We start from the raw sequence: 57129 nt of genomic DNA, 5'->3' as shown, positions 1-57129 counted from the left end.
TATTGTCACAATTTCTCCTTTTATACCTTTTTTATGTGATTCATTAAAATTGCAATCTAAATTTTTTTATGAATTTACAAAATTGAATTTTTTGTTATCATTTGGATCAATATTAATTTTATATTTTATTATTGTAATAATAGCTAAAAATATTTTTATTAATAAGTATAAAGATTTATTATAATTTATATATATATTCAAATATAAATTATAATATTTTATAACTAAAATAAAAAAAGAAAAGGTATTTTTATGGAATTTTTTTTAAAAGTTTTAATTTATTTTATTTTATTAATAATATTAATTTTTTTTGCTTTTAAAATTCTTTTTAGTAAATATCAAATTTTTAAAATTATTTTTTTAATGTTTTTATGCACTCTTTTTGTTCATTATTTTAAAAAAATTACTCAAAAATTATTAGAATGTGATTTAGATTGTTTATTAGATTTAAAAATTTATGATTCATTATTAGTTTTTTCTTTAATTAGTATTATTATTATAAAAGCACCTTATTTAAGGATTTATTTTAATAATTATTTAAAATTTTGGTCTAAACAAAAAAATATTGTTATGGGAAGTCATACTACTCAAAAAGCTATTTTAGAATCTGTAATTGAAATGTCGAGTAAAAAAATTGGAGCTTTAATTACTATAGAAAAACATAATACCTTAGATATTTTTTCACAAAAAGCTATTTTAATTAATGGTATAGTTTCTAAAGAATTAATAATGAATATTTTTATTCCTAATACTCCACTGCATGACGGTGGAACTATTATTCGAGGAGATAGAATTTTATGTGCTGGTGCTTATTATACATTATCTGATGATGAACATTTTGAAAAAACAACAGGTTCTAGACACCGCGCTGCTTTAGGAATTAGTGAAACTACTGATAGTATGACTTTAGTAGTATCTGAAGAAACTGGGCGTATTTCTATTGCTTTAGAAGGTATTATGTTGAATATTGATGATAAAAATAAAATTCAAGAATATTTAATTATGTTTATGATTTGATAAAATGGATTTTATTTTTTTCATTTATCTTTAAATATTTAAATAATCTTTGATTTAATTTTTTAATGTTCTTATAAATATGTTATAATTATAATATTAAAAATTTTTTATTTTAATTTTACGATTTTTCTGATTATGTTATTATTTTTTAAATTTTAAAATGAGTTATTAAATTATAATAGTGATTTTAAATCACTATTTTTTAATTTAACGTCCCTTTTTAATATTATTGATGTTAAAATTTAAAAGTTTTATAAAATCAATAATGCAAAATAAAAAAATATTTATTTAATTGAAATTTTTTTATGTGTAATAATATTTTTATCATGATTTTTTTATATAAGGTAGGTAGAAATTTTGAATAGTAAAGAATTTTTTAATATTATTAATGAGTTTGCAGAAGAAAATGATTTAACCAGTAAACAAATAAAAGATGCTTTCACAAAAGCTCTTATTTATGGTTGCAGAAAAGCTCATCACGTTAAATCTTGTCGAGTTGATATTAAAGAAGATCGTAATGAAATAAATTTATATAAACAATATTATATAATTGATTCAGAAGAAAAAGATTTAAATAATTATAAAGATTATACTCACATTGATTTAGAAGAAGCAAAAAAATTTAAAAAAAGAGTCAAAGTAGGTCAAATTATTAATATTAAGATTAATCCTAAAGATTTTAACCTTTATGCTGTTAAAGATTTTAAGAATAAGTTTAAAGAAGAATTAACTAAACAAAAAAGAGAAAATATTTATGATTATTTTAAAAGTTATGAAGGTAAATTGATTAATGCAAAAGTTATTGGTTCTAATAGTAAATTTTATTATTTAGAATTAGAAAAAGAAATGACAACTTTGTTACCAAAAAAAGAAACTTTAAATAAAGAAATTTTTATTGAAGGTGATCGTATTCAAGTTTATATAGTTGAAGTTCAAAAAACTACTAAATTACCAAAAATTTTTGTAAGTCAAACTCATATTGGTTTGGTAACTAAAATTTTTGAAGATTGGATTCCTGAAATTAATGATGGTACTTTAAAAATTATGATGATTGCTAGAATTCCAGGCGAAAGAACTAAAATAGGATTGTTTTCTAATGATCCTCAAGTTGATCCGATTGGTTCTTGTATTGGTAAAAATGGTAATCGTATTAAAAGCATTATTAAACTTTTACAAGGAGAAAAAATTGATTTGTTTTTGTGGAGTGAAAAAAATGAAGAATTGATTTCTAATTCTCTACAACCAGCTAAAATATTTCAAGTAAATATTGTTGATTTAGAAAATAAAGTTGCTTTGGCGATTGTAGAAGATGATCAATTATCTTTAGCAATTGGTAAATTAGGTAAAAATGTTAAATTAGCTGTTCAAGCTACTAAATGGAATATTGATATTAAAACTTTATCTCAATTTAAAAAAATAAAAACAATAAATTAAAAATATTTATGTTATAAATATTTAATAAAATAAGGTAAATTAATGATAAAACAAAAACTTATTTTAAGAACTTGTATCGCAAGTCGCTGTATTTTGCCAAAAAAAAATTTAATAAGAGTTGTAGTTACAAAAAATAAATTAATTTTTATTGATTTTGATTATATAATTTTTGGCAGAGGTGCTTATTTTGTTTTAAATCTTAAAAATGTTTTATTAATTCAAAAAAAAAAAATTTTAGAAAAAAAATTAAAAACTTATATACCTAATGAAATTTATAAAAAACTTTTAGAAATGGTTCAAACTATTTAAAATTAATTATTGAATTTAATAAAAAAATATTTTATTTAGGAAAGGAATAAAACTTATGAAAAAAACAATACCTCAATCAAAAAATAAAAAAAAAAATGATTCGAAAGTTGAAAAACAAAAAGTAAAAAAAAGTTATGTTTTTGATTCAAAACATAATATTCAAGAAATAGCTAAAATATTTGGTATTTCTAGCACTAACTTAATAAAAAAACTTTTACATATAGGTATAATTGCTAACATTAATGATAATTTAGATAAAAAAACTATTGAATTGTTGGGTATTGAATTTAATGTTGAAATTATTTTTGAAAATCTTGATAATTCAAAAAAAATAATTGCAGAAAAAAAAAAAGATATTAAAAAATTAGAAAAAAGACCTCCAATTATTACTATTATGGGTCATGTTAATCATGGGAAAACAACATTATTAGATACAATTAGAAAAACTAGAATAGTTGATAAAGAATTTGGTGGTATTACTCAACACATAGGTGCATATCAAACTAAATATAAAGGAAATTTAATTACTTTTATAGATACTCCTGGTCATGAAATTTTTAATCAAATGAGAGCCAGAGGAGTACGATTTACAGATATTTGTATTTTAATATTAGCAGTAGATGATGGAGTTAAACCACAAACTATTGAGGCTTTACAACATGCACAAGCGGCAAAAGTACCTATTATTGTTGCTTTAAATAAAATAGATAAAACTAATAGAATTAATTTAGAACCAATTATGTCTGAACTTTCCAATTATGATTTATTACCTGAAGCTTGGGGCGGAAAAACTCCATATGTAGAAATTTCTGCATTAAAAAATCAAGGTATTGATCAATTATTAGAATTAATTTTATTAATTAGTGAAATAGAAAATTATCAAACTGAAATAAAAATTCCTGCTGAAGGTCATGTTTTAGAAAGTAATTTAGCTATATCACAAGGACCTATAGCTACTTTTATTATTCAAAAAGGAACTTTAAAAGTTGGTGATATTGTTGTTGTTGGAAAAACTTATGGTAAAATTCGTTCTATAGAAAATGATTTAAAACAACAATTAAAAATAGCTTTACCTTCTCAACCTATTAAAGTTTCTGGTTTAAAAGAAGTTGTATTAGCAGGAGATTTTTTTATAGTTGTTAAAGATGAATTTACTGCTAAAAAAATTGTTAATCAAAAAAAACAACAATTTAAAGAAAATTTAGAATTAGAAAACAAAATTTCTGGTTTAGAGAATTTTTTAAGTAATGAAGATACTGTAGAAACTAAATATTTAAATATTATTTTAAAAACAGATTTTCAAGGTAGTTTAGAGGCTATAAAAAGTATTTTAGAAAAAATTTCTTTATCTGATGTTAAAATTAAATTTATAAAAGTTGGTGTTGGTGATATTTCTGAAAGTGATATTAATTTAGGTCAACTAAATTCTTCTTTAATTATAGGTTTTAATGTAAATGCTAATGTTTTTGTCAGAAATTTATCAAAAAGTAAAGGTATTCAAATAAATTTATATAATGTTATTTATCGTATTTTTGAAGATGTAGAAAAGATAATGAAAGGTTTATTAAAAACTTCTATAGAAGAAAAAATTATAGGCCAAGCTGAAGTAAGAAAAATATTTAATATTAGTACAGTAGGAACAATTGCTGGTTGTTATGTTATTAGTGGTATAATAACTAATGATTCATTATTAAGAATAATTAGGAATAAAAAAATTATTCATCAAGGAAAAATAATTTCTTTAAAACATTTAAAAGATAATATTCAAAATTCTAAAAAAGGTCATGAATGTGGTATTTTAGTAGAAAATTTTAGTAATTTTGAAATAAATGATATAATAGAGGCGTATAAGTTAGAGAAATCGGAGAATTAAAATATTATATGGGATTAACAAATGAAAAATTAGCTAGTTTGATAAAAAAAGAATTAGCTTTAATAATTAATTCATCTATTAAGAATGATAAAATCGGATTTATTAATGTAACTGAAGTTAAGTTAACTAATGATTTATCTTTTGCAAATGTTTATTATGTTATTTTAAATAATCAACCAGAATTTTTATCTTTAGCCGCTGAAATTATAGAAAAAAATAAAGTTATAATTAGAATGTTGTTGGCTAAAAAAATAAGAAATATAAGAAAAATACCTGAATTAGTATTTATTTATGATACATCTTTAGAGTATGGTAATCATATTGATAATATTTTAAAAGGTATGAATAAATAAAAATTTAAATTATAAAATATTTTTATTAATTTAATAAATAAGGAATAATAGGTATAATTAAATTTTAATGATTGCACAAGTTGTTGTTGATTTGAAAACATTTGAATTACGAAACCGACATTTTGATTATTTAATACCAAAAGAGTTTCAAGGAATGATTCAAAAAGGCATGCGTGTTATAGTTCCTTTTGGTTTAAAAGATAACAAAAGATTAGGATATGTTTGTGATTTAGTTGATTATAGTGAATTCGCTACAAAAGAATTATATGAAGTTTTAGATGTTGAACCTTCGATTGATTTCGAACTTTTTTTATTAGCAGAAGAAATTTTAAAAATTCCTTTTATTTCAAAAGCATTAGTTTATGAAACAGTTATTCCTAAAGGACTTTTGGTAAATTATCAAAAAAAGGCTTTGCTTTTAAATAAAGAAGGTATTTCAGAAGAAATAATACAAAAATTTAATAATAAAAATGAATGGTTACTTAGTAAATCAGAATATAAAAAATTTGGTGTCGAATTAAATAAATTAGCTTGTAAATTTAATGTTTTAAAAATAAAAACTTTATTAAAACCTCGTTATTCAGAAAAAAAAGAAATTTTTTATTGTTTTAACCCTATTTATAATGATTATAATCAAATACATTTAACTCCTAAAGAAAAATGTGTTATAGAAAAATTAAAACAAATATTAAATATAAAAAAAAAAGAATTTTTGAAATTTAGTCCTTATGTTGTAATTAATAATTTATTAAAAAAAGGAATTATTTTAAAATATGAAAAAAATTTTAATGAATTTTTTTTGCACCATAATTTTTCTTTATTAAAAAATAAAGAAGTAATTTTAAATCAAGAACAAACAGAAACTTTAAAACAAATTAATTTAAATAAAAATAAAGTATATTTACTTTATGGTAAAACTGGAACTGGTAAAACAGAAATTTATTTAAAATTAATTGAGGAAATTATAAAAAAAAAACGACAAGTTTTGATTTTAGTTCCTGAAATAATTTTGATAGCTCCTTTAGCACAAAGATTAAAATCTAAATTTACTGAAGAAAAAATATCTATTATACATAGTTTATTGACTTTTAAAGAAAAATATAATCAGTATAAAATGATTAAAAATCAAGAAGCAAAAATTGTATTAGGTACCAGAAGTGCTATTTTTTCTCCTTTACAATCTTTAGGTATTATTATTATTGATGAAGAACATGATGAATCTTTTATACAAAAAGAATCGCCACCATTATCTTATGATGTTAAAGAATTGGCTAAAATTAGAGCGAAATATCATAATATACCTTTAATTTTAGGTAGTGCCACACCTTCTTTAGAAAGTTATTATAATGTTCAACAAAATATATATAAATTATTAACTTTAAATAAAAGAATTTTAGTTGATAATTTTCCTTTAATAAAATTAGTTGATATGAAAGAAGAATTAAAAAAAGGTAATTTAGAACCTTTTTCTTTTGAATTAAAAAAAAAATTAAACGAAACATTAAAAAAAAATGAGCAAGCAATTATTTTTATTAATACTAAGGGCTATGCACCTTTTTTATTGTGTCGTTTTTGCGGTTATGTTCCTAAATGCAACGAATGCAATATTAGTCTTACATTTTATAAAAAAGAAAATCTTTTAAAATGTAATCATTGTGGATTTGTTTTAGAATTTAAATTAATTTGTCCTAAATGTAATCAAAAGAAAATTAAAACTTTTGGGATAGGAATTGAATATCTAGAAAATTACTTAAAACAAAATTTTCCTAAAATAAAAATTAAAAGATCAGATACAGACACTATTACTAAAATTAGCGAATATGAAAATATTTGGAATGAATTCAACCAAAATAAAGCTCAAATTTTATTAGGTACACAAATGATTTCTAAAGGTTTAGATTTTTCTAACGTTACTTTTGTTGGAATAATTGCAGTTGACAATTTATTAAAAATACCTGATTTTAAAGCTTCTGAAAAAACTTTTCAGTTATTAATGCAAACATCAGGACGTGCTGGAAGAACTAAGCAAGGTACAGTAATTATTCAAAGTTATGATATTGATAATTATATTATTAAATCAGTTGCTTATTATCAAGAAAAATATGTTTTACAAAAACTTTTAGAAGAAAGAAAAATATCTAAATTACCTCCATTTAGTTATGTTAGTAAAATTTTAATTTGTCACGAATCATATCTTCAGGTTTTTTCAATATCTAAAAATATTAAAGATATTTTAGAACAAAAATATAATAAAAAAATGATTGTATTAGGCCCTATTTTATCTTTAATATCTAAAAAAAATAATAAATATAGAATATTGTTAACGTTGAAATATTTTGAATGGCCTTTGAATTTAGATTTTATTTTAAAAGATAATATTTTAAAAAATGCTGATATTTTTTTCGACAGATTTGCAAATTTATTTTAAATTTATGGTTTAATTATTTATATAATTAATTTTTTTATTTTTAGTATATTTAGTTATTTGTATTTTTTAAATATTTTTTATATTTTTTTAGGAGATAATTTTATGTCTAAGAAAAAAAAAGAAAATAGTTCACAAACATTAGGAGAAGAAATAGCTAATTCTATTTCGCATGGTTTAATGATTCCTTTTGGAATTATAATGTTAATTTTTATTTCGTGTTATATTTATCGTATATCACAAACATTTACTAATATTCCATTTTTTAAAAAATTTTTTTCCATATTTTCCCCCTTTACTATGATTTTTCTTTATTTAACTAGTACTTTATATCATGCTTTAAGTTTTACAAAAGCAAAAAAAATATTTAAAAAATTTGATCATATTGGTATTTATTTATTAATTTTTGGAACTTTTACTCCTTTTTTGCTTTTATCTCCAGAATTAAATAAGAAAGATTTTGATATAGGTCTAATTTTTTTTATTTTTCAATTTATTATAATAACAATAGGCATTATGTTAAAATGGTTTTGGATTTATAAATGGAATAAAATACATATTTGTTTATTTCTTTTATTAGGTTGGAGTTCTTTGTTTATTTTTCCACATTTTTATCAAATAAAAAGTTATTATTCAGTTTTTTATTTTTTATTAACTGGTGGAATTTTTTATAGTTTAGGAGTTTATTTTTATATTAAAGATTATAAAAAATATTATCATTTTATTTGGCATTTATTTGTTTCATTAGGTACTATTTGTCATTTTATTGCTATTAATGATTTTTTAAACAACTGTATAATAAAACAAATATAATTTATTTTTTTTATTTTTTATTAACTAGTTGACTTTTTATAGTTTAGGAATTTATTTTTATATTAAAGATTATAAAAAATATTATCATTTTATTTGGCATTTATTTGTTTCATTAGGTACTATTTGTCATTTTATTGCTATTATATTTTTTTACATAAAAATTTTTATATTATCAAAATAATAAATTATAATTTAAAATAATATATAAATATCATAGGAGAAATTTTTAATTATATGAAAATTATATCAGTAAATGCAGGAAGTTCTTCTTTAAAATTTAAATTATTTGATATGCCAAAAGAAAAATTAATTGTTTCTGGATTAATTGAAAAAATAGGTGATCAAAAAGCTATTTTTAGTCTAATTTATGGAACTACTAAAAAAGAAACAATTATGCCAGTTTTAAATCATCAACAAGCAGTAAAATTATTATTAGAATCTTTGCAAATTAATAAAATTATTAATAATTTAGAAGAAATTAAAGGAGTAGGTCATAGAATTGTTCAAGGTGGAGAATTATTTAAAGATTCTGTTATTTTAACTGAAGAAAATATTTTAAAAATTGAAAGTTTAAATGATTTAGCTCCTTTGCATAATTATGCTAATGTTTTAGGTATAAAAGCTTTTGAAAAAATTATACCTAATATTTTTCAAGTGGGTGTTTTTGATACTACTTTTCATCAAACTATAAGTAAAGAAGTTTTTTCTTATGCTATTCCTTATGAATGGTATCAAAAATATAAAATTAGAAAATATGGATTTCACGGCATTTCTTATAAATATGTATCTAATAGAACTTCAGAAATATTATCTAAAAAAGATTTAAAAATTATTGTTTGTCATGCGGGTAACGGTGTTTCTTTATGTGCTATTGATAGTAATAAGTCTGTAGATACTTCTATGGGATTCACACCACTTGAAGGTGTGCCGATGGGTACAAGAAGTGGTAATATTGACCCTACTATTGTTGAATTTATATCTCATAAAGAAAATAAAAGTATTGAAGAAATTATGAATATTTTGAATAAAAAATCAGGTTTTTTAGGTGTTTCAGGCGTTTCGAATGATGCTAGAGATATTGAAATGTCTTTGCAAAATGGAAATAAAAGATCTTTATTAGCTCATGATTTACAAATTAAAAAAATAGTTGATTATATCGGTAGTTATTATTTTTTATTAAAAGGAATAGATGCTTTAGTTTTTACTGCTGGTATTGGTGAAAATTCTTTATTATTTAGAAAAAACATTATTCAACGTTTATCTTTTTTAGGAGTTTATTTAGATGATGAATTTAATAATTCTAAAGGTGAAAGAATTATTAGCACTCCATCTTCATTTTTTAAAGTTTTAGTTATACCTACAAATGAAGAAATTGAAATTGTTCGAGAAGTTTTTAGAATTAAAAATTAAATTTTTATTATTAGATAAAAATATAATATTTTTATCTAATAAGATTTAATTAATTTAAATATATTTTTATTAATTAAAATCAATATTGTTTAATTATTTTATTTTTTTTATTATGGATTGGAGGAATACTCAAGGGGCTTAAGAGGTACGCTTGGAAAGTGTATAGATCTTTAAAAAGATGCAAGGGTTCGAATCCCTTTTCCTCCGCCATTATTAATTAAATAAAAATAAATCATTATTTTTAAAATTATTTTATCATTTTGGTTTATTTTTATTTAATTAATTTTTTGAAATTAATATATTTTTTTTTTATTTATTCAAATTTTTTATTAATAAAAAATAATATAATTTATATAATTAATTTTATTTATTATTAATTTAGATTATAATTTTTTATAAAATATTCCTATATTTGTTAATAAATTTTGATTATTTTTAATAAATTAAAATTTTATAATTTTATTATATTGATAGGAGTTTAAATTATTGTGCAAACTTATTTAAATTTATGTCGCCATATTTTAAATTATGGGAAAAAAAAAATAGATCGTACAAAAATAGGTACTATAAGTATTTTTGGTTATCAAATGCGTTTTAATTTACAAAAAGGATTTCCTTTATTGACTACTAAAAAAATGAATTTTAAAGCTATTATACATGAATTATTATGGTTTATTAAAGGTGATACTAATATTCGTTACTTAGTTCAAAATAATGTTAATATTTGGAATGAATGGCCTTATCAAAAATATTGTAATTCAAAATTTTTTCCAAAATTAACATTACAAGAATTTATTGAAAAGATTAGAACAGACGAAAATTTTGCTAAAATTCATGGTGACTTAGGACCTATTTATGGACATCAATGGAGAAATTTTCATGGAATCGATCAATTAAATAATTTAATTTCAGAAATTAAAAAAAATCCTTACTCAAGACGTTTAATTTTAACTGCTTGGGATCCTACTTTGATTAAAAACATGTTGTTACCTCCTTGTCACGTTATGGTACAGTGTTATGTTGAAAAAAATAAAATTTCTATGCAACTTTATCAAAGAAGTGGAGATATTTTTTTAGGTATACCATTTAACATTGCTTCTTATTCTTTATTATTAATTATCATTGCGCAATGTACAGGTTTAAAACCTTTTGAATTTATTCACACTATAGGTGATGCTCATATTTATAATAATCATATAGAACAAATTCAAAAACAAATAAAAAGAATTCCCAAAAAGTTACCAATTATGACTTTAAATCCTCAAATAACTGATATTAATCAATTTAAATTTGATGATTTTAATTTAGAAAAATATAAATCTCATAGTATTTTGAAAGGGGTTGTTGCTGTATGATTAGTTTAATTACTGCTTTAGATCCTAATTTTTTAATTGGTAATTGTAATATGTTACCTTGGCATTATCCTCAAGATTTAAAATTTTTTAACAAAATGACTAATAATAAAAATGTTTTAATGGGTTATTTTACTTATAAATCTTTAAAAAAATATTATAAAAATAAAAATTTTTTATTTAAAAATACTTATGTTGCCAGTTTTGATCATTCATTGAAGTTATCTGATGGAATTGTTATAAATGATTTATTGAATTTTTTAAAAAATATTAAAGATGAAATAATTATAATTGGTGGAAGTCAAATTTATAAACAAACTTTATCTTATGTAAATATACTTTATATTACTCATATTTTAAAAAGATTTAAAGGGGATTCATTTTTTCCTTTTGTTAATTTAAATAAATATAAGATTGTGTCTAAAAAAATTTATCCAGAATTAATTTTTGTTGAGTATCATAAAATAAATTAAATTTTTTATTTTAAAGAAAAAGGTGATTTAAAACAAAATGTTTAATTTAATTTTTTTATTTATCTTTTTTGTTAATTGGGGATTTTTAATTTTAAAATTTTTCAATAATAGTTATTTATTTTATTTATTTATTTTTTCTTTATTTCCTATATTATCTTTTTTAATATCTTTAATTTTTATTTTTTTACTTTGTTTACTTTGTATTATAATTATGAAAAATTTAAGAGTAAATCATAATTTTAAGTATATAGTTCTTCGAAACATATCTATTTTTTTATTAAAATTATTAAGAATTAAAATAGTTTTTAAAAATTATGATTTAATACCTTTAAAAGAAAATTTAATTATTTATGCCAATCATAAATCATGGTTTGATGCTTTTATTATTTTAAGTGTAATACCAAGATGTTTAGCTTTTACTCCTAAAGATGCTTTATATAAATATTCATTGATAAATCATTGTTTTAATTCTTTTGATTGTATTCAAATATTTAGGAAAAATAATCGCGAAACAGCAAAAAATTTAATTAAAGGTATTGAAAATATAAAAAAAGGATTAGCTATTGTTATTTTTCCCGAAGGAGGTATAAAAGATATTAAAAATGAAAAAGCTGTAGAATTTTTACCTGGCGCTTTTAAAGTTGCTTTTAAAAGCAATGCTGCTATTTTGCCTTTGAGTATTAAAGGTTCTACAAATATTAAAAAATTTTTTTGGCTTAAAAGAAAAATTGTTGAAGTTCATTGTCATAAATCTATTAAGTTTCAAGAATATCAATTTCAAAATACAAAACAAATATCAGAAAAAACACAAAAAATAATTAATTCTATTTTTTAATAATATTAAAAATTATTATTTTAGTTAAATTTTTTAAAATATTATATTTTTTGAAAGGAATAAAAATTGTTAAATGTTAAATAAAAAAGAAATTCAAACTATTTTAAATCAATCTTTAGACACAGGAGCTGATTTTGCTGAACTTTTTTTTGAAGAAACGAATATTAATAATTTAGGAATTATAGGTCAAGAAGTTATTAATTGTAGTAGTCAAAATATTTTTGGTGTAGGCGTTAGATTATTACAGGGAATTAATGAAGTTTATGGTTATACTAATGATATTAGTTTTTCTAATATTTTGAATTTAGTAAAAAATTTGAAATTAAATTTTTTTGGTTCACCACAAAAAGTAATTTCTTTATCAGAACCAGAAAAATTACCAAATAATATTAAAATACCATATTCAAGTATGACTAAATTAGAAAAATCAAAAAAAATGCTTAATTTATCAAAAATTATGAAAGATTATGATGTTAAAATTATTCAAACTCGTGTAAATTTAACAGAAAAAGAACAGAAAGTTTTAATAGCTAATACAAAAGGTGTTTATCAAAATGATATTAGAAATTATATTCATTGTAGTTTGATTTCTGTTTCTCAAAAAGATAATCAAATGAAAGAAAATTATGAAGTAGTAGGAAAATGTGTTGGTTTGGAATTTTTCGAAATTTTTGATTTAGTTAAAATTGCTAAGAATGTATCAAAAACAGCAATTATTTTATTAGATGCTAAAGAGATAAAACCACAAAAAATGTCTGTTGTAATTAATAATGGTTTTGGTGGTGTAATTTTTCATGAAGCTTGTGGGCATCCTTTAGAAGCATCATCAGTTGCTAAAGGTTTTTCTCCTTTCACTGGAAAGATTAATCAAAAAATTGCTTCTGAATTGGTAACAGCTTATGATGATGGTAATATTAAAAATTCCTGGGGTAGTTTAAATTTTGATGATGAAGGTAAAAAAACTCAAAAAAATTTATTAATTAAAGATGGTATTTTAAAAAATTATTTAGTTGATTTACGTAATGGTAGAGAAATGAATATTGAATCAACCGGTTCTTCTAGAAGAGAATCATATAAATTTTCTCCTACCTCTAGAATGAATTCTACTTATATTGATTCAGGTAAAGATACACCACAACAAATTATTAAAGATACAAAATATGGTTTGTATGCTAAAAGTTTAGGTGGTGGAACAGTTGTTCCTTTAACTGGTGAATTTAATTTTGTCGTTAGAGAAGGATATTTAATTGAAAATGGTAAATTAACTTTTCCTGTTAAAGGAGCTATGTTAATTGGTTATGGACATGAAATTTTAAATAAAATTGATCGAGTTGCTAATGATTTAAAATTATCACAAGGTTCTTGTGGCGCTGATTCAGGTTATGTTCCAGTAGACGTAGGTCAACCAACTATTAGAGTTAAAGAAATAATTGTTGGTGGCACAGAAAAGGAAAATTTTTAATAAAAATGTATCAAAAATGGATTGAAAAAGGAATATCTAAAGGATTTTCTGATTTAGAAATATTTATTAATAAAAATAAAAAATTAAATATTTCTTTAGAAAATGGAAAAATCGATTCCTATACTGAAAGTAAGATAATTTCTGTTTCTTTAAAAGGTATTTATAAAAATAAAATATCTCAAGTTTATTTTGAAAATTTAAATGATGATAATTTCGATAAGATGTTAGATGTTTTAAAAAACAATACATCTATTATTGATACTAAAGAACCAGCTATTATTTTTGAAGGTTCTGAAAAATATCCAGATATTATAGAAAATAATTTTGATTTTTCTAAAGTTGATTTAGAATTAAAAATTAATTTATTAAAAAATTTAGAAAAAAATATTTCTAAAAGTTCTTTTTATAAAAAAATTGAAAAAAATAGTTATCAAGAAACATTTCATCAAAAAATATTAATTAATTCTAAAGGAGTTAATTTGAAAAGTAATAATAGCTTTGCTTATATTTATACATCGGCCATTTTTACAAAAAATAAAGATATTCAAAGTTATGAAAAAGTTCAATTAGTTAAAAATTTTCTTGAATTTGATGTTGAAAAACATGCTAAAAAAATTATTGTTAACGGTGAAAAAAAACTTTGTGGAAAATCTTTAAAATCTAATTTTTATCCAACTGTTTTTTCTAATGAAATGTTTGCAAAAATTTTGAAAAGTTTTAGTGGTATATTTAGTGCAGAAAAAGCTTATAGAAATTTAACTCCATTGAAAGATAAATTAAATGAAGTTATTGCTTCTCCTAAAATTAATATTATTGATGATCCATTATCTGATTTTACTTATTTTAAGGAAAAATTTGATGATGAAGGTGTTGCTTGTTATAAAAAAATGATTGTTAAAAATGGGGTTTTTAAATTATTTGTTAATAATTTAAAAACTGCTAAAATATTTAATCAAAAACCAACAGGTAATGGTTTTGGTAGTGGAATTTCTATGACTAATTTTTATCTAGAAAAAGGTGAAAAAACTTTAAAAGAAATTATTTATCCTATTAAAAATGGAGTTTATATTACTGATTTAGTGGGATTACATACTGGTGTTGAAACTATAAGTGGTGATTTTAGTTTACAAGCAAGTGGTTTTAAAATTCAACAAGGAGAAATTACTAATCCGATTAAAATGATTGTTATTTCAGGCAATTTTTTTGATATTTTAAAAAATTTAAAAGATATTGGTAATGATTTTAAATTACAATTATCTGGATTCGGTAGTGCTAGTGTTTATGTTGGTGATTTAACTATTGGTGGCGATGAGTAATAATAATTAAAAATTTAATCAAAAAATAATTTAGAAGGTGAAAATATGTATAATTACGATGGAATAAATTATCAAACTTTAATTAATCAAAAAGAATTAGTTTTAGTAGATTTTTTTGCTGAATGGTGTGGACCTTGTCAAAAGTTAACACCAATTTTAGAACAAGTTTCTCAAATTAAGAAAGATATTTTTTTTTGCAAAGTTAATGTTGATAATTATCGTTCTTTGGTTTTAGAAAATAAAGTTGTTAGTTTTCCGACCTTAATTTTATATCTAAAAGGTAAAGAAATTAAGAGACAAATTGGTTATTGTTCACAAAATGAATTGATAAATTTTTTAACTTAAAAAATGTTTTTATATTTAGAGTTATAAAATTTTTTCAAAAAGGAATTAATAATGCAAGGATTTTTTTTAGTTTATAAAAATAAATTTATTACATCGCATGATGTTGTTAAACAAATTAAAAAAAAATTTAATTTTTTAAAAGTTGGTCATTCTGGTACTTTAGACCCTTTAGCAGAAGGTCTTTTAATTGTTTTTATTAATAAAGCTACTAAATTAGCTTTTTTATTTGAAAATTTAGATAAACAATATGAAGGTACTTTTGTTTTTAATAAAAAATATGATACCTTTGATATTTTGGGTAAATTGATTGCTGTTAAGAATAATATTATTTCAGATGAACAAGTTCAAAGATCTTTTGATAAATTTCATAAAAAGAAATATTTACAAAAACCACCTATGTATTCATCTATAAAAATTAAAGGTCAAAAAATGTATAATTTGGCTAGAAAAAATATTATTTTAGAAATTCCTAAAAGAGAAGTTATTATTCATAGTTTGTTAAAAACTTCATTAGTTTATGATAACCAAGTTGATTTTTTAACTCATGTTTCTAAAGGTACTTATGTTAGAAGTTTAGCTTCTGACATAGCTTTAGATATGAATACTTATGGAGCTTTAAAAAAATTAAAAAGAATATCAATTGGAAATTATTTATTAAGTGATGCTAAAACTATAGAAAAAATTAGTTTAAAAGATTTAAAAATGGTTGAAACATTATTTTGTAATTATAACGAATTAATTTTAAATGATTATTTAATTAAGTTAGTTAAAAATGGAATTTATTTAGATCAAAGACAAATTATAACTAATAAACCTTTTATTGTTAAAAATAATAAAAATCAATTGGTTGCTTATTATGAACCAATTGTTAAAAATATATATGCTCCTAAATTTTTTTTTTAATAAAATAAATTTCATGAAAAATAATAATTTATAAAATAAATTAATTATTAAAAAAATAGAAAGTTTATTTAATTATGAAATATCAAATAAAATATAATAAAAATAAAAAAATTTTAATATATTTTATTTTTTTATTTTTATTATATTTAACTTTTAAAAATCAATTACTATTAAAAATATATAATAATTTTAAAAAATTTCAAAAAGAAATTAAAAATAATGAAATTTTTAAATTAAATAATGAATTATTTGATTATAAAAAACAAGAATTAAGTAAAAAAAAATTTATTTTAGATATTGTTATTTATAAAAATAAAATGTTAAAATTAAAAATTAAAAAATTTAATAAAAAAATAAGAAATTTATTTAAGAAAAACAAAAAGTTAAATTATATTTTAAACTTAAAGGAAGAAATAATTAAAAAATTAGATAAAAATTTTAAATTTTTTCAAATAAATGTAAATGAAATTATAGAGTTATCCAAAGAACAATTTAAAGAAATTATTGATTTAAAAAAAAAAATAAAAGAAAAAGAGAAAATTATAAATTTATATATAAAATTAAATAATTGTGATTTTTCTATTAAATAAAATAAAAATAAAATTAAATACAGATTTTAAATTCTGGATTTAATTTTTATTTGATTTTATTTGTATTAAAAAATCATTTACTTTTTTATCTTGAATTATAATTTTAAAATTTAAAATATTTAAGATTTGATTTAAATTAATTGATAATTTTTTTTAAGATCCAATTTAATAGTTTTTTCTTTTAAATCGTTTCTTTTATCATATTTTTTTTTACCCTTAGCTAAGGCGATTTCTAATTTTGCTAAATTTTTTTCTAAGTAAAGTTTTACTGGAATAGTTGTTAAAGAATGAGTTTTCATTTTATTTTTGATCTGTATAATTTCTTTTTTATTTAGTAAAAGTTTTTTTTCTCTTTTTTCCTGAAAAGTTAAATCACAACTTAATTTATATTTATTAATCAACATATTTATTATAAAAATTTCATTATTTTTAATATAAATATGTGCATTTTGTATATTAACTTTTCCTAATCTAATTGATTTAATTTCACAACCTATTAATTTAATACCAGCATAATATTTTTTTTCTAAAAAATAATTATATTCAGCTTTTTTGTTAACAGTAATGATTTTAAAATTTTTTTTCATAATTTATTAATACTTTCATTTAACAATTATATTTTTTTTTAAAATTAGTTTTATAAAATTGTTAATATTTTTATTTTTATATTATGAATATTTTAAAATTTATATAAAATATATAAAATTTTTTTATTAATATTTTTTAAATGTTGTTGATTTATTGATAAAAAATATGTTATTTATTTATTTTTATTATTATTTTTTTTTTCGTAATTTTTTAAATGTTTTTCAATAATTTCAATAGCTTCTTTTTGACCTTTTATATTTTCTATAAAACATTTTTTATTTTCTAATGTCTTATAGTTTTCAAAAAAATGTTTAATTTCATACAGCAAATTTTTTGGTATTTCTTTAATATCTTTATAATTAGACATAATCGGATCTTTAGTTGAAACAGCTATTATTTTTTCATCTAATTCATTTTGATCGATCATTTTTATAATTCCTATTGGAAAACATTCCACCAAAATCATTGGTTCTAAAGGTTCTTGAGTTAAAACTAATACATCCAAAGGATCATTATCTTCACAATGAGTTAGAGGTATAAAACCATAATTAGCTGGATAACGAAATGCAGTATTTAAAAAACGATCTAATATTAACATTCCTGTTTCTTTATCTATTTCATATTTTTTTTTACTACCTTGTGGTATTTCAATTACAGCTATAAATTTATTTTTAGTAATTCTTTTAGGATTAAAATTTTTTATTAAATTCAATTTTCAACCCCTCCTTTAATTTATTTATTTTAATATTTAAAATTTTTAATATTTTTATTTTAATTTTTTTGATAAATAATCTCCTATTAAATATATTATTTGAATAGTTAAAAGAATAACAATAAAACAAATAAAAACTTCTAAATCATCTCCATTTTTATATTTTTCATATGCTAAAACACCCAATCCCAAACCATTTTTGTTACTTCCACCAAAAGAACCACCTGCAATTGTTGAATAACAAATTCCTGTTATAAGTAAAGAAGTTTTTTGAATTATTAATTCACTTATAATTATTTTATTTTTAATTATTTTTTTTAAACAAAAAATATAATTTTTTGTATTTTTAATAAATATTTTTTCTATTTTTTTAGAAAAAACTAAAGTTAAATATATAGTTAAAATAAAACAAGCACATAAAAATCCCCCTTTTGTATCATTTCTGAAAAAAATTTGAAAAATCAAAACAGTAAAAAAAGAAAAAAATAGAAAAGGTAAGTGTGTAGATATATCAATGATTTTATTAGTTATTGAATAAAAAAATTTTTTTATTATTTTATCATTTTTATGTGTTTTATATAAAAAAATTCCTAATAAAAAACCTAATAAAGCACCTATAGAACAAGATGTAAAAGATAAAGTTAGAGTTTCTATTAATCTTGTTGTTAAATTTTGTAAAAATTCTGATGTAATCATCACTTTTATATTTCCTTTCTTTTATTTCTGATTTTTATATATGTTTATAAATTTTTAATAGGTTTATTGAAATTTAAATATTTTAAAATACAAAGCTATTATTTTTCTATTAATTTATTTAATTTATTTTTTAATATTTCTTTGATTTCTTTCATTAAAATTATTTGTTCTTTATTTAAATTTTCTATATTAACTTTTTCTGAATTTAAATTTTTTTTAAAAATAATAATAAGAATTATATAAATAAAAAAAGACATTATTAAAAATTCAAAAATTGCTTGTAAAAATTTACCATAATTTATGTATATATTACTGTTTGAGGCTATACAAAACTTTAAATCTGAAAATTTACTTTTATTATTTAATAGTAGATTCATTAAAGGCATAATAATATCACAAGATAAGGAATTTACTATTTTAGAAAATAATTGACTTATTACAAAAGCAATTGATAAATTTAAAACATTTCCTTTATTAATGAATTTTTTAAATCCTTTTGTAAAGTTATTGTTAAAAATTTTATTAACATTTTTATTAATATTCATATTCACCTCATTTTATTAAAACTATTTATTTATATTGTAATTTTAACATAAAAAAATATTTTTTTATTATGATGATATAATATTAAACAAAATTTTTTATAAATTGTGCATAATTATATTATAATATAATTAAATTAATTAATATATTTAATTTTTTAAATAATTTTTATTTAAAAATATTTTTACTAAGTAATATTTTATTTTAGATATTATTTGACATTTTTATACTAATTTAATATAATTTAAAAAATAGTGTTAATTAAAAAAAGTTAATAATGAGATATTATTTGAAAAATTTTATTTTTTTGAAATAAAGATAAATTTTATTAAAATTAAAATTTTTTTTTAAATAAATTATAGGATAGATGAAGGTATTTTTATTGTGGAAAAAAATAATAATATTAATCATAAATTAAATGATAAAACATTTATGGCTAATGAAAAAACATTTATAAAAAAATGGTTTATAGTTGATGCTAAAAATAAAACTTTAGGTAGGTTATCGACTAAAGTGGCTTCTATTTTAAAAGGAAAGTATAAATCTTTTTATACTCCTCATGTAGATTGTGGTGATTTTGTTGTTGTTATTAATGCTGATCAAATTTTTTTAACAGGTAATAAATGGAAAAAAAAATATTATTATAGACATTCTGGTTATCCAGGAGGTTTAACTAAATTAACTGCCGGTGATATGATTAAAAAATTTCCTACAAGAATTGTAGAAAAAGCTATTTTAGGTATGTTACCACATAGTAAATTAGGTTCTAAAATAGGTAAAAAATTATTTGTTTATGCTAAAGAAAATTATAAACAAAAAGCTCAAAAACCAGAAAGTTTAGAGGTATAATTATTAAATTATGAAAAATCAATATTTTGGATTGGGAAGACGTAAAAGAGCAGTTGCTAGAGTTATTTTGACTAAAGGAACAGGTAATATTACTGTTAATAAAAAAAAATTTGAAGAATACATACCTTTTATTACAAAACGTTTAGAAACTCTTTATCCTTTGAAATTAACTGATAGTTTAGAAAAATATGATGTTATGGTTAATGTTAACGGTGGTGGTTTGGTATCACAATCGGGAGCAATTCGTTTAGGTATTTCAAAATCTTTATTGATTATTAATCCAGAATGGAGAACTGTTTTAAAAAAATCAGGTTTACTTACTAGAGATCCACGTTCAAAAGAACGTAAAAAATATGGTTTAAAAAAAGCTCGTCGCGCTCCACAATTTTCTAAACGTTAATTTTTTAATTTTAATAAATATTTTTTTATTTTATTAATTTTTTACATTTAAAAGGGAAAAATATAAAATGACAAAAATAAGAGTTCGTTATGCTCCTAGTCCTACTGGTTTTTTGCATATAGGGAATGCTAGAACAGCCTTATTTAACTATTTATTTGCTAAACGTTATAATGGTAGTTTTATTATTAGAATTGAAGATACTGATTTATCTAGAAATATTTCTGATAGTGAAAAATCACAATTAAAAAATTTAAAATGGTTAGGTATAAAATGGCAAGAAGGTCCTGATATTGGTGGTTCATTTGGTCCTTATAAACAATCAGAAAGAACACATATTTATCAAAAATATGCTCAAAAATTATTGTCCCAAGGTATGGTTTATAAAGAATATAAAAAAGAAGATAATCAAAAATTTTCTCTTCGTTTTAAAGTACCTAAAAATACTGAATACGTTTTTAATGATTTAATTCGTGGTAATATAGTTTTTCAAAGTAAAGAAATTGAAGATTGGATTATTATGAAAGAAAATGGATTACCAACTTATAATTTCGCTGTTGCTATTGATGATTTTTTAATGAAAATATCACATATTTTTCGTGGTGAAGAACATATTACTAATACTCCAAAACAGATTATGATTTATCAGTCTTTAGGTTGGAAATTACCAATATTTGCTCATATGACTTTGATTTTAAATGAAAATAAAAAAAAGTTAAGTAAAAGAGACAATTTATCTATTCAATTTGTAGAAGAATACGCTAGTAAAGGTTATTTACCTGAAGCATTATTTAACTTTTTGTCTTTGCTAGGTTTTTCACCTAAAAGTAGTACAGAAATTTTATCTCATGATGAAATAATTAATTTATTTGATGAAAAAAAAATAACCAAATCTCCTGCATTTTTTGATTATGTTAAATTAAATTATATTAATAGCCAATATATTAAAAAAATGTCTATTATTGATTTAGCAAAAAAATCACAAAAATATTTTCAAAAAGAATATCCTAATTTTGATCTTTTATTTTTAGAAAAATTATCTATTTTACTACAAAATAGAATTCATTATATTCAAGAAATGTTTTATTTATATCAATTTTTTTTTATAAAAAATAAAAAATTAAATTTAGATAATGAAAATTTTTTGCGTAATCATCATAGTTTATTATTATTAAAAACATTAAAAGAAATTTTTGAAAAAATAGATTTTAAAGCTTTATATATAGAACAAGCTATAAAAAAAGTTTTAATGATGTATGATATGAAAAAAAATTTTTTTATGATTATAAGAATTGCTACTACTTTAGAAACACAAGGACCTAATTTACCTCTTTTTTTAGAATTATTAACTCGTGAAAAAGTATTATCTAATTTAGAAACAGTTATAAAAAAAATTTCTTGTTAATTTTTATAAAAAAATTTTATTATTATTTTTTTATCATATTAATTAAAAGGAAAAAATAACTTAATGTTAAAAATTTATAATACTTTAACAGGTAAAAAAGAAAATTTTAAACCCTTATTTTCAAATATTATTAATATATATGTTTGTGGTCCTACAGTTTATGATGATATTCATATTGGTAATGCTAGACCTTTAATTTTTTTTAATATGTTGAAAAAATATTTACAAAATTTAAATTTTCAAGTAAATTATGCAGTAAATATTACTGATATTGATGATAAAATTATTAAAGTCGCTATGGAAAAAGAAACAACAGAAAAATTTATTTCAAATAAATATATTAATTGTTTTTTAAATATTTTAAAACATTTAGAGTTAGACAATATTGATTATTTTCCTAAAGTTACAGATTTTATTCCTGAGATTATTTCTTATATTGAAAAATTAATATTAAAAGGATATGCTTATATTAATGATCAAGGAGTTTACTTTAGAGTTGGTTTAATATCTAATTATGGTAAATTAGGTTCTAAAATTATTAAAGATTTAAAAAAAAATAATAGAAAAGAATTTGATTCACAAAAGGAAAATCATCAAGATTTTATTTTGTGGAAAAAAACTAAATTTGGAATTAAATATAAAAGTCCTTGGTTTGAAGGTAGACCTGGTTGGCATACAGAATGCTTAGTAATGATTAAAAAAATTTTTAATGTTACTTTAGATATTCACGGTGGTGGTAATGATTTAAAATTTCCACATCATGAAAATGAATTAGCTCAATCTATTGCTTATGATGGAAATAATTTAAGTAATTTTTTTATTCACATAGGTCGTATTGATTATAAAAAAGTTAAAATGAGTAAATCTTTAGGAAATGTAATATTAGTAAAAAAATTATTAAAAGAATTTAATTCTAATGCAATCAAATTATTAATAATTTCTCATTATTATCGTCAACCTATTGATTTTAATTATTTTTTAATGGAACAATTTGCTGCTAAATATGAAAAAATAAATAATTTATTACAAAAAAATAATTTTATTTTAAAAATTAATAATATTTTTTCTAATCAATTAGATACATTAATTATAAAAAAATTTTATGAATATATGAATGATGATTTAAATACACCTAATGTAATTAGTTTAATTGAAAAAGGATTAAAAATTTTTCATAAAAATATTGATTTTAACACATTATCACAAATTCAAAATACTTTAATCTTTATTTTAAATATTTTAGGAATTGAAATTTTTTTAAAACCAATTACTGAAGAAACAATAGAAATTTATCATTTATGGCAAAAAGAATTTAAATGTAGAAATTTTGAAAAATCTGATTATTATAGAAAAATTTTAGTAGATTTAGGGTTTATTTAGACTTTAATATATTTATTGTTTTATTTAAAAAATAATATTTAAACTTGGAGCATTTATGAAAAAAATTAAAAAAACAAATATTAATGATATTAATAAAAATAATTTAAAAAATGAGAATTTTCTTCAATTTTATGGATTAAGCGATAAAGAAATAGAAGAAAGAAAAAAAATAGGAAAAGTAAATATAATTACTCAAAATGTTAAAAAAACAGCATTAAGTATTATTTTAGTTAATATTTTTAGTTTTTTAAATTTATTAGTATTTTTAGTTGCTTGTTTTTTAATTTATTTAAAAAAATATGAACAACTTTTTTTTATATTGACTAACACAATAAATGTTTTAATTGGAATTTTTCAGGAGCTTAGAGCTAAATATACTTTAGATAAAATATCTTTATTAATGTCAAATAAATCTAAAGTTATTCGTAATGGTAAATTAATTGAAATTGATGCTTCTGAAATAGTAATTGACGATCTTTTATATACAGAATCAGGATATCAAATTTTAGTAGATGCTAAAGTAAAAGATGGTTTTATTGAAGTAGATGAATCTTTTTTGACTGGAGAATCAGATTTAGTTTCTAAAAAAAAAGGTGATTTTTTATTTTCTGGTAGTTATGTTTTTTCAGGACAAGCATGTGCTGAAGTTAAAGAAATAGGAAATAATACCTATATTCAAAAAATTTCTAAAGAAGCTAAAAAATATCTTAAAATTCAAACACCTTTAACAAGAAGTTTATCTTTTTTTGTTAAAGTTATTTTGATTATTATAGTTCCAATGGCTTTAATAATATATTTAACTTTTCCTTCAATTGAAACAATTTTTTTAGATTATTATTATTTGGGTTTATTTGGAATGATTATTGGAATGATGCCGATAGGAATTTTTCTTTTAATAAGTTTATCTTTAACAATTAGTTGTTTAAAATTAATTAAAAATAATGTTTATGTTCAAGATTTTTTTGCTATTGAAATGTTAGCACAAATTAATATTTTATGTTTAGATAAAACAGGTACTATTACTGATGGTAATATGAGTGTTAAAAAAGTTTTAGAATTTAAGAAATTAAATAAAATTTCATTAGAATGTATTATTTCGCAAATGTTTCCTGTAAAACAAGATTTAAATTTTACTAGTGATGTTTTACGAAAAAGTTTTGTTAATTCAGATTCTTATGTTTCGCCATATAAAAATATTGATAGTTTACCTTTTTCTAGTATACGTAAATATAGTGCTATAGAATTTGAACAATTAGGAACTTTCTTTTTAGGTTCTCCTGAGTTTATTTTAAAAAAAGACTTTGATATTATTCAAAAAGAAGTAAATAAATATTCAAGTTTAGGTTATCGAGTTATTTTACTAGCTAAAAATAATTTTTCTTTAAAAGAAAATGAACAAATATTTCATAGCAAAGAACCTTTATCTTTGATTATTATTGAAGATAATATTAAAAAAAATATTATTTCTACTATAAATTATTTTAAAAAAAATGATGTAGAAATTAAAATTATTTCTGGCGATAATCATTTAACTGTGGCTAATATTGGTAAGCGTTTGGGGATTATAGAAAATAATCAAGAAGCTATTAGTTTAGAAAATTTAACTGATAAAGAAGTTAGTGAATTAGCTTTAAAATATAAAATTTTTGGTAGAACTTCACCTAAACAAAAAAAAATTTTAATCGAAAGCTTTAAAAAACAAAATTATAAAGTAGCTATGACTGGGGATGGTGTTAATGATATTTTAGCTTTTAAAGTTTCTGATATTTCTATTGCTATGGGTTCTGGTAGTCAAGTAACGCGCAATTTAGCAAATATAGTTTTAATGGATTCTCAGTTTAACGCAATACCTAATATTGTCTCAGAAGGTAGAACAGTAATTAATAATTTAGAAAAAATCTCTATTTTATTTTTTTCTAAAACAATTGCTTCTTTTTTATTAGGTTTAATAGTTATTATTGTTAATTCGTTTTTATTTAAAGGTATGGACAAATTAATTTTTCCAATTGATCCATTACAATTAAATTTATTAGATTTTTTTTCTATTGGTATTCCTTCTTTTTTTTTAATGTTTGAAAATAATAATAAAATTGTTAAAAATGATAAATTTTTAATGAAAGTTTTAAAAAAATCTTTCCCCTTTTCTTTTTTAATTTTTTTAAATTATTTATTTTTATTATTTTCTTTTAATTCTGTTGGTTTTAAAGATATTGATAAACAAATAATAATATCAAATTTTTTATTTTTTGTTATTACGTTTGTTTTATTCTCTTTATTATTTTATAAATGTTATCCGTTTAATAAATGGAAAAAAACATTATTTATTTCTATGTTAATATTTTTTTCAATTACTTTTTATTTATTAGAATATAACAAAATTATTAAATTTTTAATTTTTGATGAAAAAATATATCAACAAAAAATAATATTACTTCCATTTATCTGTTGTTTTTTGTTTTTTAATTTTTTTGTTATTGGTGTGTTTTTCTTAATTAAAAAAGTTATAAAGAAATATTAATAATTATAATTATTAATATAATAAATAAAATTTAAAGGTTTTTATAATGATTATTTATGGTAAAAATACAGTTAAAGAAGCTATTAATTCCAAAAGAAAAATTTTTAATTTGTTTATAGATGAGAAAAATTTAGATTTAAAATTATTAAATTTTTTTAAAAAAATTAAATTGAACTTTAATTCAGTAGATAAACAATTTCTAAATAATTTAACTGGAGTTAATAAACATCAAGGGATAGTTGCAAAAGTTGAAGATTATAAATATAGTTCTTTAGAAATATGTTTAAATAATCTTGATTCAGACAAAATTAAAAGATTTTTAATTCTAGATAAAATTCAGGATCCTCATAATTTCGGAGCTATTTTAAGAACTGTAGAAGCATCTGGATTTGAAGGTATTATTATTAGTTCTAAACATCAAGCTCCTATAAATTCTACTGTTGCTAAAATCGCCAGTGGAGCTTTAGAATATGTTAAAATTTTTTTAGTAGTAAATCTTTATCAAACAATTTTAAAATTAAAAAAACATAATGTTTTAATTGTTTCTACAGATGAAAAATCTTCTTATACTTTAGAAAAAATTCCTTTAAAACAATCATTAGCTATTATTGTTGGAAACGAAGGAAAAGGAATTCGTTTTTTATTAAAAAAAAATTCCGATTTGTTAGTTAAAATACCTATGCAAGGTAAAATCAATTCTTTAAATGTTAGTGTAGCGGCTGCTTTAGTTATTTATTCTATTTTATTATCAAAGAGTGTATAATTTTATTACAATTTAAGTTATAAATTATTAAATATTAATTATTTTTTTAAATATTTCATAATTTATAATTTTTATTGTATAATATTGAATATAATTATTGTTTAATAAGTATTCATAAATTAAAATTATTAATAATTTATTATATATTTTTCATAAATTATCTATATATATTTAAAAGTTAAATAAATAACATAGTTTTTATAATACAAATAAGTCCTTCTTATAAATTTTTATATTAGTTTATAATTTTATTTTTATATATTAATTTAATACATATTAAATTAATAGTATAATTAATAAGAAATTTAAAAAATAAATATTATTGTGATTAATATTTTTTATAAAAATAAAAATATTCAATTATATTATTGTAAAAGATTTAATTTTATTAATATTTATTTTAATTTATTAATTATTTCTAAATAAATATGATGTATTTTTATTATTTTTATAAACTTTAAATATTTTTTATTTTAATAATTTTACAAAATATTTAAAATCATAATTATTTTTTAATTATTATTAATTAACGTTTTATTTTTTATTTATTAAAACATTATTAAAATGATAATTTTTTAAATTAAATTCATTTTTTAGAAAAATTTTAATCAGGAACTTTATTATGAAAAAAAAATATGATTTTAAATTCATAGAAAAAGATAGATATAAAAATTGGATAAATAAAGAATATTTTAAAGATAATTTTAAAAAAAATACTATTAATAGTAATAACGCTACTATTAATAAAAAACCTTTTACTATTATTCTTCCACCTCCAAATGTAACTGGTAAACTACATTTAGGACACGCTTGGAATAATGTTTTACAAGATGTAATTATTAGAAGAAAAAAAATGTTAGGTTTTGAAGTCCTTTTTTTGCCTGGAATGGATCATGCCGGAATTGCTACACAAAATAAAGTTAAAAAAAGATTAATATTTGAAGGATTACTTAATGATAAACTTTCTAAAGAAACATTTTTAAAATATGCTTGGCAATGGAAAGAAGAATATTCAAATAAAATAAGACGTCAATGGGAATATCTAGGATTACATTTAAATTATGAAAATGAAAAATTTACTTTAGATTCGGATTTAAGTTCTACTGTTCAATATGTTTTTATTGAATTATATAAACAAAATTTAATTTATCGTTCTGACAGAATTATTAATTGGGATCCTAAAACACAAACAGCTTTATCTAATGTTGAAGTATATTATCAAGAAAAAAATTCTTATATTTATTATTTAAAGTACTTTTTGTATAATGATCGTAGTTGTTTTTTAGAAGTTGCTACTACTAGACCAGAAACTATGTTTGTTGATCAAGCTTTAATGGTTCATCCAGATGATAAAAGGTATAAACATTTGATTGGTTCTAAATTTTTAATTCCTGATACTAATATTGTTATTCCTTTAATTAGTGATTTTTATGTTAAGCCAGAATTTGGGTCAGGAGTAGTTAAAGTAACCCCAGCTCATGATGAAAATGATTTTTTAATTGGTAAAAAACATAAATTAAAAGCTGTTTTATGCATTAAAAAAGATGGAACTATGAATTCGATGGCTTTAAATTATGAAAATTTAGATCGTTTTGTTTGTCGTCAAAAATTAATTAATGTTTTAAAAGATAAAGGTTTTGTAAGTAAAATAGAACCCCATGTTTGTTCAATACCTTATTCTTCTATTTCTAATGTTCCAATTGAACAAATACTTTCTTTACAATGGTTTTTAAAAACTAATGAATTATCTAAAAATGTTTTAAATAAAAATAAAATTAATTTTTATCCTTTACGTTATAAAAAAACATTTATTCGTTGGTTAGAGAATTTACAAGATTGGTGTATTTCACGTCAATTATGGTGGGGTCATTCTATTCCTGCTTGGTACAAAGATTCTGAAATTAAAGTTCAAATTGAAAGTCCGGGAAAAGAATGGAAAGCCGATCCAGATGTTTTAGATACTTGGTTTTCTTCTTCTTTGTGGCCTTTTAGTGTTTTGGGTTGGCCAGATAAAGATAATTTTAATTTTAAACACCGTTTTCCAACTGATGTTTTGGTTACTGGTTATGATATTTTAACTTTTTGGGTCTCTCGTATTTGTCTACAAAGCCTACAATTAACTCATAAAGATCCCTTTAAAGATGTTTTATTGCATGGGTTAATTAGAGATTCTAAAGGAAATAAAATGTCTAAATCTAAAGATAATGGCATTGATCCTATTTTAGTTATAGAAAAATATGGAACAGATGCTTTAAGATGGTTTTTAACTACGAATTCTAGTCCTGGTATGGATTTAAATTATGATGAAAGTAAAATTTGTGCTAGTTGGAATTTTTTAAATAAAATATGGAATATTAGTTGTTTTTTTAAATTAAAATTTAATATTTTTACAGAAGATTTTGATGAAAATAAATTATTGTTTCCAGAAAAAGCTATTTTAACTCAATTTATGCAATTATTAAATAAAGTTGATATTTTATTTGAAAAATACGAATTCCAAAAAGTAGGAAAATTAATTTATAAGTTTGTTTGGGAAGATTTTGCTAATTGGGGATTAGAATTTTTAAAAGATTATATTCAAAAACCTAATACACAAAAATTTTTAATTTATATTTTTAATAATATTTTAAAGTTATTAAATCCATTTATCCCATTTTTAACAGATTTTATTTATGTTGAAATTAATAAAACTGATACTATTATGTTATCTAATTGGCCAAAAATTAATTATGAAAATTTAGAATGTTTGAAAGATTTTGAAATTTTAAAGAATTTAATTATTAAAATGCGACAATTTATTAAAAAATATGAAATTAGTAGTATTCGATTAATATCTATAGAATTAGAACTTTCTATTGAAAAACAAAAAATTTTATCACCTTTTAAAACTACTTTAAAAAAATTTTTTCAGGTTAATGAAATAATTTTAATTAAAAAAGTTAATAAAGAAACCAAAAATCTTTTATTTGTTGAAAAAGATATTAGTGTTTATTTAGATAAAAATACTTTTTTGTTTTTAAACAAAAAAAAAAGTAAAAGCAATTTACAAATTCAAAAAGAATTTATTTTTAAAGAAATTAAACGCAGTGAAAATATTTTAAATAATAAAGAATTTTTAACAAAAGCTAATCCAAATAAAATAAAGGAAGAGAAAAATAAATATCAAAATTATTTATCTGAGTATGAAAAAATAATGAATTTTTTATCTCATGAAGAAGAATAAATTTATAAAAATTAATTTATAAATGAGGTTTTAAATATGATTATTAATAATAATATTATTTATACTGATTTTAAAGTTGTGAATAATCCTAAGGCTAATATTATTATTACTCATGGTTTAGGTGAGAATTCTAAAGATTATTATCATTTAGCAAAATATTTTAATAAAGCTGGTTATAATGTTTTATTATATGATGTTCGTGGTCATGGTAAAAGTAGCGGTAAAAGAGGCGACATTTCTAATTTTCATTTTTTTTTAGATGATTTATTTCAATTAGTTTTATTTTTAAAAAAAATTAATAAATTAAAAATTTTTTTATTAGGTCATAGTATGGGTGGAATTATTGTTAATAGTTATGTTGTTAAATATAGCAATATTGATGGATTAATTGTTAGTTCAGCTCCCACTATGATTGATAAAAAATATTTATTTTATCAATATCCTTATTATTTTTTTAATTTTAGAAAAATTAAACTAAATTTTCCAAAATCGAATAATATTTTAATTGATAATTATAATCCTTATAGTTTGGTTTATGTAAAACCTCGTTTAATGAGAAATATTTTAATTTTAAGTATAAAATATTTAAATAAAAATTTGAAAAAATATTTATTTCCTTGTTTGTTTTTACATAGTTTTCAAGATAAAATAGTTTCTTATTTGCATAGTAAAACATTATTTAATAAAATTGAATCAAAAGATAAAAAAATTAATTTATATCCTTATTATTATCATAATTTATTCAATGTTTTAGAACATAAAATAATTGTATCAGATATTTTAGAATGGTTAGATTTACAAATTTTAAAATAAAAATTTATTTTATAAAAATATTTAATAATATTAAATATTTTTGATTATTTATATTGTAATAAAAATTTTTTTCAGTTATAATATTTAGTATTTATTTTTAATTCTGATTTATTTAATTTATTTGAAAAATGATAATTATCATTTTTAAATTTAATATAATTTATTAAATTTATTTTAGATATAATTTTTTAATTGCCTTTTATGATAAGTAAAAAATAATATATGGAGAAAAAAATAAAATGTCTAAAGAAAAAGAAATTATTAAGATTTTTTTGAAAACATATGAACATCATTTAATTGATCAAGTTGCAAAAAAAATTATTAATAATGTTTTAAAAACAGGAGCTGAAGTTAAAGGCCCTGTGCCATTGCCTACTAAAAGAGAAATTTTTACTGTTTTGCGTTCTCCTTTTGTAAATAAGGATTCTAGAGAACAGTTTGAACGTCGAACTCATAAACGTTTAATTCAAATTATTAACCCTAATTCAAAAACTATTGATGCTTTAATGCATATTGATTTGCCTTCTGAAGTAGATATTTTATTAAAAAAATAAAAATTAGATAAATAATTGTTAAAATTTTTGAAAGGAAATAATTAAAAAATATGGCTAAAGGAATCTTAGGAAGAAAAATAGGAATGACCCAAGTTTTTGATAAACAAGGAATATTAATTCCTATTACAATTGTTGATGTTTCAGATAATGTTGTTTTACAACAAAATAGTGTTGAAAAAAATGGTTATCTTTCTACCCAATTAGGTTTTAGTTCTAAAAGAGAAAAGTTAAGTACAAAACCAGCTTTAGGACATTTTAACAACGCTAAAACATCACCTAAGCGATTCGTTAAAGAAATTCGTTTTCTACCATGTATTAAAAATGAATTATCAGAATTAGTTTTAGGTACTTGTTTAAAAACTAATTTATTTCAATCTGGAGATATTATTGATGTTATTGGTATTTCTAAAGGTAAAGGTTTTTCTGGTTCTATTAAAAGACATAATCAAAGTGAAGGTCCTAAAAGTCATGGTTCTAGATATCACCGAAGACCAGGTTCTATGGGACCAATTAAAGGTAAAATAAAAGGTAAAAAATTACCAGGTCAAATGGGTCACAAAACTGTAACTTTACAAAATTTAAAAATTAATTCTATCGATCATGAACAAGAACTTTTTTTAATTAAAGGTAGTATTCCTGGTCCTAAAAAAGGATTTGTAATAATTAAAACAGCAATTAAAAAAGTCATAAAGGAGAACCAAAATGCCTAAATATAATTTGATTAATCAAAAAGGAGATTTTTTATCTCAAATTTATTTAGATGATGAAATTTTTGGTATTAAAATAAATAAACAAGTTTTATATGATGTAGTTAATGCTCAAAGAGCATCAATGAGACAAGGTACTCATTCAACCAAAAATAGATCTTTAGTTTCTGGTGGGGGTAAAAAACCTTGGCGTCAAAAAGGAACAGGGCGTTCTCGTCAGGGAACCATTAGATCACCTTTATGGAGAGGTGGTGGAGTTGTTTTTGGTCCTTTGCCACGCGATTATTCTGTTAAAGTTAATCAAAAAGTAAGACGATTAGCTTTAAAAATGGCTTTATCCTGGAAAATTAATAATAAAAATTTAATATTAATAGATAATATCAATTTAGAAACACATAAAACTAAAGAATTTCAAGATATTTTAAATAAATTAAATATTCAACAAAAAACTTTAATTTTGACTATAGATTTAAATCATAATTTATGTCTTTCTATTAGAAATTTATCTAAAGTATTATTAGAAACTGTATCACATGTTAGTGTTTATCAATTGTTAAGTTATTCTAAAATTATTTTAACAAAAGAAGCTGCTAATTATTTTGAGGAGAATTTAAAATAATGATTAAATATTATGATTTGATTAAATCACCTATTTTCACAGAAGAAACTAATAAATTAATTGAAAGACAAAATAAATATTTTTTTAAAGTATCTAAAACAGCTAATAAAATAGATATAAAAAAAGCTTTAGAAAAAATTTTTTTAATTAAAGTTAAATCTGTTAATACTTTAAATGTTTCTCCTAAGTTTAAAAGAAAAGGTAAATATTCAGGTTATACATCGGGCTATAAAAAAGCTATTGTTAAGTTATTTCCTGGACATAAGATAGATATTATTGATTAATATGTAAAATATTTATTTTTATAATAAAAAATAAATATATTTATAATTTTTCAAGAAAGGTTAAAAAAATGTCAATAAAAACTTCAATTAAAAAATATAAACCTACTACTAACGGTTTACGTAATATGAGTGTTTCTAGTTTTTCTGAAATTACATCTCAAAAATCTGAAAAAAGTTTATTAGTTACTCGTAAAAAAATGAGTGGTCGTAATAATCAAGGTAAGATAACTGTTAGACATCAAGGAGGCGGTGTTAAGAGAAGATACCGTTTAATAGATTTTAAAAGGAATAAAGATAATATTATAGGTAAAGTATCTCAAATTGAATATAATCCAAATTGTAGTGCTAATATTGCTTTAGTTTATTATTCAGATGGTGAAAAAAGATATATTTTATGTCCTAAAGATTTAATTGTTGGCTCTAAAATTTTATCTGGACCTGAATCTGATATTAAAATTGGTAATACTTTGCCTTTAATAAATATTCCTGTTGGTACTAAAGTACATAATATTGAACTAAAACCAGGTAAAGGTGGTCAATTAGCTCGCAGTGCTGGTACTTATGTTCAAATTATTAGTAGAGAAGAAAAATATGTTTCCTTACGTCTTCCTTCTGGTGAAGTACGCAAAGTTTTAAGTTCTTGCCGCGCTACTATTGGTGAAATTGGTAATGAATCTCATAAATTGATTAATTATGGTAAAGCAGGTAAAAAACGTTATTTAGGAATTAGACCTACTGTTAGAGGTTCTGCTATGAATCCTAATGATCATCCTCATGGGGGTGGTGAAGGTCGTGCTCCTATTGGTCGTAAATCACCAATGACTCCTTGGGGTAAAAAAGCTCGAGGTGTTAAAACTAGAGATCTTAAAAAGAAATCAAATTTTTTAATTATTAAAAGTCGTAAAAAATAATTAGGAGAAAAAAATATGTCACGTTCAGTAAAAAAAGGCCCTTTCTATGATAATCATTTATTAGTTAAAGTTTTAAAACAAAAAGATGTTAAAAATAAAAAAGTTATTCAAACATGGTCACGAAGATCAACTATTTTACCAGAATTTAGAGGAAACACTTTTGCCGTTTATAATGGACGTGTATACATACCTGTTTATATTAATGAAGATATGGTTGGACATAAATTAGGAGAATTTTCTCCAACACGCACTTATCGTGGACATGATAAAAAAGATAAAAAAATTCAAAAAAAATAGTAGAGAGGAATAAAAAATGATTTCTAAAGCTATTGTAAAAAAAGTATCAATTACACCTCGAAAAGCACGTTTAGTAGTTGATTTAATTCGTGGTAAAGAAATTCAAGTAGCTAAAGCTATTTTAATGTTTACTCCTAAATCAGCTTCAAACATTATTTTAAAACTTTTAAATAGTGCTGAAGCTAATTTAGTTAAAAATATTAATTTAAGTTCTGATGGTTTTTACATTTCTGAAGTTTATGTTAATGAAGGATTACGTTTAAAACGTTTATTTCCGAGAGCTAAAGGTTCTGGTGATATGATTAAAAAAAGAACTAGTCAAATTGTTTTAAAATTATCCGTTCAAGAAAAAATTAAAGACAATATTAAAGCTAAAAAAAAGGAGATCAATGTTCATGGGACAAAAATCTAATCCTAATGGTTTAAGATTAGGTATTATTAAAAGTTGGGATTCTAAATGGTTTGCAAATTTTAAAAAAACTCCACAATTTATTCATGAAGATTTTTGCATTCGTAATTTTATTAATAAAAATTACTCTAAAGCTTTAATTTCTAAAATTGAAATTGAACGTAGTAAGAAAAAAGATAAAGAAGTTATTAAAATTAATTTACATGTTGTTAAAACTAATATAATTAATGGAAAAGATAATGAATCACTTAAAAAAATTACTAAACAAATAGAAAAAATAACAAAAAAAGAAGTAGTTTTTAATGTTATAGAAATTAAAAATCCTGATAAAGTAGCTATTTTAGTAGCAAAAACAATGGCTGAACAATTAGAACAACGTTTTTATTTTAGACGTGTACAAAAAATGGCTATTCAAAAAGTTTTAAAAACAGGAGTTAAAGGTGTTAAAACTTTAATTTCTGGTCGTTTAGGTGGTTTAGAAATGGCTCGCAGTGAAGGCTATTTAGAAGGTAGAGTACCACTTAATACTTTTCGAGCAGATGTTGAATATGCATTTACAGAAGCTCATACAACTTACGGATCTTTTGGCGTTAAAGTATGGATTTTTCATGGTGATGTTTTACCAGGTGAAACTATTTTAGATACTAGAAAACCTTTTGTTATAAAAAGTAATTATGCTTATAAAAATAATAAAAAAATAAATAATTATAAAGGTGATAAATAATTATGTTGATGCCTAAAAGAACTAAATATCGTCGTCCTCATCGTTTAAGTTATGAAGGTAAAGCAAAAGGTAAAAATTTAATAGTTAATGGTAATTATGGTTTGATAGCACAAGAAGGTAATTGGATTACTAATAAGCAAATTGAAGCTGCTCGTATTGCTATGACTCGTCATATGAAAAGAACAGGAAAAGTTTGGATCAATATTTTCCCTCATTTATCTTTAACTCGTAAACCTTTGGAAGTGCGTATGGGTTCTGGTAAAGGTGCACCAGAAGAATGGGTAGCTGTAGTTAAAAAAGGTAAAGTTTTATTTGAAGTAAGTGATTTAAATAATTCTGTTAAATCTGAATTAGAAGCTTTAAGATTAGCATCTCATAAATTACCTATTAAAACTAAAATTGTTAAGAAAGGCGAGCAAAAATAATGAAAATGCAACAATTTCGTAAAATGACTACTAAAGAATTACAAGATAATTTGATTAATTTTAAAGAAGATTTTTTTCGTTTACGCTTTAAATTATCTTTAGGTAAATTAACTAATACTTCTCAAATTAGTAAAGTTAAAAAAAATATTGCTCGTATTAAAACTGTTATAACAGAGAATTCTTTATCTAAAAAAATTTTTCCGGAATTAGAAAATAATAATTTTAAAGATATAATTGAAACTAAAAAAGAAAAATAATATTAGAAAAAACTAAAAAATAATTATAATAAAAATTAAGATAAAATTAATATTAATTTTTTTAACTATAATATAAGGAGGGACTAAAATGTTACGTAATTCTAGAAAAATTTTTACAGGCAATGTTATATCTGATAAAATGAGTAAAACTGTTACTGTAGAAGTAAATATTTACAAAAAAGATTTATTATATGGAAAAATAGTTAAAAAATCTAGAAAATTTTATGTTCATGATGAAAATGAAAAAGCCAAAAAAGGCAATTTAATTAGTTTTATGGAAACTAGACCTCTTTCTAAAACTAAAAAATTTCGTTTATTAAAAATTATTTTTAATAACGTTAAGGAAAAAAAATAATGATTCAACGCGAAAGTCGTTTGGTTGTTGCAGATAATAGCGGCGCTAAAGAAGTTTTAGTTATTAATATTTTAGGTGGAAGTACTGGTTTTTATGCTAATATTGGAGATATTGTTGTTGTAACTGTAAAAAAAGCAATTTCTTCCGGTGCTGTTAAAGCAGGCGATGTATTAAAAGCCGTTATAGTTAGAACTAAATATGGTTTAAGACGAAAAGATGGTTCTTATATTAAATTTGATGAAAATGCTGTAGTTATTATTAAAGATGATTTAACCCCAAGGGGTACTCGTATTTTTGGTTCAATAGCACGTGAATTAAGAGAAAAAAAATTTACTAAAATTATTTCTTTAGCTCAAGAAGTGTTATAAAGGGAGATTAAGTAACTAGTATATGAATATTAAATTAGGTGATCAAGTAGCAATTATTGCTGGTAAAAATCGTTTTGCTACTGATGAAAATGGTAAAAAAATTATTAAAACTGGAAAAATTTTAAAAATTTTTCATAAACAACAAAAAGTATTAGTTGAAGGCATTAATATTGTTTATAAACATAAAACTCCTTTAAAAGACGAAGATAAAGGTAATATTATAAAACAAGAAGCACCAATACACATTTCTAATGTAGCTTTAATTGATTCTTTAAAAAATGTTCCTACCAGAATTGGACATCGTATAGAAAATAATAAAAAAGTTCGTTATTTTAAGAAATCAGGAACTATAATAGAAGATTTGAATTAAGGAGAAATTTTAATAAATGATAAAAAGATATCATAAAAAAGAAGAAATAATTTCTTTTTTAACTAAAAAATTTAGTTATAAATCTTTAATGCAAGTTCCTAAAATAGATAAAATTGTTATTAATATGGGCGTTGGCGATGCTGCAACTAATCCCAAAGTTTTAGAAAATGTCTTTGAAGAATTAACTTTATTAAGTGGACAACGTCCAATAGCTACTAAAGCTAAAAAATCAATTTCTAATTTTAAATTAAGAGAAGGAATGATTATTGGGGCTAAAGTTACTTTAAGAGGTGAACGAAAAGAATCTTTTTTATATAAATTAACTCAAATAGTTTTACCTCGTGTAAGAGATTTTAGAGGTGTTTCTCCTAAATCTTTTGATGGAAGAGGAAATTATTCTTTAGGTTTAAAAGAACAAATTGTTTTTCCGGAAATAAATATTGATAAAATAACTAAAAATCGTGGTATGGATATTATTATCGTTACTACTGCTAAAACCAATAAAGAAGCTAAAAAATTACTAGAGCTTTATGGTATGCCTTTTAAAGATTAAGGAGAAAATATATGGCTAAAAAATCCAAAATAGTTAAAAATCAAAAACAAATGTTATTAATTTTAAAATATGCTGATAAATATTTTGAATTAAAAAAAAATGCTGATTATAAAGGTTTATCTATGATTCCTGCTAAGGCCTCTAAAGTGCGTTATAGAAATAGAGACTCAATTGATGGTCGTTCTCGTGGATATATGCGAAAATTTGGTATTTCTAGAATTAAATTTCGAGAATTAGCTCATAAAGGTGAAATACCAGGCATTAAAAAAGCTAGTTGGTAAAAAAGGAGATTAATAAAAAATATATGGTTATGACCGATAATATTGCTGATATGTTAACTCGCATTAGAAATGCGAATCAAATGCATCATTCGCAAGTAATAGTTCCGGTTTCTAAGTTTAAAGTGGAAATTTTAAAAGTATTAAAAGAAGAAGGTTTTATAAAAAATTTTTTTATTAAAGAATTTAAACGAGAAATTATTATTATTTTAAAATATACATTTGAAAGAGAAAGAGTTATTAAGGGTTTAAAAAAAATTTCTAAACCAGGTTTAAAAGTGTATGCTTCGGCAGAAAAAATTCCTAAAGTATTAAGTGGTTTAGGTATTGCATTGATTTCTACTAATAAAGGTATTTTAACAGATCATAAAGCTCGTTTAGAAAAAGTAGGCGGAGAAGTATTGGCTTATATTTGGTAATGAAAGGAATAAAAGCATGTCAAGAATAGGCAATAAAGAAATTAAAGTTCCTGATTCTGTTAATATACAAATTCAGGATAAAAATTTTATTGTTGTTAAAGGACCTCAGGGAAAACTTGAATATCAATTTAATCATAAAATTAAAATTCTTCTTATAGATAATATTATCAAAGTATCACGTCCTAATAATGAACTTTTTATGAAAAAAATTCATGGTACTACTCGTGCTTTGTTATCTAATATGATTGAAGGGGTAGAAAAAGGATTTGTTAAATGCTTAGAAATTGTAGGTTTAGATTATAAAGTTGATTTAAAAGACGAAAAATTAATTTTACATTTAGGTTTTTCACATCCTATTGAAATTAAGATACCTAAAGGTATTGATATAGAAATTCCTAAAAAAATAAAAGGTATTCGTATTAAAGGTATAGATAAACAATTTGTAGGTGAATTTGCTTCTAAAATAGCTAAATTACGTAAACCAGAACCTTATAAAGGAAAAGGTATTCGTTTTGAAGGTCAATATGTTATTCGTAAAGCTGGTAAGAGTACTAAAAAATAAAGAAAGGTCAATTAAATAGTTTATGATAATTAAAAAAATATCTAATTTAGTTCGTAAAAAACGTCATTTAAAATTAAGAAAAAAAATTATCGGCACAAACCAAAAACCACGTTTAAATATTTTTCGTTCTAATAAATCTTTTTATATACAATTAATAGATGATGAAAAGCAAGTAACTTTATGTAGCGTTCATAGTAAAGAAGTTGATTCTAAAGGTTTAAATATAAAAACAGCTACTAAAGTTGGCGAATTAATAGCTAAAAAAGCTTTATCTCAAGGTATTGTTAATGTAGTTTTTGATAGAGGTGGTTTTTTGTATCACGGTAAGATTGAAGCTTTAGCTGATGCTTCTCGAAGATCAGGATTAAAGTTTTAAAGGTAAATTGATATGATAAAACAAAAATTTAATAAAAAAGTAAATTTATTTGAAGAAAAAGTAGTTAAAATAAAACGCATTACTAAAGTAGTTAAAGGCGGTAGACGTTTTCGTTTTGCTGTTTTGTTAGTTGTAGGTGATAAAAAAGGTAGAGTTGGTTTTGCTACTGGTAAATCTCAAGAAATTGTAGAATCAATAAAAAAAGCTTCAGAAAAAGCAAAAAAAAATTTAATAAAAGTACCTTTATTTAGAACAACGATTACACATTTAATTACTGGTCATTTTGGAGCTACTAAAATTTTCTTAAAACCAGTTGGTAAAGGTACTGGTATTATAGCAGGTGGTAATGCTGCAAGAACTATTTTTGAATTAGCAGGAATTAATGATATTTCAGCTAAAACTTTAGGTTCTAGAACTTCTATTAATGTTTTAAGAGCTATTGTAGATGGTTTAAAAAAATTAAGAACAAAAGAAGAAATTGCTAAAATAAGAGGAATTTCTTTTGATAAGGTAGAGTAATAAAAAAATGAAAAAACCACAATTTATTATTATTTTAAATAAAAGTTTAATTGCTAGAACTAAATCACAAATTCAAACAGCACATACTTTAGGTTTAAGAAAAATTAATCAAAAAGTTATAAAAGATGATAATCCAGTTAATAGAGGTATGATGAGAAAAATTTATCATTTAGTTACTATTGAAAAAATTTAGAAAGGATATTGTGAAATTATGTTGCATCAACTAAAACCATTTAAAGGTGCTAGAAAAACAGTTAAACGTTTAGGTCGAGGTTGTGGAAGTGGTACTGGTAAAACTTCTGGTAAGGGCCATAAAGGACAATTAGCACGTTCTGGTGGTGGAGTTAGACCAGGTTTTGAAGGAGGTCAAATACCTTTTTTTCAAAGAATTCCTAAACGTGGTTTTCATAATATTAATCAAAAAAAATATTCTATAGTTAATTTAGGCGCTTTAGAAATATTTGAAAATAATACTTTAGTTAATGAAGAATTATTATTAGAGAAAAAAATTATTAAAAATATACTCCCTGATGGAGTTAAAATTTTATCTCAAGGGAAATTAACAAAAAAATTAAATTTTAAATTTTCCAAATATTCAAAAAAAGCTCAAGAAAATATTAAATTAATGGGTGGAAATATTGAGGTTAATTAAAAGATGTTGAAAAAAATAAAATTAATTTTTAAAAGTAAATTAATTTTAAGATTTGTTTTTACTTTATTTATCATTTTTGTTTTTATTTTGGGGCGTAGTATACAAATTCCGTTTTTAGGTCCTCAAATAAAAAAAATATTTGATGATATTTATAAAACATTATTAAATTCATTTCAATTAATTAATTTTGATCTTAAGAGTTTGAATTTGTTATCTTTAAGTATATATCCTTATATTACTGTCTCTATTTTTATTCAATTGGTCCAAAAATTAATTCCTTATTTGAAAGAATGGCGTGAACAAGGTGAAATCGGACAACAAAAATTAAATCGTTTAACTCGTTTTTTAGCTATTTTATTAGCTTTTTTTCAAAGTTATTTAATGATTAATAAATATAATATTGAATTTAAAGACAAGATATATATATCGTTTTTTTTAGCTACTGGAACAGCTATTTCTATTTGGTTATCTGATTTAATTACAGCTAAAGGGATTGGCAATGGAACTTCAATTTTAATTATGGTCGGAATGAGTAATGCAGTATTTACTACTTTTCAAAAAATATTTGAATTTTGGCCTATAAAAAAAATTCAATTTTTTTCTTTGTTTTTTTTATTATTATTTATTTTAATATCTACCATTATAATTTATTTAGCTGTTTTAAAAATTCCTATTATTTATCCTAATAAACAAAGTCAAGTAGAAAATTACATTCCTTTAAAAATTAATGTTCCCGGAGTATTACCGATTATTTTAACTTCTACGTTACAAGCATTTTTTATGTTTTTTATTAATAATATATCATTTTTTAATAAATTAAGTTATAAAGATAAAATTATAGAATTTATTAGTATGTCTAATAGTTTAGGAATTATTTTTTTTGTTTGTTTAATGATTTTTTTCTCTTTTTTAACTTCTTTTGTAATTGTTAATATTAATGATATTTCAGAACATTTATCTAAACAAGATGCTTATATTGAAAATTGTAGACCAGGTAAACAAACTACAGAAAAAATATCTTATGATTTTTTTAGAATTACACTTATTGGTGTTTTGTTCATGGTTTTTTTATTCATATTACCTTTGTTAATTAGTAAATTTTTTAATTTTACAGAATTTAAAATTGGTGGAACAGGATTTTTAATTATTGTTGGTGTTTCTATTGAAACTTTACAACAAATTAGTTCTACAGCCAATAAAGAGGATTATGCAAGAATTTTTTAAAAAAATCATTATGATTTTTTATTTTATAAATTTTATAGGTAAATTGAATGATTTTTATTAAAACAGAAAATGAAATTAATTTAATGAAACAAGCTGGTTTTATTTTAAAACGTCTTAGAAAAATGTTAAGTTTATATTTAAAACCTGGCATTTCGACTTATTATTTAGATATTTTAGCTAAAAATTTTATTAAAAAGCAAAAAGCTTTTTCAGCTTTTAAAAATTATCAAGGTTTTTCTAAACATATTTGTACTTCTGTTAATGAAGTTGTTGTTCATGGCATTCCTTCTAAAAAACAAATTTTAAAATTAGGAGATATTATTACTATTGATTTAGGTATTAATTATAAAGGTTATTTTGTTGATTCAGCTTTTACTTATGCTATTGGAGATGTTGAAAAACCAATTGTTGAACTTATAGATGTAACGCAAAAAGCTTTATATGAAGGTTTAAAAAAAGTTAAACCTCATAATTATATTATTGAAATTTCACGTGCTATAGAAGAATTTGTTAAACCTTATGGATACGGGATTGTTAAAGATTTTTCTGGTCATGGTATTGGAAAAAAATTGCACGAAGAACCTTATATTCCTAATTGTATAGTAGATAATCAAGAAAATATTGAATTAAAACCAGGGATGACTTTTTGTATTGAGCCAATGATTACTTTAGGTAATGAAGAAATAGAAATTTTATTAGATAATTGGACCGCAGTTACTGTTGACCGCAGTTTTAGTGCTCATTTTGAACATACTGTTTTAGTTACTGAAAAAGATTATGAAATTTTAACTTAAGATTTAAAAAAAGGTTGGTGTTTTTATAAGTGTTAAAAAAAAATTCTAAAGAAGATTTATTACAAGTAGATGCAAAGGTTATCGAAGTTTTACCAAATGCAAATACTAAATTTAAGGTTCAATTAATTTCTAATAATAAAATTATTTTAGCTCATGTTTCTGGTAAAATTCGTATTAATAAAATTCGTGTTTTACTCGGTGATAGAGTTAAAGTAGAAATATCTGCTTATAATTTTAGTGAAGGACGAATTGTTTATCGTTATACATAGAATTAATTAATTTTTTTAAAAGGAGAAAAATATATAATGAAAGTGAGATCATCTGTTAAAAAACGAAGTCCAGATGATATTATTGTACGTCGAAAAGGGCGTGTTTATATCATTAATAAAAAAAATAGAAGACATAATCAAAGACAAGGATAAATTAAGGAGTATTTAAATGGCAAGAATTGCAGGTGTTGAAATTCCTAGCAATAAAAGAGTTATAATTGCTTTAACTTATATTCGTGGTATTGGAATAAAACAAGCTCAAAATATTTTGAGTGATTTAAAAGAAATTGATATTAATACTAAAGTAGAAGATTTAAAAGAACAACATTTAATTGCTATTAGAAATAAAATTCAAAATGGTAATTATTTAGTAGAAGGCGATTTAAAAAGAGAAGTTGCTTTAAATATAAAACGTTTAATGGAAAATGGTTCTTATAGGGGTTTACGTCATCGTAAAGGTTTACCTTCTCGTGGTCAAAATACAAGAAATAATGCTAGAACTATAAAAGGTAAGCGTAAAACAAAAAACACGTTTGCTAATAATAAAAAATAGAAAAGGTTAATATTTATTTATGATTAAGAAAAAAAAAAATAAAAATAAATTTAAAAAAAATATTAATTTAGGAATAGCACATATTCATACTACTTTCAATAATACTATTTTAACTATTACTGATTTACAAGGAAACACTGTTACTTGGAGTAGTGCTGGAGCTTTAGGTTTTAAAGGAAGTCGTAAATCAACACCTTTTGCGGCTCAAATTGCATCATCAACCGCAGCAAAAGCAGCTTTGGAACATGGAATGTTAAAAGTAGAAGTTTTTATTAAAGGTCCAGGTGCAGGACGAGAAGCTTCTATACGTTCTTTACAAGCTTCAGGATTAGAAATTACTTCAATTAGGGATGTTACAACAGTGCCTCATAATGGTTGTAGACCTCCTAAACGTCCTAGAGGATAAGAGAATTTATAAAGATATGAAAAAAATTAAATTTATTAATCTTTCTTTTATTGAAGAAAATTTGTCTAAAGATTTATCTTTTGGTAGGTTTATTATTCAAAATTTAGAACCTTCTTATGGAGTTACTATTGGTAATCCTTTAAGGAGAGTTTTATTATCTTCTTTACCTGGTGCTGGGATAGTTTATGTAGAAATTAAAGGTGTTGATCATGAATTTAGTACAATTACTGGAGTTTATGAGGATGTAATGTCTATTGTTTTAAATTTAAAACAAGTTGTGATATCTGTAGATTCAATAGATGATGATTTTGAACAAAAAATGGAATTGTTTGTTTCAGGGAAAAAAAAAGTAACAGCTTCTTGTTTTGAACAAGTTGAAGGTGTTAAAATTATTAATCCTGAACAAGAAATAGCTAATTTAGTATCTGAAGACGCTTCTTTAAAAATGACTGTATTGATTAAAAGAGGAATAGGTTATGTTAGTGCTGAAGAAAATAAAATTTATACAAAAAAAAAAATAGGTTTAATTAGCATTGATACTTTATATACTCCTGTTTCTAAAGTTTCTTATGATATAGAAAAAAAATTAGGTGATAAAGAAGAATTAGCAATTGAAATTACTACTAATAAATCTATAACAGCTAAGTCTGCTTTAACTATGGCTTCTAAAATTTTACTTGATCATTTTAGTTTTTTAGCTAATTTAAACGAAAAAAAAGATCAAATCAGTTTTATTTATGAACCAAAGAAAGAATTTCCTAATAAATCGCTAGAATTAAGGATTGATCAATTAGAATTATCTGTTCGTTTGTACAATTGTTTAAAAAAATCAGGAATTGAAAAAGTATCTGATTTAGTTTTATTAAAAGAAGAAGAAGTTTCAAGATTAAAAAGCTTAGGTAGAAAATCTTTTGATGAATTAAAAGAAAAATTTAAACAACATGGTCTTGAATTTCAAAATGATTTAGAAAAAAAATTATATTATGATGATGAAGAAGAAATAGAGGAATAATTAATATGGCTTATAGTAAATTAAGACGTAATAAGTCTCAAAGAAAATCTTTATTAAGAAGTTTAGTTTCTGATTTAATTATTCAAGAAAAAATTATTACAACCGAATCTAAAGCTAAAGAATTACAAAAAAAGGTTGAAAAAATTATTACTTTAGCTAAAAAAAATAATTTACATCAAAGACGTCAAGCATTTAAAAAATTATTTGATGAAAAAATTAATAAAGAACAAACTGTTATTCAAAAATTATTTACAACTACAGCAGCAAAATATATGAATAGAAATGGTGGTTATACAAGGATAATTAAAACTGTTCCTCGTCGTGGTGATGCTGCCCCGATGGCTATAATTACTTTTGTTTAAAATAATTAAAAATTTAAAAATATTGAATAATAAAACTATTTTAAATATTTTTTATTAAAATATTTATTATAATTTGGTATTTATATTTTGCAATAAAGTAATCTTTTATTAATTTATTTTAAATTATATTTTTATATAAAAATATAATTTTTTTTTAAAAATAAATAATAATATCTTATTTTATTAATATATAATAAAAGTTAAAGGTGATTATCTTTTGTGTTAGAAATTAAAAATTTAAGTTTTTTTTATGATGATAAAAAAGTATTAAAAAATTTAAGTTTTAATATTTATAATAATAATTGGGTTTCTATTATGGGTCATAATGGTTCAGGTAAATCAACTTTAGCTAAAATTTTAGTTGGTTTGTTAGAACCTTATGAAGGAAATATTTTAATTGATGGTTTAAAGTTAAATTATAATAATTTACCATTTTTACGTAATAAAATTGGTATGGTTTTTCAAAATCCGGATTATCAATTTATAGGTCATACAGTAAAAGATGATATAGCTTTTGGTTTAGAAAATCAAAATTTGTCTAGAGATGAAATTATAAAAAGAGTTTATGAATATTCTGAAATGGTTGGTATGATTAATTTTTTAAATAAAAGTCCACAAGAACTTTCAGGAGGTCAGAAACAGAAAGTTACTATTGCATCTGTTTTGGCTATGCAACCAGAAATTATTATTTTTGATGAAGTTACTGCTTTTTTAGATGATAAGTCAAAAAAAGAAATTGAAAATATTATTAAAACAATTAAAGATAAAATTATTATTACTATTACTCATGATTTGGATTTTGCTTCTAAAAGTGATGAAATTATTGTTTTATCGCAAGGTCAATTAGTAAAAAAGGCTAAACCAGAAATTATTTTAGATAATCAATTTTTTTTAAATCAATATAGTTTAGAACCAACTTTAGCTTTAAAAATTTATTATGAAATACAAAAAGATATTATTATTTATAAAGATAAAAAAATTAAAGATATAAAAATGCTAAAAAAGATGAAAGAAATTTTATGGCTATACAATTTGAAAAAGTAAAATATTTTTATGATAAAAAAAAAAAATCTTCTTTAAAAGATATTAATTTAAGTATTAAAGCTGAATGTGAATTTATTGCTTTAATTGGTAAAATAGGTTCTGGAAAAACCACTTTAGCTCAATTAATGAATGGTTTATTAATTACTGATATTGGTAAAATAATAATTTTTAATCAATTAATTAATTCTAAAACAAAAAAAAAAAATTTAGTTGCTTTAAAAAAGCAAATAGGATTGGTTTTTCAATTTCCAGAGTATCAATTATTTGAAATTAGTGTTTTGAAAGATGTTATGTTTGCACCTGAAAATTTTACTAATAATTATGAATTATCGAAACAAAAATCAATTCAAGTTTTAAAAAAAATTGGTATTTCAGAAGATTTATTTGATAAATCTCCTTTTCAAATTAGTGATGGTCAACAGAGGAAAGTAGCTATTGCAGGTATTTTAGCTATGGAACCAGATATTTTAATATTAGATGAACCTACGAGAGGTTTAGATTCTATTAGTAAAAAAAATATAATGAATTTTTTTCAAGAAATATATAAAAAACAAAAAAAAACTATTATTATGATTACACATGATATTGATTTGGTTGCTGAATATGCTTCTAGAATTTTATTTTTAGAACAAGGCGAACTTGTTTTTGACGGTAATAAAGAAGATTTTTTTGAAAGCGATGATTTTTATAAATTTAATCTAGATTATCCGCAAACTTTTAAAATTTTAAAACATTTACAACAAACTATTGGGATTCCATTTGAATATAAATATTGTTTTAAAACTTTATTAGAATATTTAAAAAAAATTTATCTTTAACAAAAATATTTTGAAAGGTTTTTTATGATAAAAAATGATTTAAATCCTAATAAATATGAACGAGAAAATATTTTTTCTGTTTCTAAAAATTCTTTTTTACAACGAATTCATCCTTCTTTTAAAATTTTAATTTTAATTTTCACACTTTTTATTATTTTTCGTTTACCTATTTATTTTTCGGATACCAATAAAGCAATAATTTTATTTTTTATATATTTATTTTTATTTTTTTTATTATTTTTTTATTGTTTTTTTTATAATTATTTTTTTAAATATTTTTTTGAACAAATTAAAAATTTAAGATTTTTATTTCTTTTTTCCTTATTGTTTCAATTTGAAATAAAACAAACAACACCATTATTATTTGACATTCCTATTTGTAATTGGGGTGGTTATAATAATTTTTTAATATTTATATTTTTAATATTTTTTTATAATATGACTAAAAAATTTTTTTTTTTAAAAATGATTTATTTTATTTTTTTATTATTTTTATTTTTTGTTTTTCCGAGTTGGATTATTAGTCCATCTTTTTTAAAATTTATTAATATTAAAAACTATGGATTACAACAAACTTCTTTTTTAAAAAGTATTTTTATTTTTTTGCGATTAATAATTATTATTATGATTATTTTTATTTTTAATAAATCAACTTCTTTTATAGAAATTAATGATGGTTTAAGAATAATTTTTTGGCCATTAAAAAAAATTAAAATACCAATAGAAATATTTACTTTTATGTTATCTTTAATTTTTATTTCTGTACCTTTTTTATTTCAAGAAACTGAAAAAATTTTTAAAGCTCAAACATCTAGAGGAATGGATTTGCAAAATAAAAGTTTTTTAAAAAAAATTAATAATTTGTTATCTTTATTGATTCCTATTTTTGTTTTAGTTTTTAAAAGATCTTTAATTTTAGCTAATGCTATGGAAGTAAGAGGTTATGTTTTAGGTGCAAAACGTACTAAAATGATTTCTTATCAAGTAACAAAAATTGATATTTTTTTTACTTTTTTTATAGTTTTGGTTTTTTTGTTAATTAATTATTTTTTTTGAAATATTATTGATTTATTAAAAAGTTAAAATTATAGGAGATAAAATTGCAAGATTTTAATTATAAATTAGTTTTAAGCTATGATGGTACTAATTATTATGGTTTTCAAAAACAATTAAATTTAAATACAATTCAATCTGTTTTAGAAAAAGTTATAAATAAAATAACTAAACAAAAAACAATTAAAATTTATGGTGCTAGCAGAACTGATAAAGGAGTTCATGCTTCGGGTCAAGTAGCACATTTTAAACTTCCCTTTTTGATTCCTAATGATAATTTTCAAAAAATATTAAATTTTTGTTTACCTTCTGATATTCAAATTATAAAAATCAGTTTAATGTCAAAAGAATTTCATGCACGTTTTCAAGCTAAATCTAAAATTTATCATTATATTTTTTCTAAAACAAAATTAAATGTTTTTAATCATCGTTTTCAAGTTTATATTCCTAATATTGATTTTAATAAAATTAAAGAAGGAATATCTTTTATTGAAGGTAAACATAATTTTTCTTTATTTACTTCTTCGAAACAAAGTTTAAAAAATTATCAAAGAATTATTTTTAAAGCCTTTATAAAAGAAACGAAAAAAAAATATTTTTTGATAATTCATGGTAATAGTTTTATTCAACACATGATTCGTTTTTTAGTTGGTTTTTTAATTGAAATTTCTCAAAATAAAAAAACTTTATCAGAATTTAAACAAATGTTAGATTTAAAAATTAATCAAAAAGCTAGACTATTAGCGCCTGCTAAAGGTTTAATTTTAAAAAAAATTTTTTATTAATTATAATAAGAGGGGTACATAATGTTTATTTCTTTTGAAGGTGGAGAGGGTACAGGTAAAACTTTTTTATCAAAAAAATTAGAACAAAAATTAATTGAACAAAATTACTCGATAATATTGACTAAAGAACCTGGAGGTTGTTTACAAACGCAACCAATTCAAAAAATGCTTTTAAATTCTTCTTTTAAAAAACTAAATTGTTACACTGAATCTTTATTATATGCAGCAGATAGAATAGAACATTTAAATCAAGTTATTATTCCATCTCTTCAACAAAAAAAAATTGTTATTTGTGATCGCTTTTTAGATTCATCAGTAGCTTATCAAGGTTATGGAAGAAATTTAGGAGAAGATTTTGTTTATAAAATTAATTTTTATGCTTTAAAATATTTACCTAATATTACTTTTTATATTGATTTAGAACCTTTTATTGGTATTCAACGCATTAAAAATTTTAGAAAAGAAAAATTAGATAATTTTGATTTAGAGAAAATGGATTTTCATGAACGTGTACGAGAAGGTTATTTAAATATTTTTAAAAAAAATAAATCAAGAATTATATTAATTGATGGTAAACAATCTTTAGAAAATATTTTTGAAATTATTTATCAAAAAGTTATAAAATTTTTAAATGTTAAGGTTAAATAATGATATTGGAATCGTTTGAATTATATCAAAAATTTCAAAAAATTATTCAAAATAAAAAAATATCTCATTTGTATTTAATTGAAGGCAACAAAAATTTAAATAAAAAAGAATTAGTCATTAAAATATCTTATGAAATTTTAAAAATTGATAATCAAAATTTAACATTAGAACAATTAATAACAACAAACATTTATCCTAATTTTTATTATTTAACTAACAATGATTCTTTGATTAAAAAAGAAGATATTTTAAATTTAAAGTTTTATTTTTTACAAAAACCATTATTATATAAAAAGAGAGTTTTTGTAATTGAAGATATTAATCAAATGACTTATTCAGCTAGTAATATTTTATTAAATTTTTTAGAAAACCAATTTAATCAAAATACTCATGGTTTTTTATTATCTGATGATTTATCGCAAGTATTACCAACTATTTTATCACGTTGTCAAGTTTTTCGTTTATCTTTTTCTTATATTGTTGAAGAACAAAAAAAATATTTGTTATTGAAAGAAGAAGGTTTTGAATTTATAGATTGTTTTTTGATTTCTTTAATTAAACAAGAAAGAATAAATTTAATTTTTTTTAATAGTTCTTATTATATTAATTTTAAAAAAACTTTTTTAAATATTATTGAAGGTTTACAAAAATCATGTTTTTTAAGAACTATATTTATTAATTGTCCGATATTAAAAGAAAAAAATGGTTGGTTTCGAGATTTATCAACTTGTTTGTTAAAATATTTTATAGTTATTTTTTACAAAAAAACCAATATTGATTATTTTTATAATTCTGAAATACCAGATATTTTTTTGATAGATTTTTCTATTAAAAATTTAAATATGATTATAAATTTAATTATAAATTTACAAAAAAAAGAAAAATATTTACTTAATGATGAAGATTTATTTATGACTTTATTAATTGGTTTTGATGATATTTGTTTTAAAAAATAATATTTTTAAATTAAAGGAAAATTAAGATTAATGTTTTTATCACAAAAAAGTTTTATAGAAATAAAACCTACTTTATATTTAGTATCTACTCCGATTGGTAATTTATCTGATATAACTTTAAGAGCTTTACAAATTTTAAAATCTGTGGATTTTATTTTAGCCGAAGATACAAGAATATCAAAAAAATTTTTAAATTTTTATGATATTAAAAAACCTATAATTTCTTTTTATCAATATAATCAACAAAAACGTTTAAATAAAATATTACAACTTTTAACTTCTAATCATAATTTAGCTTTAATTAGTGATGCCGGGACACCTTTAATTAGTGATCCTGGTGATTTATTAGTTCAAGAAGTGCAAAAAAGTGGTTTTCATACAATAGCTATTCCTGGAGTAACTGCTTTTTTAACAGCTTTTATTACTTCTTCTTTTAAATTACCTTTAATTTTTTTAGGTTTTTTACCTAGATTACAAAATAAAAAAAAACTTTTTTTATTAAAATATCAATTTTGTGAAGCAACTTTATTAATTTATGAATCATCTTATAGAGTATTAGAAACCTTAAAATTGTTAAAAAAACTTTATGGTAATAGAAAAATTTCTTTAGCGAGAGAGTTAACTAAAAAATTTGAACAAATAATTAATACTTCATTAGAAGAAATTTTAAAAAAAGAATTATTTTTAAAAGGTGAATATGTTATAGTAATTGAAGGTTTTAACAAATATTCTATGTTTTATGAAAATTTTTCTTTATCGCAACACATTCAATTGTATTTAAAACAAGGTTTTAACGAAAAAGAATCTTTTGATAAAGTTTCTAAAGAAAGAAAAATTTCTAAGAAAGAAATTTATAAAAAATATAAAATTTAATTTTTTGAGGAATTATAAAAAATGAAAAAAAAAGAAAAATTTTATCTTGCTACAGCTATTGCTTATGCTTCAGATATTCCTCATGTTGGTAATGTTTATGAAGTTGTTTTGGCTGATTGTTTAGCTCGTTTTAAAAGATTAGAAGGTTATGATGTTTATTTTCAAACTGGTACAGATGAACATGGACAAAAAATATTACAAAAATCAAAATCTAAAAATGAAAAACCACAAACTTATGTTGATTATTTTTCTAAAGAAATTAGAAGAATTTATGATTTAATGAATGTCAGTTATGATAAATTTGTTAAAACTTCCAATGAAAATCATAAAAAATCAGTACAAGCAATTTTAGACAAGTTATATCAACAAAAAGATATTTATTTAGGTAAATATGAAGGTTTTTATTCTGTTATTGAAGAATCTTATATTTTAGAAAAAGATTTAGTGAATGGATTAACTAAAAATGGTGAAATTCCCATATGGAGTAGTGAAGAAGTTTATTTTTTCAAATTATCTAAATATCAAAAAAAATTATATGATTTTTTAAAAAATAATAATTTTTTAATTAAACCTGATAATAAAAAACAAGAGATTTTGAATTTATTAAAAGAGCCTCTACCTGATTTATGTATTACTAGAACTTTTTGTAAATATGGTATTAATTTGAATTTTAATTCGAAACATTTTGTTTATGTTTGGGTTGATGCTTTATTAAATTATATAACTGGTTTAAATTATCATCCGAATTTGTCTAAAAGTAAAGAATTTTCAAAATATTGGCCATGTGATCTTCATATAATAGGGAAAGACATTATACGTTTTCATTTAATTCATTTTTTAATTTTACTGATATCTTTAGAATTACCTTTGCCAAAACAATTTTTCATTCATCCCTTTATTTTATTTGGAAAAAATAAAATGAGTAAATCTAAAGGTAATGTTTTATATATTGATGATTTATTAAAAATTTTTTCAGTTGATACAATTCGTTATTTTATGTTACATGAAATACCATATAATCAAGATGGAAATATTACACATGAATTATTAATAGAAAGAAATAATACTGATTTAGCTAATACTATAGGTAATTTGTTAAATCGAACCTTAGGTATGTTAAAAGCTTATCGTAATTGCAATTTAAAAAAGGTTATTTTACCGGAAATTTTAGAAATTGATTTATCAAAAAAATCTTTAGAAGCTTTACCATTAATAAAACAAAAAATATTTAATTTTCATGTTTCTGATGCTTTAGAAGTTATTATGAAATTAGCACGTTTTTCTAACAAATACATTGATTTGTCTAAACCTTGGGAATTATTTAAAGAAACCGATAAACAAGATGTTTTAGATCATGTTTTATATAGTTTAGTAGAGACTTTAAGATTTATTGGCGTTTTGTTACAACCCTTTTTGCCCACTACAGCTGCTTCTATTTTAAAACAAATTAAATCTGAGAATAATACTTTCGCTAGTTTAGAAATTTTTGGCGTAACCGAAAGTAAAACAATATCTTCAAAAGAAATACTTTTTATTCGTTTTGAAAATAATAATTAATTTTTTAATTTTAAATTTTAATACATTGAAAAAAATTTATTTATAAATTAATTTGAAAAAATATAAGAGATTTTTAAAATTTTTGAATTATAATTTTTATATTATAATAATTTATAGTTATTTTTTAATTTATTATTTTTTAGATTTTTTTTAAATATAAAATTTTATACTTTTATTTTTTCTAATAGTTTAAAAAAATAAATATCCTAAAAAAGGAGTTTTTTTAAAATTATATGGGATTAAAATTAAATTTATCTGGTTTAAAAAAATTTATTAATTTTGAAAAAGAAAGCCAGAAGTTAATATCTAAAATTAAAACAATTCATCAAAATATGCAAAATAAACAAGGTGTTGGAAAAGATTTTTTAGGTTGGTTAGACTTACCTTTTAAAGTTAATTCTCAAGAAATTATTAGAATTAATCAAATTAAATCTTATTATAATTTAGAAGTTTTAATAGTAATTGGAGCAGGTGGTTCTTATTATGGTGCAAAAGCTGGTTTAGATTTTTTAAAATTTGACTTTATGTTATCTAAACCTCAAATTATTTTCGCTGGTTATCAAATATCAGGTTTTTATTTATCTAATTTAATTAAATATTTAAAAAACAAAAATTGGGCTATTAATATTATTTCTAAATCAGGAAATACTATTGAACCAGCTATTGCATTTCGAATTTTAAAACAAGAATTAGAAGTAAAATTCGGTAAAAAAGAAACTAAAAAAAGAATTTTTGTAACAACTAGTAAAAATAAAGGAAATTTATTGAAATTAGCTTTACAGGAGGAATATGAAGTTTTTTATATTCCAGAATCAATAAGTGGACGTTTTAGTATTTTATCTACAGTAGGGTTTTTGCCTTTTATTTTCTCAAATATCAACATAGAAAATATTTTAAAAGGTGCTAGAGATGCATTTTATGATACTAGTAGTTATGAATTATCACAAAACATTTCTTATCAATATGCTGTTGCTAGATTTCTTTTATATCAAAAACAAAAACATATTGAATTATTAGTTAGTTATGAACCTAATTTAATTTCTTTCACTGATTGGTGGAAACAATTGTTTGCGGAATCTGAAGGTAAAAATGGTAAATCTCTTTTTCCGTGTGGTTTTTATGCTACTTCAGAATTACATTCTTTAGGACAATATTTACAAGAAGGTCCGAAAATTTTTTTTGAAACCATTTTAAATGTTAAAAATATGCCTAATGATTGTTTGATTCCTAATTTATTTAACGATATTGATAAATTAAATTATTTATCAAATAAAAGTTTATCTTATGTAAATAAATGTGCTTTAAAGGCTGTAAAAATGTCTCATATTCAAGGTAATGTTCCTAATATAGAAATTACTTTTGATAATTTAGATGAATATCATTTTGGTTATTTAGTATATTTTTTTGAAAAAGCTTGTGCTCTTTCTGCTTATCTTTTAGAGGTTAATCCTTTTGATCAACCTGGAGTAGAAAGTTATAAAAAAAATCTTTTTTCTTTGTTAGGGAAAAAATAATAAAAATTTATTGATAATTTATTTATTATTTTAAAAATTTTAATTAATTTATTTTATTATAATAATAAATCAAAAAATTTAAAATTAATTTTTAATAAATCTATTATTTTTATATGTAATGTTGATATTTTTTTAGTTATTTTAAAACTTTTTTATAATAAAATTTAGTAAAATAAATATTCATTTAATTATAATTTTAATAGATAATAAAATAATTTTAAATATTTAAATAAAAATTATATTTTATTCAAAATATTTTTTTAAAAATTTTTAATTTGTTTATTGTTGACAAATAAAAAAAATCTAGTTATAATTTAAGAAAAAGAGGTACGGGATTATTTTATATGAAAAGAACATATCAACCAAGTAAAATTAAAAGACAAAGAACTCATGGTTTTAGAGCTAGAATTTCTACTACTGGTGGTAAAAGAGTTATCGCTGCAAGAAGATCTAAAGGACGTGTACGTTTGACAGTTTAATTATTAAATTATCAAATATAAAGATTATAATTATTAAAATTTTTATTTATGGATTTATAATTTATTAAAATTAATCTAAATTTGAACTTATGAAAAAAAAATTTATTATTAAAAAAGATATTGATATTAGTAATATTTTAAAATTAAAAAAAAGTATTGGTAATTCTTTTTTTGTTTTATATTATTTAAAAAATAAAACTCAAAAAAATTTTAAATTTGCTTTAAGTATTGGTAAAAAATATGGTAAAGCTCATGAAAGAAATTTAATTAAAAGACGTTTGAGAATGATTATTAACGAATTTCATGTTTTAATTGATTTTAAAATATCTTTTGTTTTAGTGATAAAACCTAAAGCTAAAAATTTAATATTTCACCAAATTAAAGAAGAGTTTTTTCTTTTATTAAAAAGATCTAATTTAGTAATTTAAATTTATTAAGGAATTAAAATATTATGTTTAAAAAAAGAATTAATTTTACAAAAATTATTTTTTTAGTATTATTTTTTATTTTTTTGTTTATTTTAATAAAATTTATTTTGGTTAAAAAAGACCCCAAAGAACATTTACTTTATGTAGTGCCTATTTTTAACAATAAACATGCAATTTCAGAATTTAGTAAAGAATTAAAAAATGAATCAAACAAAAATAATTCTGATATTAAATTGTTAATGGAAAAATATTTAGATGTTTTTAAATTATATACTAATAATCAAGAACAAAATATTCAAATTCAAGAGTTAGAAAAAAACAACAATGTATTTAATAATATTCAAATTAAATTAAATAATGATTCAAAAACTATTGAAATTATTTATGTTCCAAATCAAACTAAAAATATAATTAGATTGGATACTAATTATGGTTTTAATTATCTTTATTTTAATTTAGAAGAAGATAATTCTGTTCAAAAAAATAAAAAACAACAAAAACAAAAATTAGACAATGTTAAAGATTTTTTTACTGTTTTGATTGGAACTAATTATAAATATATTGTTGATGAAAAATATAAAAAATATTTTGACATAAATGATAATAAAGATTGTTTTTTAAAATTTTCAAATATTAGTAGTAATAATAATGAAGAATATAAAATAAAGAAATTATTAAATAATACAAAAACAGAAATTAATCAACAAGATTTAACTGCATATAATGAGATTATTAAACAAGTTACGGTAGAAAATAATAATCCTCCTCATTTAATTTCTGAAATTAACAATGATATTCAATTTCCAATATTTGTCTATAATTCTGGATATTTACCCATTCAATGGCCTTCTAAATTGAATTGGAGTGGTCTGTTAGGTTTTTATTACGTTTGGAATGCTTTAATAATTTCTATTGGTTTTTTTCTATACATTTTTTCTCATTTATTTGGCAATTTAGGTTTTGGTATTATTTTAACTACTATTTTAATTAGAACTTTATCTTGGCCAATTTATACTAAAACTAGTACTTTTAGTTTGAATATGAGTTTAGTACAACCTGAAATAGATAAAATTAGAAATAAATATATTTTAAAAAAAGATCCTGTTTCGATTCAAAAAATGCAATTAGAAACTTTAAAGGTTTATAAAAAATATAATGTTGGTTTTTTAGGTATGTTTACAACATTTTTGCAATTACCTATTTTTATGTCTATGTTGACTACTTTGAATCGTTTTCGTATTCCAGGAGGTATTTTTAATTTAGATAATCAATTTTTAGATAAAAAACCGTTTTTAGGCTTTATTAAACTATCAACTTCAACAACTAATGATATTTTTATAGGAGATATTTTAATTAAAATTTTACTTTCAACTTTTGTAGGTGTAACTATGATTATTTTAAATAAAATTAGTTTTAAAAAACCATTTTATTTACAAAACAAAACTTATAATGTTTTAAGTACAGAAGAAAAAGATAAAAAAGAACAAACTGAAAAAAGTTTTAAAATAGTTAGTTATTTCATGGTTGCTATTATGGTTTTCGCTGCTTTTAATGATAATGTTTTGTCTTTATATTGGTTAGTTGGTAATACTTATACTATTTTTCAAACTATTTTTAACCGTAAACAAATGGAAAAAAAATATTATTTATTAAAACAAAAAAATTATGAATAAACTTTTTAAATTATTTATTTATTATTTTATATTTTTTAAATAATTAATTTTTTTTTTAAAAAAAATAAAAAAATTTGATTTTTATTTTTTAATATGGTAAAATTTTAATTGGTTTTGAATTAATTATAATTTGTTTTGGAGGGGTAGCGAAGTGGTTAAACGCAGCAGTCTGTAAAACTGTTCCGAAAGGTACGATGGTTCGAATCCATTCCCCTCCACCATTTTAATTTTTTAAAATAAAATAT

Annotated in this window: 70 protein-coding genes and 2 tRNA genes (1 of these 72 only partly in view); 68 read left to right on the top strand and 4 right to left on the bottom strand. The window is 20.9% G+C overall.

The window, feature by feature from the left end; translation table 11 throughout:
• The 18 genes from mgtA to ACLHHF_RS00275 form a co-directional block, all read left to right on the top strand.
• On the top strand, positions 1-184 hold the 3' portion of the coding sequence (mgtA, locus tag ACLHHF_RS00360) for a magnesium-translocating P-type ATPase (RefSeq protein ID WP_411307848.1). The gene continues 2471 nt to the left of window position 1, outside the view; 184 of the gene's 2655 nt are visible here — the last part of the coding sequence; the start codon falls outside the window, past its left edge; its stop codon occupies positions 182-184.
• Positions 185-363: 179 nt separating this feature from the next.
• Positions 364-1017 carry a diadenylate cyclase gene (locus ACLHHF_RS00355; RefSeq protein WP_411307847.1) on the top strand — a complete coding sequence of 218 codons (654 nt, stop codon included), beginning with the start codon at positions 364-366 and terminating at the stop codon, positions 1015-1017.
• 357 nt (positions 1018-1374) lie between these two features.
• The gene (gene nusA / locus ACLHHF_RS00350) at positions 1375-2451 is read left to right on the top strand and encodes a transcription termination factor NusA (protein ID WP_411307846.1); all 1077 of its coding nucleotides are present in this window, start codon (positions 1375-1377) and stop codon (positions 2449-2451) included.
• A gap of 42 nt (positions 2452-2493) precedes the next feature.
• Positions 2494-2760 carry a YlxR family protein gene (locus ACLHHF_RS00345; RefSeq protein WP_411307845.1) on the top strand — a complete coding sequence of 89 codons (267 nt, stop codon included), beginning with the start codon at positions 2494-2496 and terminating at the stop codon, positions 2758-2760.
• A 55-nt stretch (positions 2761-2815) separates the two neighbouring features.
• Positions 2816-4633: a translation initiation factor IF-2 gene (gene infB, locus ACLHHF_RS00340; RefSeq protein ID WP_411307844.1), complete on the top strand. Its 1818-nt coding sequence runs from the start codon at positions 2816-2818 to the stop codon at positions 4631-4633.
• Between the two features lie 8 nt (positions 4634-4641).
• Positions 4642-4986: a 30S ribosome-binding factor RbfA gene (gene rbfA / locus ACLHHF_RS00335; protein WP_411307843.1), complete on the top strand. Its 345-nt coding sequence runs from the start codon at positions 4642-4644 to the stop codon at positions 4984-4986.
• Positions 4987-5053: 67 nt separating this feature from the next.
• Positions 5054-7414, top strand: a complete 2361-nt coding sequence (gene priA / locus ACLHHF_RS00330) for a replication restart helicase PriA (protein ID WP_411307842.1) — start codon at positions 5054-5056, stop codon at positions 7412-7414.
• A gap of 102 nt (positions 7415-7516) precedes the next feature.
• A complete protein-coding gene (gene trhA, locus ACLHHF_RS00325) occupies positions 7517-8224 on the top strand; it encodes a PAQR family membrane homeostasis protein TrhA (protein WP_411307841.1) in 708 nt (235 codons plus the stop codon).
• A gap of 234 nt (positions 8225-8458) precedes the next feature.
• Positions 8459-9634, top strand: a complete 1176-nt coding sequence (locus ACLHHF_RS00320; protein WP_411307839.1) for an acetate kinase — start codon at positions 8459-8461, stop codon at positions 9632-9634.
• A gap of 119 nt (positions 9635-9753) precedes the next feature.
• Positions 9754-9844 (top strand) — tRNA-Ser (locus ACLHHF_RS00315).
• A 278-nt stretch (positions 9845-10122) separates the two neighbouring features.
• A complete protein-coding gene (locus ACLHHF_RS00310; protein WP_411307838.1) occupies positions 10123-10989 on the top strand; it encodes a thymidylate synthase in 867 nt (288 codons plus the stop codon).
• The gene (locus ACLHHF_RS00305; RefSeq protein WP_411307837.1) at positions 10986-11459 is read left to right on the top strand and encodes a dihydrofolate reductase; all 474 of its coding nucleotides are present in this window, start codon (positions 10986-10988) and stop codon (positions 11457-11459) included. The genes ACLHHF_RS00310 and ACLHHF_RS00305 overlap by 4 nt, the downstream gene beginning before the upstream one ends.
• Before the next feature lie 37 nt (positions 11460-11496).
• Complete coding sequence (locus tag ACLHHF_RS00300) at positions 11497-12294, top strand: lysophospholipid acyltransferase family protein (RefSeq protein WP_411307836.1); 798 nt, start codon at positions 11497-11499, stop codon at positions 12292-12294.
• Between the two features lie 73 nt (positions 12295-12367).
• Positions 12368-13756: a TldD/PmbA family protein gene (locus tag ACLHHF_RS00295; RefSeq protein ID WP_411307835.1), complete on the top strand. Its 1389-nt coding sequence runs from the start codon at positions 12368-12370 to the stop codon at positions 13754-13756.
• A 5-nt stretch (positions 13757-13761) separates the two neighbouring features.
• Positions 13762-15072 carry a TldD/PmbA family protein gene (locus ACLHHF_RS00290; protein WP_411307834.1) on the top strand — a complete coding sequence of 437 codons (1311 nt, stop codon included), beginning with the start codon at positions 13762-13764 and terminating at the stop codon, positions 15070-15072.
• 45 nt (positions 15073-15117) lie between these two features.
• Complete coding sequence (locus ACLHHF_RS00285) at positions 15118-15417, top strand: thioredoxin family protein (protein WP_411307833.1); 300 nt, start codon at positions 15118-15120, stop codon at positions 15415-15417.
• Between the two features lie 51 nt (positions 15418-15468).
• The gene (truB, locus tag ACLHHF_RS00280) at positions 15469-16320 is read left to right on the top strand and encodes a tRNA pseudouridine(55) synthase TruB (protein ID WP_411307832.1); all 852 of its coding nucleotides are present in this window, start codon (positions 15469-15471) and stop codon (positions 16318-16320) included.
• Positions 16321-16394: 74 nt separating this feature from the next.
• Positions 16395-16910 carry a hypothetical protein gene (locus tag ACLHHF_RS00275; protein ID WP_411307831.1) on the top strand — a complete coding sequence of 172 codons (516 nt, stop codon included), beginning with the start codon at positions 16395-16397 and terminating at the stop codon, positions 16908-16910.
• A 131-nt stretch (positions 16911-17041) separates the two neighbouring features.
• On the opposite strand, the gene smpB is transcribed toward ACLHHF_RS00275, so the two are convergent.
• From smpB to mscL, 4 genes are all read right to left on the bottom strand, one after another.
• Positions 17042-17497: an SsrA-binding protein SmpB gene (gene smpB / locus ACLHHF_RS00270; RefSeq protein ID WP_411307830.1), complete on the bottom strand. Its 456-nt coding sequence runs from the start codon at positions 17495-17497 to the stop codon at positions 17042-17044.
• A 173-nt stretch (positions 17498-17670) separates the two neighbouring features.
• Positions 17671-18210, bottom strand: a complete 540-nt coding sequence (locus ACLHHF_RS00265; protein ID WP_411307829.1) for an inorganic diphosphatase — start codon at positions 18208-18210, stop codon at positions 17671-17673.
• Between the two features lie 54 nt (positions 18211-18264).
• Positions 18265-18906 (bottom strand): hypothetical protein, encoded by a 642-nt coding sequence (locus ACLHHF_RS00260; RefSeq protein WP_411307828.1) that lies wholly within the window; start codon positions 18904-18906, stop codon positions 18265-18267.
• A 98-nt stretch (positions 18907-19004) separates the two neighbouring features.
• A complete protein-coding gene (gene mscL / locus ACLHHF_RS00255; protein ID WP_411307827.1) occupies positions 19005-19451 on the bottom strand; it encodes a large conductance mechanosensitive channel protein MscL in 447 nt (148 codons plus the stop codon).
• A gap of 430 nt (positions 19452-19881) precedes the next feature.
• Between mscL and rplM the strand changes: the two genes are divergently transcribed.
• From rplM to ACLHHF_RS00005, 50 genes are all read left to right on the top strand, one after another.
• A complete protein-coding gene (rplM, locus tag ACLHHF_RS00250) occupies positions 19882-20298 on the top strand; it encodes a 50S ribosomal protein L13 (RefSeq protein WP_411307997.1) in 417 nt (138 codons plus the stop codon).
• A gap of 7 nt (positions 20299-20305) precedes the next feature.
• Positions 20306-20698, top strand: a complete 393-nt coding sequence (rpsI, locus tag ACLHHF_RS00245) for a 30S ribosomal protein S9 (protein WP_411307996.1) — start codon at positions 20306-20308, stop codon at positions 20696-20698.
• A gap of 67 nt (positions 20699-20765) precedes the next feature.
• On the top strand, positions 20766-22100 hold the full coding sequence (gltX, locus tag ACLHHF_RS00240) for a glutamate--tRNA ligase (RefSeq protein WP_411307826.1): 1335 nt from the start codon (positions 20766-20768) through the stop codon (positions 22098-22100).
• Between the two features lie 63 nt (positions 22101-22163).
• Positions 22164-23480 (top strand): cysteine--tRNA ligase, encoded by a 1317-nt coding sequence (cysS, locus tag ACLHHF_RS00235; RefSeq protein WP_411307825.1) that lies wholly within the window; start codon positions 22164-22166, stop codon positions 23478-23480.
• 55 nt (positions 23481-23535) lie between these two features.
• Positions 23536-25998 (top strand): HAD-IC family P-type ATPase, encoded by a 2463-nt coding sequence (locus tag ACLHHF_RS00230; RefSeq protein ID WP_411307824.1) that lies wholly within the window; start codon positions 23536-23538, stop codon positions 25996-25998.
• A gap of 46 nt (positions 25999-26044) precedes the next feature.
• Positions 26045-26761 (top strand): 23S rRNA (guanosine(2251)-2'-O)-methyltransferase RlmB, encoded by a 717-nt coding sequence (gene rlmB, locus ACLHHF_RS00225; protein ID WP_411307823.1) that lies wholly within the window; start codon positions 26045-26047, stop codon positions 26759-26761.
• Positions 26762-27383: 622 nt separating this feature from the next.
• Positions 27384-29984: a valine--tRNA ligase gene (locus ACLHHF_RS00220; RefSeq protein WP_411307822.1), complete on the top strand. Its 2601-nt coding sequence runs from the start codon at positions 27384-27386 to the stop codon at positions 29982-29984.
• Positions 29985-30020: 36 nt separating this feature from the next.
• Positions 30021-30797 (top strand): alpha/beta fold hydrolase, encoded by a 777-nt coding sequence (locus ACLHHF_RS00215; protein WP_411307821.1) that lies wholly within the window; start codon positions 30021-30023, stop codon positions 30795-30797.
• 239 nt (positions 30798-31036) lie between these two features.
• On the top strand, positions 31037-31351 hold the full coding sequence (gene rpsJ / locus ACLHHF_RS00210; RefSeq protein ID WP_411307820.1) for a 30S ribosomal protein S10: 315 nt from the start codon (positions 31037-31039) through the stop codon (positions 31349-31351).
• Positions 31352-31401: 50 nt separating this feature from the next.
• A complete protein-coding gene (rplC, locus tag ACLHHF_RS00205) occupies positions 31402-32061 on the top strand; it encodes a 50S ribosomal protein L3 (protein WP_411307819.1) in 660 nt (219 codons plus the stop codon).
• Positions 32054-32677, top strand: coding sequence for a 50S ribosomal protein L4 (rplD, locus tag ACLHHF_RS00200; RefSeq protein WP_411307818.1), 624 nt, complete (start codon positions 32054-32056; stop codon positions 32675-32677). Before rplC ends, rplD begins: the two co-directional genes overlap by 8 nt.
• Positions 32677-32961, top strand: coding sequence for a 50S ribosomal protein L23 (rplW, locus tag ACLHHF_RS00195; protein ID WP_411307817.1), 285 nt, complete (start codon positions 32677-32679; stop codon positions 32959-32961). Before rplD ends, rplW begins: the two co-directional genes overlap by 1 nt.
• Before the next feature lie 68 nt (positions 32962-33029).
• Positions 33030-33872 (top strand): 50S ribosomal protein L2, encoded by an 843-nt coding sequence (gene rplB / locus ACLHHF_RS00190; protein ID WP_411307816.1) that lies wholly within the window; start codon positions 33030-33032, stop codon positions 33870-33872.
• A 15-nt stretch (positions 33873-33887) separates the two neighbouring features.
• Positions 33888-34169, top strand: a complete 282-nt coding sequence (rpsS, locus tag ACLHHF_RS00185; protein ID WP_411307815.1) for a 30S ribosomal protein S19 — start codon at positions 33888-33890, stop codon at positions 34167-34169.
• 16 nt (positions 34170-34185) lie between these two features.
• The gene (gene rplV / locus ACLHHF_RS00180; RefSeq protein ID WP_411307814.1) at positions 34186-34581 is read left to right on the top strand and encodes a 50S ribosomal protein L22; all 396 of its coding nucleotides are present in this window, start codon (positions 34186-34188) and stop codon (positions 34579-34581) included.
• On the top strand, positions 34565-35302 hold the full coding sequence (rpsC, locus tag ACLHHF_RS00175; RefSeq protein ID WP_411307813.1) for a 30S ribosomal protein S3: 738 nt from the start codon (positions 34565-34567) through the stop codon (positions 35300-35302). Before rplV ends, rpsC begins: the two co-directional genes overlap by 17 nt.
• A 2-nt stretch (positions 35303-35304) precedes the next feature.
• Positions 35305-35727, top strand: a complete 423-nt coding sequence (rplP, locus tag ACLHHF_RS00170) for a 50S ribosomal protein L16 (protein ID WP_411307812.1) — start codon at positions 35305-35307, stop codon at positions 35725-35727.
• Positions 35727-35984, top strand: coding sequence for a 50S ribosomal protein L29 (gene rpmC / locus ACLHHF_RS00165; RefSeq protein ID WP_411307811.1), 258 nt, complete (start codon positions 35727-35729; stop codon positions 35982-35984). Before rplP ends, rpmC begins: the two co-directional genes overlap by 1 nt.
• 88 nt (positions 35985-36072) lie before the next feature.
• Positions 36073-36339 (top strand): 30S ribosomal protein S17, encoded by a 267-nt coding sequence (gene rpsQ, locus ACLHHF_RS00160; protein WP_411307810.1) that lies wholly within the window; start codon positions 36073-36075, stop codon positions 36337-36339.
• Positions 36339-36707, top strand: a complete 369-nt coding sequence (rplN, locus tag ACLHHF_RS00155) for a 50S ribosomal protein L14 (protein ID WP_411307809.1) — start codon at positions 36339-36341, stop codon at positions 36705-36707. Before rpsQ ends, rplN begins: the two co-directional genes overlap by 1 nt.
• Before the next feature lie 22 nt (positions 36708-36729).
• The gene (gene rplX, locus ACLHHF_RS00150; RefSeq protein WP_411307808.1) at positions 36730-37077 is read left to right on the top strand and encodes a 50S ribosomal protein L24; all 348 of its coding nucleotides are present in this window, start codon (positions 36730-36732) and stop codon (positions 37075-37077) included.
• A gap of 16 nt (positions 37078-37093) precedes the next feature.
• On the top strand, positions 37094-37630 hold the full coding sequence (gene rplE, locus ACLHHF_RS00145) for a 50S ribosomal protein L5 (RefSeq protein WP_411307807.1): 537 nt from the start codon (positions 37094-37096) through the stop codon (positions 37628-37630).
• A gap of 11 nt (positions 37631-37641) precedes the next feature.
• Positions 37642-37911, top strand: a complete 270-nt coding sequence (gene rpsN / locus ACLHHF_RS00140; RefSeq protein ID WP_411307806.1) for a 30S ribosomal protein S14 — start codon at positions 37642-37644, stop codon at positions 37909-37911.
• 23 nt (positions 37912-37934) lie between these two features.
• Positions 37935-38327, top strand: a complete 393-nt coding sequence (rpsH, locus tag ACLHHF_RS00135; RefSeq protein ID WP_411307805.1) for a 30S ribosomal protein S8 — start codon at positions 37935-37937, stop codon at positions 38325-38327.
• A 16-nt stretch (positions 38328-38343) separates the two neighbouring features.
• On the top strand, positions 38344-38889 hold the full coding sequence (gene rplF, locus ACLHHF_RS00130; protein ID WP_411307804.1) for a 50S ribosomal protein L6: 546 nt from the start codon (positions 38344-38346) through the stop codon (positions 38887-38889).
• 22 nt (positions 38890-38911) lie between these two features.
• Positions 38912-39265 (top strand): 50S ribosomal protein L18, encoded by a 354-nt coding sequence (gene rplR, locus ACLHHF_RS00125; RefSeq protein ID WP_411307803.1) that lies wholly within the window; start codon positions 38912-38914, stop codon positions 39263-39265.
• A gap of 12 nt (positions 39266-39277) precedes the next feature.
• Complete coding sequence (rpsE, locus tag ACLHHF_RS00120; protein WP_411307802.1) at positions 39278-39784, top strand: 30S ribosomal protein S5; 507 nt, start codon at positions 39278-39280, stop codon at positions 39782-39784.
• Between the two features lie 7 nt (positions 39785-39791).
• Positions 39792-39977: a 50S ribosomal protein L30 gene (rpmD, locus tag ACLHHF_RS00115; protein WP_411307801.1), complete on the top strand. Its 186-nt coding sequence runs from the start codon at positions 39792-39794 to the stop codon at positions 39975-39977.
• Between the two features lie 18 nt (positions 39978-39995).
• Positions 39996-40436, top strand: coding sequence for a 50S ribosomal protein L15 (gene rplO / locus ACLHHF_RS00110; RefSeq protein ID WP_411307800.1), 441 nt, complete (start codon positions 39996-39998; stop codon positions 40434-40436).
• Between the two features lie 3 nt (positions 40437-40439).
• A complete protein-coding gene (locus tag ACLHHF_RS00105; protein ID WP_411307798.1) occupies positions 40440-41660 on the top strand; it encodes a preprotein translocase subunit SecY in 1221 nt (406 codons plus the stop codon).
• A 47-nt stretch (positions 41661-41707) separates the two neighbouring features.
• On the top strand, positions 41708-42454 hold the full coding sequence (map, locus tag ACLHHF_RS00100; protein WP_411307797.1) for a type I methionyl aminopeptidase: 747 nt from the start codon (positions 41708-41710) through the stop codon (positions 42452-42454).
• A gap of 29 nt (positions 42455-42483) precedes the next feature.
• On the top strand, positions 42484-42723 hold the full coding sequence (infA, locus tag ACLHHF_RS00095) for a translation initiation factor IF-1 (protein ID WP_411307796.1): 240 nt from the start codon (positions 42484-42486) through the stop codon (positions 42721-42723).
• 36 nt (positions 42724-42759) lie between these two features.
• Positions 42760-42876 carry a 50S ribosomal protein L36 gene (gene rpmJ, locus ACLHHF_RS00090; protein ID WP_012504510.1) on the top strand — a complete coding sequence of 39 codons (117 nt, stop codon included), beginning with the start codon at positions 42760-42762 and terminating at the stop codon, positions 42874-42876.
• A gap of 16 nt (positions 42877-42892) precedes the next feature.
• On the top strand, positions 42893-43276 hold the full coding sequence (rpsM, locus tag ACLHHF_RS00085; protein WP_411307795.1) for a 30S ribosomal protein S13: 384 nt from the start codon (positions 42893-42895) through the stop codon (positions 43274-43276).
• 19 nt (positions 43277-43295) lie between these two features.
• Complete coding sequence (gene rpsK, locus ACLHHF_RS00080; protein WP_411307794.1) at positions 43296-43682, top strand: 30S ribosomal protein S11; 387 nt, start codon at positions 43296-43298, stop codon at positions 43680-43682.
• A gap of 16 nt (positions 43683-43698) precedes the next feature.
• The gene (locus tag ACLHHF_RS00075) at positions 43699-44694 is read left to right on the top strand and encodes a DNA-directed RNA polymerase subunit alpha (protein WP_411307793.1); all 996 of its coding nucleotides are present in this window, start codon (positions 43699-43701) and stop codon (positions 44692-44694) included.
• Between the two features lie 5 nt (positions 44695-44699).
• On the top strand, positions 44700-45056 hold the full coding sequence (gene rplQ / locus ACLHHF_RS00070) for a 50S ribosomal protein L17 (protein ID WP_411307792.1): 357 nt from the start codon (positions 44700-44702) through the stop codon (positions 45054-45056).
• Positions 45057-45275: 219 nt separating this feature from the next.
• Positions 45276-46100, top strand: coding sequence for an ATP-binding cassette domain-containing protein (locus ACLHHF_RS00065; RefSeq protein ID WP_411307791.1), 825 nt, complete (start codon positions 45276-45278; stop codon positions 46098-46100).
• A complete protein-coding gene (locus ACLHHF_RS00060; RefSeq protein ID WP_411307790.1) occupies positions 46076-46918 on the top strand; it encodes an ATP-binding cassette domain-containing protein in 843 nt (280 codons plus the stop codon). Before ACLHHF_RS00065 ends, ACLHHF_RS00060 begins: the two co-directional genes overlap by 25 nt.
• Positions 46919-46942: 24 nt before the next feature.
• The gene (locus ACLHHF_RS00055; protein ID WP_411307789.1) at positions 46943-47974 is read left to right on the top strand and encodes an energy-coupling factor transporter transmembrane component T family protein; all 1032 of its coding nucleotides are present in this window, start codon (positions 46943-46945) and stop codon (positions 47972-47974) included.
• A 44-nt stretch (positions 47975-48018) separates the two neighbouring features.
• Positions 48019-48756, top strand: coding sequence for a tRNA pseudouridine(38-40) synthase TruA (gene truA / locus ACLHHF_RS00050; protein ID WP_411307788.1), 738 nt, complete (start codon positions 48019-48021; stop codon positions 48754-48756).
• Positions 48757-48777: 21 nt separating this feature from the next.
• Positions 48778-49404 carry a dTMP kinase gene (gene tmk / locus ACLHHF_RS00045; RefSeq protein WP_411307787.1) on the top strand — a complete coding sequence of 209 codons (627 nt, stop codon included), beginning with the start codon at positions 48778-48780 and terminating at the stop codon, positions 49402-49404.
• Positions 49404-50360 (top strand): hypothetical protein, encoded by a 957-nt coding sequence (locus ACLHHF_RS00040; protein ID WP_411307786.1) that lies wholly within the window; start codon positions 49404-49406, stop codon positions 50358-50360. The genes tmk and ACLHHF_RS00040 overlap by 1 nt, the downstream gene beginning before the upstream one ends.
• A gap of 30 nt (positions 50361-50390) precedes the next feature.
• Positions 50391-51233 carry a 16S rRNA (cytidine(1402)-2'-O)-methyltransferase gene (rsmI, locus tag ACLHHF_RS00035; RefSeq protein WP_411307785.1) on the top strand — a complete coding sequence of 281 codons (843 nt, stop codon included), beginning with the start codon at positions 50391-50393 and terminating at the stop codon, positions 51231-51233.
• A gap of 21 nt (positions 51234-51254) precedes the next feature.
• Entirely contained in the window at positions 51255-52790 is a 1536-nt protein-coding gene (gene metG / locus ACLHHF_RS00030) for a methionine--tRNA ligase (protein WP_411307783.1), read from the top strand.
• 233 nt (positions 52791-53023) lie between these two features.
• On the top strand, positions 53024-54304 hold the full coding sequence (locus ACLHHF_RS00025; protein WP_411307782.1) for a glucose-6-phosphate isomerase: 1281 nt from the start codon (positions 53024-53026) through the stop codon (positions 54302-54304).
• A 344-nt stretch (positions 54305-54648) separates the two neighbouring features.
• Positions 54649-54783, top strand: a complete 135-nt coding sequence (gene rpmH, locus ACLHHF_RS00020) for a 50S ribosomal protein L34 (protein ID WP_411307780.1) — start codon at positions 54649-54651, stop codon at positions 54781-54783.
• Between the two features lie 89 nt (positions 54784-54872).
• Positions 54873-55211, top strand: a complete 339-nt coding sequence (gene rnpA / locus ACLHHF_RS00015) for a ribonuclease P protein component (RefSeq protein ID WP_411307779.1) — start codon at positions 54873-54875, stop codon at positions 55209-55211.
• 23 nt (positions 55212-55234) lie between these two features.
• Entirely contained in the window at positions 55235-56884 is a 1650-nt protein-coding gene (locus ACLHHF_RS00010; RefSeq protein ID WP_411307778.1) for a YidC/Oxa1 family membrane protein insertase, read from the top strand.
• Positions 56885-57021: 137 nt separating this feature from the next.
• A tRNA-Tyr gene (locus tag ACLHHF_RS00005) sits at positions 57022-57105 on the top strand.
• The last annotated feature ends 24 nt before the right edge of the window (positions 57106-57129 follow it).

The organism is Candidatus Phytoplasma pyri, from assembly GCF_046600495.1.
Lineage (GTDB): Bacteria > Bacillota_I > Bacilli_A > Acholeplasmatales > Acholeplasmataceae > Phytoplasma > Phytoplasma pyri.
The sequence above is the reverse complement of the archived record's forward strand: the minus strand, read 5'-3'. Positions and strand labels throughout refer to the sequence as shown.

Excerpts from the sequence above, each read along its gene's own strand:
- ACLHHF_RS00355 (WP_411307847.1), top strand. The coding sequence starts at position 364 with ATGTTTTTATGCACTCTTTTTGTTCATTATTTTAAAAAAATTACTCAA.
- ACLHHF_RS00345 (WP_411307845.1), top strand. The coding sequence starts at position 2,494 with ATGATAAAACAAAAACTTATTTTAAGAACTTGTATCGCAAGTCGCTGT.
- infB (WP_411307844.1), top strand. The coding sequence starts at position 2,816 with ATGAAAAAAACAATACCTCAATCAAAAAATAAAAAAAAAAATGATTCG.
- rbfA (WP_411307843.1), top strand. The coding sequence starts at position 4,642 with ATGGGATTAACAAATGAAAAATTAGCTAGTTTGATAAAAAAAGAATTA.
- priA (WP_411307842.1), top strand. The coding sequence starts at position 5,054 with ATGATTGCACAAGTTGTTGTTGATTTGAAAACATTTGAATTACGAAAC.
- trhA (WP_411307841.1), top strand. The coding sequence starts at position 7,517 with ATGTCTAAGAAAAAAAAAGAAAATAGTTCACAAACATTAGGAGAAGAA.
- ACLHHF_RS00320 (WP_411307839.1), top strand. The coding sequence starts at position 8,459 with ATGAAAATTATATCAGTAAATGCAGGAAGTTCTTCTTTAAAATTTAAA.
- ACLHHF_RS00305 (WP_411307837.1), top strand. The coding sequence starts at position 10,986 with ATGATTAGTTTAATTACTGCTTTAGATCCTAATTTTTTAATTGGTAAT.
- ACLHHF_RS00300 (WP_411307836.1), top strand. The coding sequence starts at position 11,497 with ATGTTTAATTTAATTTTTTTATTTATCTTTTTTGTTAATTGGGGATTT.
- ACLHHF_RS00295 (WP_411307835.1), top strand. The coding sequence starts at position 12,368 with ATGTTAAATAAAAAAGAAATTCAAACTATTTTAAATCAATCTTTAGAC.
- ACLHHF_RS00290 (WP_411307834.1), top strand. The coding sequence starts at position 13,762 with ATGTATCAAAAATGGATTGAAAAAGGAATATCTAAAGGATTTTCTGAT.
- ACLHHF_RS00285 (WP_411307833.1), top strand. The coding sequence starts at position 15,118 with ATGTATAATTACGATGGAATAAATTATCAAACTTTAATTAATCAAAAA.
- truB (WP_411307832.1), top strand. The coding sequence starts at position 15,469 with ATGCAAGGATTTTTTTTAGTTTATAAAAATAAATTTATTACATCGCAT.
- ACLHHF_RS00275 (WP_411307831.1), top strand. The coding sequence starts at position 16,395 with ATGAAATATCAAATAAAATATAATAAAAATAAAAAAATTTTAATATAT.
- smpB (WP_411307830.1), bottom strand. The coding sequence starts at position 17,497 with ATGAAAAAAAATTTTAAAATCATTACTGTTAACAAAAAAGCTGAATAT.
- ACLHHF_RS00260 (WP_411307828.1), bottom strand. The coding sequence starts at position 18,906 with ATGATTACATCAGAATTTTTACAAAATTTAACAACAAGATTAATAGAA.
- mscL (WP_411307827.1), bottom strand. The coding sequence starts at position 19,451 with ATGAATATTAATAAAAATGTTAATAAAATTTTTAACAATAACTTTACA.
- rplM (WP_411307997.1), top strand. The coding sequence starts at position 19,882 with ATGGCTAATGAAAAAACATTTATAAAAAAATGGTTTATAGTTGATGCT.
- gltX (WP_411307826.1), top strand. The coding sequence starts at position 20,766 with ATGACAAAAATAAGAGTTCGTTATGCTCCTAGTCCTACTGGTTTTTTG.
- cysS (WP_411307825.1), top strand. The coding sequence starts at position 22,164 with ATGTTAAAAATTTATAATACTTTAACAGGTAAAAAAGAAAATTTTAAA.
- ACLHHF_RS00230 (WP_411307824.1), top strand. The coding sequence starts at position 23,536 with ATGAAAAAAATTAAAAAAACAAATATTAATGATATTAATAAAAATAAT.
- rlmB (WP_411307823.1), top strand. The coding sequence starts at position 26,045 with ATGATTATTTATGGTAAAAATACAGTTAAAGAAGCTATTAATTCCAAA.
- ACLHHF_RS00220 (WP_411307822.1), top strand. The coding sequence starts at position 27,384 with ATGAAAAAAAAATATGATTTTAAATTCATAGAAAAAGATAGATATAAA.
- ACLHHF_RS00215 (WP_411307821.1), top strand. The coding sequence starts at position 30,021 with ATGATTATTAATAATAATATTATTTATACTGATTTTAAAGTTGTGAAT.
- rpsJ (WP_411307820.1), top strand. The coding sequence starts at position 31,037 with ATGTCTAAAGAAAAAGAAATTATTAAGATTTTTTTGAAAACATATGAA.
- rplC (WP_411307819.1), top strand. The coding sequence starts at position 31,402 with ATGGCTAAAGGAATCTTAGGAAGAAAAATAGGAATGACCCAAGTTTTT.
- rplD (WP_411307818.1), top strand. The coding sequence starts at position 32,054 with ATGCCTAAATATAATTTGATTAATCAAAAAGGAGATTTTTTATCTCAA.
- rplW (WP_411307817.1), top strand. The coding sequence starts at position 32,677 with ATGATTAAATATTATGATTTGATTAAATCACCTATTTTCACAGAAGAA.
- rplB (WP_411307816.1), top strand. The coding sequence starts at position 33,030 with ATGTCAATAAAAACTTCAATTAAAAAATATAAACCTACTACTAACGGT.
- rpsS (WP_411307815.1), top strand. The coding sequence starts at position 33,888 with ATGTCACGTTCAGTAAAAAAAGGCCCTTTCTATGATAATCATTTATTA.
- rplV (WP_411307814.1), top strand. The coding sequence starts at position 34,186 with ATGATTTCTAAAGCTATTGTAAAAAAAGTATCAATTACACCTCGAAAA.
- rpsC (WP_411307813.1), top strand. The coding sequence starts at position 34,565 with ATGGGACAAAAATCTAATCCTAATGGTTTAAGATTAGGTATTATTAAA.
- rplP (WP_411307812.1), top strand. The coding sequence starts at position 35,305 with ATGTTGATGCCTAAAAGAACTAAATATCGTCGTCCTCATCGTTTAAGT.
- rpmC (WP_411307811.1), top strand. The coding sequence starts at position 35,727 with ATGAAAATGCAACAATTTCGTAAAATGACTACTAAAGAATTACAAGAT.
- rpsQ (WP_411307810.1), top strand. The coding sequence starts at position 36,073 with ATGTTACGTAATTCTAGAAAAATTTTTACAGGCAATGTTATATCTGAT.
- rplN (WP_411307809.1), top strand. The coding sequence starts at position 36,339 with ATGATTCAACGCGAAAGTCGTTTGGTTGTTGCAGATAATAGCGGCGCT.
- rplX (WP_411307808.1), top strand. The coding sequence starts at position 36,730 with ATGAATATTAAATTAGGTGATCAAGTAGCAATTATTGCTGGTAAAAAT.
- rplE (WP_411307807.1), top strand. The coding sequence starts at position 37,094 with ATGATAAAAAGATATCATAAAAAAGAAGAAATAATTTCTTTTTTAACT.
- rpsN (WP_411307806.1), top strand. The coding sequence starts at position 37,642 with ATGGCTAAAAAATCCAAAATAGTTAAAAATCAAAAACAAATGTTATTA.
- rpsH (WP_411307805.1), top strand. The coding sequence starts at position 37,935 with ATGGTTATGACCGATAATATTGCTGATATGTTAACTCGCATTAGAAAT.
- rplF (WP_411307804.1), top strand. The coding sequence starts at position 38,344 with ATGTCAAGAATAGGCAATAAAGAAATTAAAGTTCCTGATTCTGTTAAT.
- rplR (WP_411307803.1), top strand. The coding sequence starts at position 38,912 with ATGATAATTAAAAAAATATCTAATTTAGTTCGTAAAAAACGTCATTTA.
- rpsE (WP_411307802.1), top strand. The coding sequence starts at position 39,278 with ATGATAAAACAAAAATTTAATAAAAAAGTAAATTTATTTGAAGAAAAA.
- rpmD (WP_411307801.1), top strand. The coding sequence starts at position 39,792 with ATGAAAAAACCACAATTTATTATTATTTTAAATAAAAGTTTAATTGCT.
- rplO (WP_411307800.1), top strand. The coding sequence starts at position 39,996 with ATGTTGCATCAACTAAAACCATTTAAAGGTGCTAGAAAAACAGTTAAA.
- ACLHHF_RS00105 (WP_411307798.1), top strand. The coding sequence starts at position 40,440 with ATGTTGAAAAAAATAAAATTAATTTTTAAAAGTAAATTAATTTTAAGA.
- map (WP_411307797.1), top strand. The coding sequence starts at position 41,708 with ATGATTTTTATTAAAACAGAAAATGAAATTAATTTAATGAAACAAGCT.
- rpmJ (WP_012504510.1), top strand. The coding sequence starts at position 42,760 with ATGAAAGTGAGATCATCTGTTAAAAAACGAAGTCCAGATGATATTATT.
- rpsM (WP_411307795.1), top strand. The coding sequence starts at position 42,893 with ATGGCAAGAATTGCAGGTGTTGAAATTCCTAGCAATAAAAGAGTTATA.
- rpsK (WP_411307794.1), top strand. The coding sequence starts at position 43,296 with ATGATTAAGAAAAAAAAAAATAAAAATAAATTTAAAAAAAATATTAAT.
- ACLHHF_RS00075 (WP_411307793.1), top strand. The coding sequence starts at position 43,699 with ATGAAAAAAATTAAATTTATTAATCTTTCTTTTATTGAAGAAAATTTG.
- rplQ (WP_411307792.1), top strand. The coding sequence starts at position 44,700 with ATGGCTTATAGTAAATTAAGACGTAATAAGTCTCAAAGAAAATCTTTA.
- ACLHHF_RS00060 (WP_411307790.1), top strand. The coding sequence starts at position 46,076 with ATGGCTATACAATTTGAAAAAGTAAAATATTTTTATGATAAAAAAAAA.
- ACLHHF_RS00055 (WP_411307789.1), top strand. The coding sequence starts at position 46,943 with ATGATAAAAAATGATTTAAATCCTAATAAATATGAACGAGAAAATATT.
- tmk (WP_411307787.1), top strand. The coding sequence starts at position 48,778 with ATGTTTATTTCTTTTGAAGGTGGAGAGGGTACAGGTAAAACTTTTTTA.
- ACLHHF_RS00040 (WP_411307786.1), top strand. The coding sequence starts at position 49,404 with ATGATATTGGAATCGTTTGAATTATATCAAAAATTTCAAAAAATTATT.
- rsmI (WP_411307785.1), top strand. The coding sequence starts at position 50,391 with ATGTTTTTATCACAAAAAAGTTTTATAGAAATAAAACCTACTTTATAT.
- metG (WP_411307783.1), top strand. The coding sequence starts at position 51,255 with ATGAAAAAAAAAGAAAAATTTTATCTTGCTACAGCTATTGCTTATGCT.
- ACLHHF_RS00025 (WP_411307782.1), top strand. The coding sequence starts at position 53,024 with ATGGGATTAAAATTAAATTTATCTGGTTTAAAAAAATTTATTAATTTT.
- rpmH (WP_411307780.1), top strand. The coding sequence starts at position 54,649 with ATGAAAAGAACATATCAACCAAGTAAAATTAAAAGACAAAGAACTCAT.
- rnpA (WP_411307779.1), top strand. The coding sequence starts at position 54,873 with ATGAAAAAAAAATTTATTATTAAAAAAGATATTGATATTAGTAATATT.
- ACLHHF_RS00010 (WP_411307778.1), top strand. The coding sequence starts at position 55,235 with ATGTTTAAAAAAAGAATTAATTTTACAAAAATTATTTTTTTAGTATTA.